50 protein-coding genes (2 of these 50 only partly in view) are annotated in these 57671 nt (G+C 40.2%); 18 read left to right on the top strand and 32 right to left on the bottom strand.

All coding sequences use genetic code 11. From position 1 onward, the window contains the following. From IEE83_RS05790 to IEE83_RS05750, 9 genes are all read right to left on the bottom strand, one after another. A protein-coding gene (locus tag IEE83_RS05790) for an alginate export family protein (protein WP_228101689.1) crosses the window boundary here: on the bottom strand, positions 1–870 show its 5' portion. Its footprint begins 390 nt before the window's first position; the window shows 870 of its 1260 coding nt (coding positions 1–870); its start codon is at positions 868–870; its stop codon lies beyond the left edge, outside the window. Between the two features lie 310 nt (positions 871–1180). Next, entirely contained in the window at positions 1181–2746 is a 1566-nt protein-coding gene (locus tag IEE83_RS05785; RefSeq protein WP_194119658.1) for a RagB/SusD family nutrient uptake outer membrane protein, read from the bottom strand. Between the two features lie 25 nt (positions 2747–2771). Then, positions 2772–5831 (bottom strand): SusC/RagA family TonB-linked outer membrane protein, encoded by a 3060-nt coding sequence (locus IEE83_RS05780; RefSeq protein WP_194119657.1) that lies wholly within the window; start codon positions 5829–5831, stop codon positions 2772–2774. Positions 5832–6599: 768 nt separating this feature from the next. Beyond that, positions 6600–9164 carry a TonB-dependent receptor gene (locus tag IEE83_RS05775; RefSeq protein WP_194119656.1) on the bottom strand — a complete coding sequence of 855 codons (2565 nt, stop codon included), beginning with the start codon at positions 9162–9164 and terminating at the stop codon, positions 6600–6602. Positions 9165–9617: 453 nt separating this feature from the next. Next, entirely contained in the window at positions 9618–10238 is a 621-nt protein-coding gene (locus IEE83_RS05770; protein ID WP_194119655.1) for a DUF6134 family protein, read from the bottom strand. Positions 10239–10267: 29 nt separating this feature from the next. Next, positions 10268–11194, bottom strand: coding sequence for a sterol desaturase family protein (locus IEE83_RS05765; RefSeq protein ID WP_194119654.1), 927 nt, complete (start codon positions 11192–11194; stop codon positions 10268–10270). A gap of 262 nt (positions 11195–11456) precedes the next feature. After that, positions 11457–12353, bottom strand: a complete 897-nt coding sequence (locus IEE83_RS05760; RefSeq protein WP_194119653.1) for an SDR family NAD(P)-dependent oxidoreductase — start codon at positions 12351–12353, stop codon at positions 11457–11459. A 48-nt stretch (positions 12354–12401) separates the two neighbouring features. Next, complete coding sequence (locus IEE83_RS05755; protein ID WP_194119652.1) at positions 12402–14021, bottom strand: sulfatase-like hydrolase/transferase; 1620 nt, start codon at positions 14019–14021, stop codon at positions 12402–12404. A gap of 44 nt (positions 14022–14065) precedes the next feature. After that, positions 14066–14347 carry a hypothetical protein gene (locus tag IEE83_RS05750; RefSeq protein ID WP_194119651.1) on the bottom strand — a complete coding sequence of 94 codons (282 nt, stop codon included), beginning with the start codon at positions 14345–14347 and terminating at the stop codon, positions 14066–14068. A gap of 364 nt (positions 14348–14711) precedes the next feature. On the opposite strand from IEE83_RS05750, the gene IEE83_RS05745 reads away from it, so the two are divergent. Beyond that, on the top strand, positions 14712–15113 hold the full coding sequence (locus IEE83_RS05745; protein WP_194119650.1) for a VOC family protein: 402 nt from the start codon (positions 14712–14714) through the stop codon (positions 15111–15113). A 379-nt stretch (positions 15114–15492) separates the two neighbouring features. Continuing rightward, entirely contained in the window at positions 15493–15948 is a 456-nt protein-coding gene (locus tag IEE83_RS05740) for a ferritin-like domain-containing protein (protein ID WP_194119649.1), read from the top strand. Between the two features lie 174 nt (positions 15949–16122). Here the strand turns inward: IEE83_RS05740 and IEE83_RS05735 are convergent, their stop codons facing one another. Beyond that, complete coding sequence (locus IEE83_RS05735; RefSeq protein ID WP_194119648.1) at positions 16123–16917, bottom strand: SDR family oxidoreductase; 795 nt, start codon at positions 16915–16917, stop codon at positions 16123–16125. A gap of 120 nt (positions 16918–17037) precedes the next feature. Here IEE83_RS05735 and IEE83_RS05730 point away from each other — a divergent pair, with 120 nt between their 5' ends. The 3 genes from IEE83_RS05730 to IEE83_RS05720 all read left to right on the top strand — a co-directional run bounded on the left by IEE83_RS05730 (position 17038) and on the right by IEE83_RS05720 (position 19126). Beyond that, complete coding sequence (locus IEE83_RS05730; protein WP_194119647.1) at positions 17038–17394, top strand: winged helix-turn-helix transcriptional regulator; 357 nt, start codon at positions 17038–17040, stop codon at positions 17392–17394. Positions 17395–17439: 45 nt separating this feature from the next. After that, positions 17440–18318: a helix-turn-helix domain-containing protein gene (locus IEE83_RS05725; protein WP_194119646.1), complete on the top strand. Its 879-nt coding sequence runs from the start codon at positions 17440–17442 to the stop codon at positions 18316–18318. 70 nt (positions 18319–18388) lie between these two features. Then, positions 18389–19126 (top strand): SDR family oxidoreductase, encoded by a 738-nt coding sequence (locus IEE83_RS05720; protein ID WP_194119645.1) that lies wholly within the window; start codon positions 18389–18391, stop codon positions 19124–19126. A gap of 122 nt (positions 19127–19248) precedes the next feature. On the opposite strand, the gene IEE83_RS05715 is transcribed toward IEE83_RS05720, so the two are convergent. After that, positions 19249–19629 carry a winged helix-turn-helix transcriptional regulator gene (locus tag IEE83_RS05715; RefSeq protein ID WP_194119644.1) on the bottom strand — a complete coding sequence of 127 codons (381 nt, stop codon included), beginning with the start codon at positions 19627–19629 and terminating at the stop codon, positions 19249–19251. Between the two features lie 213 nt (positions 19630–19842). Between IEE83_RS05715 and IEE83_RS05710 the strand changes: the two genes are divergently transcribed. Continuing rightward, positions 19843–20445, top strand: a complete 603-nt coding sequence (locus tag IEE83_RS05710; protein WP_194119643.1) for an FMN-dependent NADH-azoreductase — start codon at positions 19843–19845, stop codon at positions 20443–20445. 80 nt (positions 20446–20525) lie between these two features. Here the strand turns inward: IEE83_RS05710 and IEE83_RS05705 are convergent, their stop codons facing one another. Continuing rightward, positions 20526–21716 (bottom strand): winged helix-turn-helix domain-containing protein, encoded by a 1191-nt coding sequence (locus IEE83_RS05705; RefSeq protein WP_194119642.1) that lies wholly within the window; start codon positions 21714–21716, stop codon positions 20526–20528. A gap of 45 nt (positions 21717–21761) precedes the next feature. After that, on the bottom strand, positions 21762–22136 hold the full coding sequence (locus IEE83_RS05700) for a winged helix-turn-helix transcriptional regulator (RefSeq protein WP_194119641.1): 375 nt from the start codon (positions 22134–22136) through the stop codon (positions 21762–21764). Between the two features lie 79 nt (positions 22137–22215). Here IEE83_RS05700 and IEE83_RS05695 point away from each other — a divergent pair, with 79 nt between their 5' ends. Beyond that, positions 22216–23019 carry an SDR family oxidoreductase gene (locus tag IEE83_RS05695; RefSeq protein WP_194119640.1) on the top strand — a complete coding sequence of 268 codons (804 nt, stop codon included), beginning with the start codon at positions 22216–22218 and terminating at the stop codon, positions 23017–23019. Between the two features lie 139 nt (positions 23020–23158). On the opposite strand, the gene IEE83_RS33405 is transcribed toward IEE83_RS05695, so the two are convergent. Together IEE83_RS33405 and IEE83_RS33400 are read right to left on the bottom strand one after the other, a co-directional pair. Then, a complete protein-coding gene (locus IEE83_RS33405; RefSeq protein ID WP_310588479.1) occupies positions 23159–23638 on the bottom strand; it encodes a zinc-binding dehydrogenase in 480 nt (159 codons plus the stop codon). A 21-nt stretch (positions 23639–23659) separates the two neighbouring features. Continuing rightward, positions 23660–24208: an alcohol dehydrogenase catalytic domain-containing protein gene (locus IEE83_RS33400; protein WP_310588478.1), complete on the bottom strand. Its 549-nt coding sequence runs from the start codon at positions 24206–24208 to the stop codon at positions 23660–23662. Between the two features lie 256 nt (positions 24209–24464). On the opposite strand from IEE83_RS33400, the gene IEE83_RS05685 reads away from it, so the two are divergent. Further along, the gene (locus tag IEE83_RS05685) at positions 24465–25370 is read left to right on the top strand and encodes a helix-turn-helix domain-containing protein (RefSeq protein ID WP_194119639.1); all 906 of its coding nucleotides are present in this window, start codon (positions 24465–24467) and stop codon (positions 25368–25370) included. 131 nt (positions 25371–25501) lie between these two features. On the opposite strand, the gene IEE83_RS05680 is transcribed toward IEE83_RS05685, so the two are convergent. Then, a complete protein-coding gene (locus IEE83_RS05680; RefSeq protein WP_194119638.1) occupies positions 25502–28348 on the bottom strand; it encodes a PAS domain-containing protein in 2847 nt (948 codons plus the stop codon). Positions 28349–28805: 457 nt separating this feature from the next. Here IEE83_RS05680 and IEE83_RS05675 point away from each other — a divergent pair, with 457 nt between their 5' ends. Next, positions 28806–30020, top strand: coding sequence for a PQQ-dependent sugar dehydrogenase (locus IEE83_RS05675; RefSeq protein ID WP_194119637.1), 1215 nt, complete (start codon positions 28806–28808; stop codon positions 30018–30020). Between the two features lie 273 nt (positions 30021–30293). Continuing rightward, positions 30294–31142: an NHL repeat-containing protein gene (locus IEE83_RS05670; protein WP_194119636.1), complete on the top strand. Its 849-nt coding sequence runs from the start codon at positions 30294–30296 to the stop codon at positions 31140–31142. 679 nt (positions 31143–31821) lie between these two features. On the opposite strand, the gene IEE83_RS05665 is transcribed toward IEE83_RS05670, so the two are convergent. From IEE83_RS05665 to IEE83_RS05635, 7 genes are all read right to left on the bottom strand, one after another. After that, positions 31822–32325 carry a hypothetical protein gene (locus IEE83_RS05665; RefSeq protein ID WP_194119635.1) on the bottom strand — a complete coding sequence of 168 codons (504 nt, stop codon included), beginning with the start codon at positions 32323–32325 and terminating at the stop codon, positions 31822–31824. A gap of 138 nt (positions 32326–32463) precedes the next feature. Next, positions 32464–33198, bottom strand: a complete 735-nt coding sequence (locus IEE83_RS05660) for a helix-turn-helix domain-containing protein (protein ID WP_228101688.1) — start codon at positions 33196–33198, stop codon at positions 32464–32466. A 295-nt stretch (positions 33199–33493) separates the two neighbouring features. Continuing rightward, positions 33494–33913 carry an OsmC family peroxiredoxin gene (locus IEE83_RS05655; RefSeq protein WP_194119633.1) on the bottom strand — a complete coding sequence of 140 codons (420 nt, stop codon included), beginning with the start codon at positions 33911–33913 and terminating at the stop codon, positions 33494–33496. A gap of 532 nt (positions 33914–34445) precedes the next feature. After that, positions 34446–35339 carry a helix-turn-helix domain-containing protein gene (locus tag IEE83_RS05650; RefSeq protein WP_310588477.1) on the bottom strand — a complete coding sequence of 298 codons (894 nt, stop codon included), beginning with the start codon at positions 35337–35339 and terminating at the stop codon, positions 34446–34448. 8 nt (positions 35340–35347) lie between these two features. Further along, entirely contained in the window at positions 35348–36166 is an 819-nt protein-coding gene (locus IEE83_RS05645) for an SDR family NAD(P)-dependent oxidoreductase (protein ID WP_194119632.1), read from the bottom strand. Between the two features lie 116 nt (positions 36167–36282). Then, the gene (locus IEE83_RS05640) at positions 36283–37275 is read right to left on the bottom strand and encodes an NADP-dependent oxidoreductase (protein WP_194119631.1); all 993 of its coding nucleotides are present in this window, start codon (positions 37273–37275) and stop codon (positions 36283–36285) included. A gap of 50 nt (positions 37276–37325) precedes the next feature. Further along, positions 37326–37766 carry a MarR family winged helix-turn-helix transcriptional regulator gene (locus tag IEE83_RS05635; protein ID WP_194119630.1) on the bottom strand — a complete coding sequence of 147 codons (441 nt, stop codon included), beginning with the start codon at positions 37764–37766 and terminating at the stop codon, positions 37326–37328. Positions 37767–39224: 1458 nt separating this feature from the next. Between IEE83_RS05635 and IEE83_RS05630 the strand changes: the two genes are divergently transcribed. The 5 genes from IEE83_RS05630 to IEE83_RS05610 all read left to right on the top strand — a co-directional run bounded on the left by IEE83_RS05630 (position 39225) and on the right by IEE83_RS05610 (position 43074). Then, positions 39225–39986, top strand: coding sequence for a glucose 1-dehydrogenase (locus IEE83_RS05630; RefSeq protein WP_194119629.1), 762 nt, complete (start codon positions 39225–39227; stop codon positions 39984–39986). Positions 39987–40003: 17 nt separating this feature from the next. Continuing rightward, entirely contained in the window at positions 40004–40444 is a 441-nt protein-coding gene (locus tag IEE83_RS05625; RefSeq protein WP_194119628.1) for a nuclear transport factor 2 family protein, read from the top strand. Between the two features lie 9 nt (positions 40445–40453). Next, positions 40454–41362, top strand: a complete 909-nt coding sequence (locus tag IEE83_RS05620) for an alpha/beta hydrolase (RefSeq protein WP_194119627.1) — start codon at positions 40454–40456, stop codon at positions 41360–41362. Between the two features lie 59 nt (positions 41363–41421). Beyond that, positions 41422–41667 (top strand): hexameric tyrosine-coordinated heme protein, encoded by a 246-nt coding sequence (locus IEE83_RS05615; protein ID WP_194119626.1) that lies wholly within the window; start codon positions 41422–41424, stop codon positions 41665–41667. 405 nt (positions 41668–42072) lie between these two features. Next, on the top strand, positions 42073–43074 hold the full coding sequence (locus IEE83_RS05610; RefSeq protein WP_194119625.1) for a type I glyceraldehyde-3-phosphate dehydrogenase: 1002 nt from the start codon (positions 42073–42075) through the stop codon (positions 43072–43074). A 616-nt stretch (positions 43075–43690) separates the two neighbouring features. On the opposite strand, the gene IEE83_RS05605 is transcribed toward IEE83_RS05610, so the two are convergent. Then, positions 43691–46390, bottom strand: coding sequence for a sigma 54-interacting transcriptional regulator (locus IEE83_RS05605; RefSeq protein ID WP_194119624.1), 2700 nt, complete (start codon positions 46388–46390; stop codon positions 43691–43693). 847 nt (positions 46391–47237) lie between these two features. On the opposite strand from IEE83_RS05605, the gene IEE83_RS05600 reads away from it, so the two are divergent. Then, positions 47238–49286: a sigma 54-interacting transcriptional regulator gene (locus IEE83_RS05600; protein WP_228101687.1), complete on the top strand. Its 2049-nt coding sequence runs from the start codon at positions 47238–47240 to the stop codon at positions 49284–49286. A 100-nt stretch (positions 49287–49386) separates the two neighbouring features. Continuing rightward, entirely contained in the window at positions 49387–52011 is a 2625-nt protein-coding gene (locus IEE83_RS05595; RefSeq protein WP_194119623.1) for a histidine kinase dimerization/phosphoacceptor domain -containing protein, read from the top strand. 90 nt (positions 52012–52101) lie between these two features. Here the strand turns inward: IEE83_RS05595 and IEE83_RS32850 are convergent, their stop codons facing one another. Together IEE83_RS32850 and IEE83_RS32845 are read right to left on the bottom strand one after the other, a co-directional pair. Next, positions 52102–52377, bottom strand: a complete 276-nt coding sequence (locus IEE83_RS32850) for an RrF2 family transcriptional regulator (protein WP_228101686.1) — start codon at positions 52375–52377, stop codon at positions 52102–52104. Further along, positions 52308–52538 carry a helix-turn-helix domain-containing protein gene (locus tag IEE83_RS32845; RefSeq protein ID WP_228102072.1) on the bottom strand — a complete coding sequence of 77 codons (231 nt, stop codon included), beginning with the start codon at positions 52536–52538 and terminating at the stop codon, positions 52308–52310. The genes IEE83_RS32850 and IEE83_RS32845 overlap by 70 nt, the downstream gene beginning before the upstream one ends. Positions 52539–52724: 186 nt before the next feature. Here IEE83_RS32845 and hmpA point away from each other — a divergent pair, with 186 nt between their 5' ends. Next, entirely contained in the window at positions 52725–53933 is a 1209-nt protein-coding gene (hmpA, locus tag IEE83_RS05585) for an NO-inducible flavohemoprotein (RefSeq protein WP_194119622.1), read from the top strand. Between the two features lie 73 nt (positions 53934–54006). Here the strand turns inward: hmpA and IEE83_RS05580 are convergent, their stop codons facing one another. From IEE83_RS05580 to IEE83_RS05555, 6 genes are all read right to left on the bottom strand, one after another. After that, positions 54007–54450 carry a carboxymuconolactone decarboxylase family protein gene (locus IEE83_RS05580; RefSeq protein ID WP_194119621.1) on the bottom strand — a complete coding sequence of 148 codons (444 nt, stop codon included), beginning with the start codon at positions 54448–54450 and terminating at the stop codon, positions 54007–54009. Between the two features lie 94 nt (positions 54451–54544). Beyond that, a complete protein-coding gene (locus IEE83_RS05575) occupies positions 54545–55423 on the bottom strand; it encodes a pirin family protein (RefSeq protein WP_194119620.1) in 879 nt (292 codons plus the stop codon). A 78-nt stretch (positions 55424–55501) separates the two neighbouring features. Further along, a complete protein-coding gene (locus tag IEE83_RS05570) occupies positions 55502–56509 on the bottom strand; it encodes a bestrophin family protein (protein WP_194119619.1) in 1008 nt (335 codons plus the stop codon). A 34-nt stretch (positions 56510–56543) separates the two neighbouring features. After that, positions 56544–56894 (bottom strand): Spx/MgsR family RNA polymerase-binding regulatory protein, encoded by a 351-nt coding sequence (locus IEE83_RS05565; protein ID WP_194119618.1) that lies wholly within the window; start codon positions 56892–56894, stop codon positions 56544–56546. Between the two features lie 64 nt (positions 56895–56958). Further along, positions 56959–57384, bottom strand: coding sequence for a cupin domain-containing protein (locus IEE83_RS05560; RefSeq protein WP_194119617.1), 426 nt, complete (start codon positions 57382–57384; stop codon positions 56959–56961). A gap of 263 nt (positions 57385–57647) precedes the next feature. Then, on the bottom strand, positions 57648–57671 hold the 3' end of the coding sequence (locus IEE83_RS05555) for an SDR family oxidoreductase (protein ID WP_194119616.1). It continues 735 nt past the right edge of the window; only the last 24 of its 759 coding nucleotides appear in the window; the start codon falls outside the window, past its right edge; the stop codon is at positions 57648–57650.

The raw sequence follows: 57671 nt of genomic DNA, 5'->3' as shown, positions 1-57671 counted from the left end.
CCACGTAACGCCATAAAGCGGGACGAATGAATTTGTAACATTTTTTTGAACATTGTCCTTGTTTCCGCTCAGGATTTCTGCGCCCAGACGGAGTGTAATTTTTTCGATTTTGGTGCTTACTTCTGGTTGGATGTAGTAAGCACGAATGTGTTTTGAGCTGGCATTGCGGCCATACTGGTAGTAAGCATTTACGGTTCCATAAATTCCCCACCGGGTATACTCCAATCGACCACCATTGGTGATACGAGGATAATACTGACCGCTGACATTTGTTTTTTCAAATATATCAAGGGCATTGATAGTAGTGAGGTCCATGAAATTATTCACCTTATATTTAAGATGATGTACTGCCAAAAATTTGTATTGATGAGATGCCACCGGAGAATAAGCCGCATCAAAATGTTTTCCGTAAGGTCTGGTAAAAGCCAGTGTTAAATCGGTGTTGATTTTGTTTTTGTAAAATAGTCGAATTCCTTCATGTGCACGACTTTGCTGGCTCCACGGCGCAGCAGAAAACAAGCGGCCATTATCAAGAGACAATGCCTGCCGACCAATTCTCAAAGAAAAACGCTTGTTGATATACGGTTCGATATAAAACTCAAATGCATTGATGCTGGCCAGATGGGAAGTCGTTCCTGATTTCCCCCATACATGTAATTCCTGTGGGGAAGCATGAAATTTAAACCCAGGACCCAAATAAGTAACTGACAAACGATTTCGCTGTGTTACGAAAAATTCCGGCATAATGGAGTCAGAAGGTATAAGCATAAAATTGTTTCGGAATTCGGCTCTTGGCCTTACTTCAAAATCTACAATTAATTCTCGCGTCAGGGTGTCGGATGACTGCGAAAATGAAGGAAATTTCTTCATGCCAATCAACAGGAAACATATTAAAAGGTAGCGCACAAGAGTCAAAAAGTTATTCTGTTAAGTATGAATTTTTTCAAAAATCAGAAATATTGAAATCTTTAATTTGTAAATATGGCAAAAGAATTGGCTACAAAATTTTATCATACTATTACAGGCATGGCAAAATTCTTCACATTCATGGAATCAGATCTTTGTCTAAGCCTTGTAGCCATCACAACAATAGCCATGAGTAAAACCCATGGCTATTGATTATTACTTACTAGACTTATATATGTTTATCTATATAAGATTTTGACCGCTGCTTCCTCATTTATTGCCAAAGCGTATTTTGCTTTAACAGCGGATTATTGTCAAGTTCTGTTTGTGGAATCGGGTATAGATAATGTTTTGGCGCTACATTATTTTTTCCAACTTTCTGCAAACTTTTGATTAAAATTCCGTTTCCGCTGGCATCTTTTTCACGGATCAAATCAAACCATCTCTGGTACTCATAAACGAGTTCCAGTCTGCGTTCAAAGTATACGGAATCACGGAACTGATCTTTTGTTAAACCTTGGGTCAAATTGGCCAAACCGGCTCTTGTTCTTACACGGTTGATTGATTTGTACGCTTTGGTAGTCGGACCGTTTACTTCATTTTCTGCTTCCGCGTGGATCAAAAGCAGTTCAGCATAACGGATAATAGGAACGTTTGCTTCTGAATTTGATGTTACAGCCTGGTTGTTTGGATCCCACCATTTATTCCAGAAAGGTGTCGAATCATTTGGCACTGCTGTATTTGCGATCGGCAATGCATATTTTCTACCATTGGTCGGACTGGTGAAACTTCTTACGAAAGTGACGTTTCTTCTTTTATCCGTTGGTTTGAAAAGTTTGTAGATGCTGAAAAACTTGTCATTCCCTTCCGTATAAAAACGCACCATGTGCGCGTAATTTCCTGTAAGTCCCGGAATTGCGGTATAAATAGCCCTTGGGTTTTCACTGTTCCCCTGGCTGTAAGAATTCGCTTTCATCTGGGCAGAGAAAATATGCTCTGCACCATTTTTGTAAGCTGGTAAAAAAACACGTGAGTAATCCCTGATCAAATCATAACCATATGTTCCGGTTCCACCGTCGGCGGAGGATAATGCCTCCTCTGCTTTTGTGATGGCTTTTGCGTAATTTTCGGTCAGCTTTAATGGAAGTGATGCTTTAATGAGATAAACTTTTGCCAAAAGAGATTTTGCTGCACCAGCCGTTGCTCTTCCCACATCCGGAGAACTGTATGAAGCTGGCAATGCCGCTGCCGCTTCGGTCAGATCTTTTTCAATTTGCGCATAAACATCAGCCGAAGGACTTTTCGCAATCGCATAGTCTGCTGCGGTAACAAAATTTTGGTACTCGGTAATCAAAGGTACATCACCATACAACCGCACCAGGTTGAAATAAAACAAGGCTCTTAAAAATTTTGCTTCCGCCAAAATCCTGTCCTTCGTCGCAGGAACACTGAATGTGATTGAAGGAATTTTGTTCAGTACCACATTCGCTTTACGGATAGCTGCATAATGCTGTTGCCAAAGTTCGTAAACACGCAGGTTACTCGATGAATGTGCTAATACTGCAAGTGAACGTACGTCTGGATTTGTTGCTCCCGGTCCCGGATCTTCATCATCACCAGCCATGTTCATACCGGTGTTGAAAAGTGTATTGTACGGCGTCTGGATTCTTCCGGAATTCAGGAAGAAATATACCGCGTTAATAGCCGTATTGGCATCCGATTCAGTTTTGTAATACTGATCTTCTGAAATAATGGATTCAGGTTTTTCAGTAAGAAAGTCGTCGCAGGAAGCAATAAATAAAGCACTCACTGCCAGCAGAATATATTGATACTTTTTCATTTGAAATGCTCAGTTATAATTTTTATCAGAATGTCAGAGACAAACCAACCTGGTATGATTTATTGTTTGGATACACACTGTCGTCCACACCTTTGTTGATCAGGCTTTGTCCGCTTGAACTTACCTCAGGATCAAAACCAGTATAGTTGGTCCAGGTAATTGCATTTTGTGCCGACACATAAATTCGCAGTGACTGAATCCTTATTTTTGAAAGCACTGCTTTTGGAATTGAATATCCGAAAGAAATGTTTTTCAAACGATAATACGTAGCGTCCTCAATAAAACGGTCTGAAATTGTTATCGCCGGATCCTGGTATGCCTCTTTCACATCCGTGTTGGTATTAGTCGGCGTGTAGCGATTGAGTAACTCGCGGGATGCGTTGGTATAACCGGTTCCCAATTCAAGGTTTGCACGGTTCACATTATACAATTTTCCACCTACGGAAGTCTGGAAGAAAACGGAAAGATCAAACCCTTTATAGCTGAATGTGTTGGTCAAACCTGCCGTAAATTTGATCTGGTTATTGATCACCGCTCTGTCGCCGGCCTGCGTGATCAGCCCGTCGCCATCCAGATCCTTAAACTGTTGTCCACCTGCACTTTTGTTGGCTTGCGGCGTCAATGGCGTCTGTCCTTCCTTGATCACACCATCCGTTTTATAAACAATGAATGATCCGAGCGGATGACCCACTTTTGCAATCGAAGGAGCCGAACTGGATGGAATGTATTGATTAACACCTTCTCCCAGATCAAGAATCTTGTTTGTGTTTCGGGCGAAGATGAATAGCGTGTTCCACTTAAAAGCACCAGTCAGGTTTTGTGAATTTACAGCCAGTTCAATACCCTGATTAGAAACGGCACCCACATTTTGATAAATAATAGAACCTTGTCCTCCATAAAAATCAGATAATCCGGAAGTTCCTGGTACTGTTCTTGTTAGAAGAAGATCGGTTGTTTTTTTGTAATAATAATCAGCTGTAATGTTCAAACGATCTTTGTATAATCCAATATCAAGACCTGCATCCACCTGGAAAGTTTTCTCCCAGCCAAGATTTTTGTTTGCTACTGTGCTTGGCGCATAACCTGAAACGGTAGATCCCGAAAAGTTGTAAGGATAATAAGTAAGCTGCGCAAGCGATTGATATGGAGGAATGCTTTGGTTACCAGTCGATCCTGCGCTTAACCTCAATTTAAGCAAACTCACATTTCTTACATTTTTGAAGAATTTTTCATTGGCAATGTTCCAGCCCAAGGCAGCAGACGGGAAATATCCCCATTTATTTCCTGCTCCAAATTTGGAAGAACCATCCGCACGAAGTGTAAATGTAACCAGATAACGGTCATCAAAAACATAATTGATACGTCCCAAATACGAAGCAAGCGAGAATTCTGAGGCAGAAGAAGCAGGTGTCCTATTGGTAATTCCTGTTCCCAGATTGTTATAAGAAAAAGCATCTGAAGAGAACCCAGCTGCTTCGGCAATGGCACCTTTTGTTTGTGACTGCTGCGCCGTAAAACCGATCACAGCATTGATTCTGTTTTTCTCGTTAATTTCTTTATCATAACTCAACGTATTCTCATTCAGCCAGTTACTTGTAAAAACAGAACCAACCAAGGCGTCACCATTTAAAGCTGTTCCTTCATAAGTTGAGATCGGCAAGTATCTGTTTTGTTTATTGTCAACAATATCCGCACCAAATAAAACTTTTGCTTTCAAACCTTCGATGATTGTATACTCGGCAGAAAGATTTCCAAGAAAACGATTGGTAATGGTCTGGTTTAGTTGATTGTAAAGTGAATTGATCGGGTTAGCATAAACCGTTTCAAAAGGACTATTTTTCACATAAGTGCCATTATCCTGATAAACGGGTAATGCAGGAGGCGTTAAAATCAGTGCCGAAACAATTCCGCCCGGTGCTACATTTGCTTTGGTATGACTGCCTGTGATACTTGAAGTAATCCTTAATTTGGAGCTATAATCGTGATCAATGTTAAATCTTGCCGACATTCTTTCAAAATCAGTGTTTTTCAAGACACCATCCTGTTTCAGATAGTTGGCTGAAATTCCTAGTCTGGTTTTATCACCACCAGACAAAATCGACAAACTATGACTTTGCTGTGTCGCTTTTCTAAACGCAGCTGCCTGCCAGTCTGTACCAGCACCAGTCGTATCCAGTTTATAACCTGTTACGCTTGGAAGTGTTGGCGTTTTTCCTGAATTAATTGCAGCATCTTTACGCAGCTGCCACCATTCTCCTGCATTAAGAAGTGGCAAAGTTCTGATCACTTCCTGCTTTCCAAAATAAGATTCATAGGTAATCGTGGATTTCTTTTTCGAACCTCCTTTTGTAGTAATAATAACAACACCATTCGCACCTCTTGAACCGTAAATTGCAGTGGCCGAAGCATCTTTCAAAACATCAATTGATTCAATATCAGCAGTATTAAGAGATGAAAGCGGGTTAATTTTTGATCCCACGGTTACGCCTGCATCATTTAAACCATAATCGTTATTAATTGGGAAACCGTCAATAACGTATAAAGGATCGCTACCGGCTGTAATGGAATTACTACCCCGGATCTGCACACTCACACCACCACCAGGCTGACCGGAAGTTTGTGTAACCGTTGCACCGGCAATAGAACCCTGCAAAAGCCTCTCCACTGAAACGACAGGCTGAGATTTAATTTCTGCGGGAACAGAAGAAATCGAACCGGTGATATCTTTTCTTTTCTGCTCGCCATATCCGATTACAACGACTTCGTTTAATAAATTAGCCGTTTTCAAAATTACTTCAACAGGCTCAGTGGTAAGTTCATACAGTTCAATTTCCTGGGTTTGAAAACCTGTAACGCTGATTTGCAGAGTAAACGGAAATTGTTTCGCAGCAGCAATACTAAAATTCCCGTCAATATCAGAAACAGCATTTCTTGATGTTCCTTTTTCAACAATTGTTGCGCCCGGAAGGCCTTGTCCGGTATCATCTTTTACGATACCTTTTATCAGATCCTGGGCACTAACGGCTGACGTACTGAAGATGAGGGCACCTAATAGCCATATCAGGTAGAAGTTTTTCTTAATCATTAGCTGTGGTTAAAAAATTATAAAATATACAAGAAGAGAATTCTGATTTAAAGGCATGATCAAGCCATGGATAGCTCTGAATTAAAGCTAACCCTAATACACATACGTATTCCGGTTACTTTATCGGTAACCTTCAAATTCAATTAAAAATTGTGATGCTTCTGCTCGCTATGGACACTATATAGTACCGGAAAAGACAAATCCTATGCAGATACAGAAATGGAAATTATCAACAGCGCTGACAACAGCAATAAGATGCTGACTGGAAAAAATTTGATACCACCGAATTGGCAGATTGAATCTGCGAAGAAAGTAAAAGGTTCGTTTTCATAGTAAGTATTTCTTACTTTATACGGAGCGGTGGTAATCCGGAAAAGCAATAGTCTATTAATTATATAGACAAAGTAAATTAATATAATTTTAATATGCAAATATGAATCAACATAAAATTACTGATTTTACTGATTCTTGTTTTAACCTAAAATAATCCTATAATTTTTTAAAAAATTAATGCGAGAATCGGTTGTGCATATGATTATTTGAAGCTTATGCAAAAACCAATAAATAAAACCCGAGCTGGAAAATGTGTTATAAAACATCTGCTAGTCCATAAGAAAATAGCGGATTTCACTTAAAATTAAAACCGGATTAAGAATAGTATTACAAAGAAACATCTGGATGAATCAAAAAAAGACAGCAGCAAATATGATTCGCTGCTGTCTTTTGTAAAACTTATTACTTTACTGCCCTGTAAACTATGATGCAGGATTAGTATGTATATCTGATGGTTACTCCATACGTACGCTGATCTCCTACGATACCAGCATATTGTCCGTAACTTCCAGGAGCTGCAAGCAGCTGTTCGTAATAATTTTTGTTGAAAACATTTCTGCCCCATACGTAGATAGAGAAACCATTGGAAGCTCTAAATCCAAGACGTGCGTTGGTAAGTCCGTAGCCGCCGATGTTCAGATATTTCGACGGAGAAGGGTTTGAAGAGAATTCAGAACGTAAAAATTCATCAATACCAAGGAAGAAATTTCCTTTTAAAGTAAGTAATGCTCCTTTAACTACAACTTCGCCACCCGCCGAGCCGGACCATTTTGAGATACCTGGTAGTCTTCCACCAGAGATATCTTTGAAAGCCTGTGCACCTCCAACTTCTTCCAAAGGCACAGGGGCATTTGTAAAACGAACATATTTTCCGTCTGTGTAAGCAACAGCAGCATTAAATGTAAAATGTTTTAAACGAATGTTACCATCCAATTCAGCACCCTGTACACGTACTTTTTCTGCATTAGCCAGATAACCGCGGTTTACACCAGGCTCAGGAGTCTGCACCTGTGTCTGGTAATCCTTAATATCCGAACGGTAAAGGGTAAGGTTCAACACGGAATTGGCTGACGGTTTGGTTTTTACACCAAATTCTTTGTGGTCAACGTATTCAGGTTTCACTTTGGCAAGATCAAGCAATATCTGTCCATTTGCAGTCGGCAAACCACCCACGTTTACGCCAATTGGCTTATATCCAATAGAATAAGTGGCATAAGCGTTCACGTTTTTGCTGGCCTTGTATTGCAGAGATAACTGCCCGGAAAAATTGTCCTGCGAATAATCTGTATCAAAAGCCTGGTTGGTGTAAACCGCATTTTTTAAAGCAATCAAAGCAGGATCTGTGGTTTGCAATCCGCCGTATGTTACTCGTTCATAGTTTACTACCTTTTTGTCATAATTGTAACGAGCACCAGGCAGTACGTGAATTTTGTCCGTTATAGCCCAGTCAGCTTGTGCAAAAACAGCCATACTAGTGCTCTTGATACGGTTTGTTGTGCGTATTCCAAAATTATCAAACAAACCAGGTGTTTTCCATAAAGCACTTGTCGAGCTTTGAGCAAAACGCCATTGTGCTGAACCAGCTTCTTCTGTTTGTACAGGATCTGATTTCAAATCCTGCCAAAGGCCAAAAACCCCTACTACACCGCTCAATTTAGGTGAAATTTTTCCTGAATAACGTATTTCCTGAGACCACTGGTCATGTTTTGAATTACCCGAAGAAATAGTAAATACCGGCAATCCAATGTAATCTCTGTCATTCAAAGGCGTCCATTTCCAGTAACGCCATGCAGAAGTAGATGTAAGTGTTCCTTTTCCAATTTTTATATCTGCGTTAACAGATACACCACCCAGCCCGTTATCAGCTTTTGAAGGTGTGTCAAGATCTATCTTACGCTCAAAAGCACTTTTGTAAGGAATAACATATCCCAAATCTGCAATAATAGCGTTAAATTGTCTGTAAGCAGCTCGTTGCGTTGTTACAACACCAGCTACCGGCCATCCATATCCGGTCGGTTTCTGTGTTGAAACGTCCCCGATCACTGTAATGTTGACGTTATCACTCGGCGTATACAAAATTTGTCCTCTCACGCCAATGTTGTTCATGTCGTTGATCGGTAATTGTGTATGGATATTGAAAAATGTTCCGTTACGCTGTGTACCGGTAAACGAAACGCGTGCAGCCAATTTACTGCTGATCGGGCCTGTTACCGAGGCCTTAGCCTGAACGTAACCAAGGTTACCATAACTCACTTCAAGATTGGCGCCAGGTGTAAAACTTGGAGCACGGGTTGTGATGTTAAAAGCTCCTGCCGTCGTGTTTTTTCCAAAAAGTGTTCCCTGAGGACCACGCAAAACTTCAACCCGCTCAATATCAATAAAGTCAAGTGCTGTGGCAGCAGGACGGGCATAATAAACTCCATCCACATAAAAACCTACACCCGGATCAACACCATCGTTTGTTAACCCGAAAGTGGAACCCAGGCCACGAATATTTAAAGTAGTATTTCTTGCATTGGAAGCATACAACTGCACGGTTGGTACCAGTTCTTTTAAACGGTTAACGTTAAAAGCTCCGGCATCCTCGGCTCTTGTTCCGCTGATTACAGAAATAGGAATTGGAACTTCCTGAGCTGATTCCTGGCGGCGACGAGAAGAAATAACCACATCGTCTAGCTGTGTATTGTTTAAATCAAGTCTGATTTCAGTGCCGCTTCCTTGGATCAGCACCTCTTTTTTTACATATCCTACGTATGAAACGATCAGTGTGAAAGGTAATTTCTGAGCTGTAATCAAACTAAATTCTCCATTTGCGTCTGTTACCGATCCGTTGGTTGTGCCCTTAATTGTTACTGTGGCGCCAATCAGTGCTTCACTGGTTTTGGAATCCAATACTTTTCCGGAAATTGTTGCATTGTTGGTTTGACTATCTTGTGCTGATAGAAATAGGGGAAAGAAAATCGCACCTATCAAGAAGGCTATTTTTAAAATTTTTTTCATGCTTACTGAATTTATCGATATTTAAGTTTACTACTTTTGAACGGAGCGAGAAGAAACTTCATGCTCCTGTGAGGCCATAATCCATCCAGATGACCTGATTATTAGTCAACATAATACCTACAACAATAAGATTTTACACGAATAACTGAATTCATTTGGTGAGTTTGTTTAGTTCAGGCGCAAATATATAAACTATATAGATTTCATGGACTATTAAAACTTATTTCTTTACAAAAAAAAGAAAATGAATTTGTCCGTCGCCTGCTTAAATTTTAGTTTCAAAAGTGCATAATATCCACAAAATAGATGTTTTTGAAGAATTTTGGATTGAAAAAATATATCTGGTGAATGCTCAAAAATTGGCTCTTGCCTACGAATTCGTCCTCAAAAAAGATTAAAATTCCGGATATTCGGTGAAGTCATTGCTATATTTTACGACTATAATTACTGATTTTATTTCCCTGCCAACTGATTCCACCTTCTCACTATTCTGAGTTTCATACCCGCCAGTTCTGATTGTACTTCCGTACAAAGGCCTTGACGATAAGCATAAATACTCTGTTTTCCATTTGGTAATATAACACCATACCGGCTTTCATCCAGCTTTTTAACCGGACACATCTGGCCATATCTTTCGGAATAAACCACACCGACATTGGAAGGTTCCTGATAATACAGACCCGTCATGGTATGGTTGATCGCTTGATTTAATTCTTTTAATTTCCCGTAGTCCCTGGCTTTACCCGAAAAATCTACATGATAAAGCTGGGGGTGCCGGTTTGATGTATGCGTGCTTTCCTTTTGTTTCCCGTTCACAAAATGCTCAGTGACCGAAGATTGCAAATTGCCTTCCAAAAAATCATTTTCACTGGAAAAGCTCCCTGAGTAAAATGGAATACTAAACTCCGCTTCGATACGACGTTTTACAGTTTTTGTAGTGTTCTCATATAACAAAACCTTGACCGATCCGATCACCCGTCCCGCAACCATTACATCATACATAACCGTCTGCGAAACCGAACTGAACGGCAGCATAAGTCCGGCGGTTATAACCAGCAGCGTTAGATATTTCATTTTTCTTTTGTTTGGGAAACCTGAAAGAATTATTCAGACAACTCACTGCGTGAATCTTTTGATTTGAAAATGGGGTAACCCAGTTGTACGTACCAGGGTTCTTCGTGATAATCTTCCAGTCCGATATGTTCCGAAAATTCCCTCGTTATTTTGGCAGTCCCAAAAATCATATCCCAGATAAAAAACATGTTTCCATAATTTCCATTGATCACACCGATTCCGTCCGCATCGGTTGCGGCATGATGTGCGTGATGCGTTGCAGGCGTAGAAATAGTCCGCTCCACAATCCACATGATCGGATGCAGCCACTTGACGGCATACAAAGGCTTGTCCCAGCGAACGCTTGAATGCGCAGAAATTCCGATCAATGCTTTGAAGAAATATCCGATCAGAAAGGCCTGTCCAAATCCCAGAAATACGAGAACTGTTGACACTATACGTGAAGGAAAAAGCAGCAGATAAATCCAGGAATTCCGGCCTGTAAGAAAAACGCTCATCTCAGGTGCCGTGTGATGCACGCGGTGTGCTTTCCATAACCATGTGTAAGTATGGGCAGCACGATGCCACCAGTACTGGGTAAAATCTTCCAGAAGACAAGTAATTATAACACCAAGCCACAGCGAGACATTGGAAAAATAATTGAAATAGTCGGCAAAAAAGAAGTTTAGTATATATGAAGTCAGTAAAAAACTGATTGGTCTTGTAATGGTGCTGGATAAAAAAAGACCGGCAAAATTGATATACCATTCATTTTTAGACCATTTTTCGCTTTTATATAACCCTGTAAAAAACTCAGCAACGCTGATAACTACAAACAGGGTAAGTATTTCATAATAGATAAGGCTATCTGTGAACTGCATAATCGTAAAATTTTTGATTGGAAATGCTTTTAGGGAAAGTGCATAACTTTTCTGTTCCGCCCAGGCGGAATGATACAGACACAGTGTCCTTGGCAAAGGCTGCCAAAACAATTTTAGTTATGCGGAAATATTAATGAGAGTTAACCTATGCAGGTTCAACAGCAACAACAGGATTGTTGTGCAAGATAAGATGACAAGTTTTTGTCAAACAAAAGGTAAGCCGCAGGAAGTAAATTAATCGCATTCATGATAATGATATTTGGATTAATACTGAGCTTCGGGTGGTCGCAAGCAATAGTCTACTATATTGATAGACAAAATAAAATAATAAAAAACAGTTATGCAAACTTTTTCATTATTATTTATCAGGATCGTTTTGCAATAACGAGACTGCAACTTTTTCGCAATAATCCCGGACAAGATTTTCGTTTTCGACTGCGTTATATCTGGCGCTTACCTTGACAGGTCTGGAGTTATCAAAATACTTGCCGCTCACTCCTCTTACTTCATTTGATGTCGCCAGGTAAATAATCGTTGCTGCACCCTGGGCGGATGTTTTAGAGAAAGGAACACTAATTTTTGAAATGAATTTAACCCATGAGCTAAGACCGCTTCCACCTAGAAAATTGGAAGCAACAAGGCCCGGATGAAGTGTATTCACTGTGACATTTGTTATGCCAGCCGTTCTCAAATCTCTGCTTAGTTTTTGTGAAATCAGTATTAAAAAAAGCTTTGCATCTCCGTAGGCTTTGGAAACGGAATAATTCTTTTTGTTTTCAATATCATAAAAATCCGGTTTGGCCAGATGTTTGTGTGCCACTGATGAAACATTGATAATTCTACCATCATTGCTCTTTTTCAGCTTTTCAAGTAATAATTCCGTCAAAAGAAATGGAGCGAAAAGATTGAGTGCTACCGTTTTTTCATGTCCTTCGGGAGTTTCTTCACGCTCAGTTCCCATTAAGCCACCAGCGTTATTGATTAATACATCCAGATTTTTATAACGTTCATTAATATGATCCGCCATTTTTCTGACTTCTGTCAAAAGGAAAAGATCAGCAACGATTGTATCCACCTGAAGATGTCCGCAGGCCACAATTATTTCCCGCCTTAACTGATCGGTTTTCACTTCATCGCGACCATGAATGATCACATGTGCACCTTTCTTTGCCAGCGCAAATGCAGCGGCCCGGCCGATACCTGAGGTAGCGCCGGTAATTAAAATAACACGACGCGCAGGATTAGTTTCACTCATAACGGATTAAAAAAAGCAGCTTGAAAATGAAAATAAAGCAATAGATATTTATAGAGAAAAACGGTCCAGTTTGCCGTCAAAATAGTTTTTGTAATATCCGGTTCCAGGCCAAAGTGGTTTTATCAGATTCTTTTCCCAAACGGCAAGATCGGTTTTTAACTCTGTCACTTTCGCCGGATTTCCCTGAGCCAGATTTTTCAGCTCGGATTTGTCATCTTTCAAATTGAAAAGTAAGGTAAGATTATCTTTTGCATTTAAGACAAGTTTCCAGTCACCTTTTCTGATCGCCCTGTTTACGCCCGAACGCCAGTACAAGCTTTGGTGCGGTGAAGTTTTATTTGTTTCGTTGAGGTAAGGAATCAGATTCACACCATCGTAACTTCTTGAAGCTGGCAACGTTGAACCCGTTACCGCAGCGGCGGTTGCAAAAATATCCAGCGAACTTACCGGCGAATTCACGATTTGACCCGGATTTATTTTCCCTTTCCATTTTACAACAAAGGGAACATTGATACCTCCTTCATAAAGTGACATTTTGCCACCCCGAAGCGGAGCATTATCCGTTGCCTTGGTATAAGTGGCGCCACCATTATCACTGAGAAAAAATATTAACGTATTCTCTTCCAGTCCAAGCACTTTGACCTGGTCATGAATCTGCCCGACCGCACTGTCCAGACCTGTGATCAGCGAATAATAAATTGCCTTGTTTAAATCAGTCACGCCCTTGGCTTTGTATTTGTTGACATCCCTGGTCAAAGCCTGGAAAGGTGTGTGCGGCGCGTTAAAAGGAACGTAAAGGAAAAATGGTTTTTTCTTATTTTTTTCAATAAACTGTTTGGCCTCCCGTGCCAGTGCATTCGTATAAAATTCATCAACCTGAATAACGTCATTATTTCTTCTCTTTTGCGCCGGCCCGGAATTTCCCTGCTCCCAGATATGAGAATCCATCACTCCAGTGTTACGGGAATTAATGGTTTTGCTCGTATCGGCAAACCATGAGAATGCTTCATAAAAACCATAATGATAGTCAAATCCACGTTTCAAAGGAAGAAATTCCTCGCTGTAACCCTGATGCCATTTACCAATGATACCAGTTTGGTATCCATTCTTTTTTAAAAGATCTGCAATGGTGATTTCCTGAACCGGAAGTCCTTGTTTTGCAATTGCAGCCTGATCGGGCACCTTTTTCATATCCTCAAATTCGAGCTCCTGAAGATCAAAAGTATTATTAACGATCAGCTTCAAAAACCTGTTGTTCAGATACCGGTTAACAGGTTGAAGTTCATATCCAAAACGCTGCTGATAACGGCCCGTCAAAAGTCCCGCTCTGGATGGCGAGCATATGGGTGCGGAAACATAAGCTTCATTAAAAACGGCTCCTTCTCTGCCCAAAGCGTTAATATTTGGTGTTTCAACTACTTTATTTCCATAGAGCGGCAAATCGGTTTTACCCAGATCATCTGCAACCAAAACAATGATATTGGGTTTTTCATGATCAGTAGTCGCAGGTTTTTCTTCCAGGAATTTCTGCTTTTCAGCAATTGCTTTTTTGTCGGGAATAATATCAAATTCGTCACTGGTCAGAGGCCAGAAAAGATAAGCCGCAGCACTGGAAATTATGATCAATGATGAAAAAAGAACAACGCGTTTTCGAACTGTTAAGGCCATTTATAGAGAAGGTAATTTTGTATTTGACAGATTGTTATTTTTACTTAACGGGCATTAATCATTACTTTACTCAATTGTGTCAGACGGATTCCTTTTAAACTTTTTATCCGCTCTTGAATTTTGACATTATAGGTGACAATAAAGCCAGGACCGGCCAAAGCATTGAATTCGTTCATTGCCTTGTAAAGTTGTTTTCTGGAAATGCCACAGTATTCCATTTGCAGAAGCTGTACTTTTTCCGCATCCAGTCCTTTGAGTTTCCAGAATTTGGGATGATCAGGACCGATTGGAGCGTGAAAATGATTTTCCTCTGAATCTTTTATCAAAAATTCAAATTTTACGAAGATCTCGTTATGTCGCTTTGAGGGCGTTCCCCAAAGACAGATTTTCACTTCCCTGTCCAGCGTTAGCCTGTATATTTTTTTCGTAAAACATCTGTTATCGTTTTATGTGTATGTCTTGATATCACCTTCTGTCATCAGGATATTCTACTGACTTTTAGCAAAGCTGGCAATTTTATTGACATTAGTATACTAATTATATAGACAAAGTAAAGTAAAATTTAAATTGCTTCAAAATGATTGAGATTACAAATAACAGCTGCTGTACCAAAACAATGGTCTCCATTCAGGAGATCATCGTTTTGGTATATTTTTTTCATTCGATTTGGTATACCAAATGATTGATATTATGTCAAAAATGGAAGTTTGGGCAAATCTGCCCGTAGAAGACGTGGAAAAAACCCGTCAATTTTTTAGACAACTGGGTTTCAAGGATAACGGACCTAACGACAGTGAAGATTTGGCAAGTTTCATTTTCAGTGAAGCGCATTTTGCCATCCATTTTTTCAGAAAAGATCGGTTTAAGGTAAGCGCTGGAAATGCTGTTTCCAATACCTCGGTTGGTTCTGAAATTCTTTTTACCATTGCCGCAGACAGTAAAGCGGATGTTGACCAGTGGCGCGAAAAAATCGTCAGGCTTGGTGGAGAGATTTATGATGAACCTAAGGATATAATTCCTTACGGTTATGGATTGGGTTTTATCGATCTTGATGGACACAGATGGAATGTATTCTTTTTTAACCCATCCTGATTTTATGGCTAAACCGATAATTCTCACCTCCTTGTAGAAATTTTTTCTCATTTTATTGAAATAATCCTTGGTATAAGTACCTGATTTCTTTAAGGTAAAATGATCAGATGAGGCAGTTGACGACGAGGATTTTCACCGAAACCAAGATTAAAAATCTGATCTTTTTTCCGAAAAAAAAGGGTTTAAGAATGCTGGTTATATTATGAGTATACAATGATTTTATAGCTCAAATTGTCTTCAACACGGTTAAATAGCTAAAATTTAATTTAAGTGGCGAAGTTGTAGATCAACATAAATTCTGCCCAGATATGTGAGGAATTACAAGTTTGGCACGGTATTATTTAACTTTTCATTCCATCAACAAAATAGAAAAACTATCATGGCAACAACAGAAAATGCAACAGGAGTAATCAACGATTTAATCGAGATTAATAATGACCGCGTAGCTGGTTTTGAAAAAGCAATTGCAGATATTAAAGATGAAAATATTGATCTTAAGCAATTGTTCCAGGGTTATGCAGAACAAAGCCGTAAATACGGACAAGAATTGGCTGCAATAATTGGTTCAGCGGAAGAAGTGGAAACTGGTAACAGTGTAAGCGGTACTTTGCACCGTGCATGGATTGATGTAAAATCTTTGTTTGGAGGCAGCGACCGTGCGAGCATTCTATCAGAAGCGGAACGTGGTGAAGATGCAATTAAAAAAGCATATCAGGACGCTCTTGCTGATGAAGATCTTCCGGTTGGAGCTGTTGAAGTTGTCCGCAGTCAGGCACAGGGAATTAATTCTGCCCACGATCAGATTAAAGCTTTAAGAGATGCTGCTAAGGCATAATTAAAAAATAAGAAAGATAAAGTTTGATGTCATTTGGAATTATGTTCCATATAGATATCAATTCACAACTTTTCAAAAAATCTTTTTTCTTAGGAAATGTAAATGAGCTATTAAAGTCTTTCGCGACTTTAATAGCTCATTTTTTATCTCCTTATTAAACCGGCAAAGTGAAATTTACACCACCGGAAAGTTACCGCCGTCAATAATATAATTTGCCCCCGTTATATAAGAAGCTCTTGGCGAAACAAGAAAATTAACCAATTCGGCCGTTTCCTTAGGGTCTGCCATTCTTCCCAGCGGTATTCCGCCAAGTCTTTCCATAAGATTCTGGGACATTTGTTCAACAGAAATACCGGCGCTTTTAGCCAAATCTTCCAGAAAAGTTGCCATCGCCTGCGTTTTGTTTAATCCCGGAGAAACCGTGATTACTCTTACTCCCTGAGCAGCAACTTCACCAGACAGTGTTTTACTGTAAGCATTTAAGGCAGCCTTGGCCGCGCTATATGGCATGGTGGATTCCCAAATGGGCAGCATGCCACTGGTTGAGGAAATATGAATAATGACACCACTTTTTTGTTCCAGCATCTTCGGCAATAAGGCTCTGTCCAGACGTACCGATGACAAAAGATTTACCTGCAATGCCTGATCCCAGTGTTCATCTGTCAGCACGCTAAATCCTCCGCCTGGCAAAGTGTTGGAGCCCATATTATTGACCAAAATATCTACTCCGCCAAATTGTTCATGGATCTCGTTTGCTACTTTGGTCACGTCTGACGGTACTGATAAGTCGGCCGCAATAAAATAATGCTGCAAATCTATTTCGCCGGGTTGGTTTCTTGCTGTTACAATCACTTTGGCTCCGGCCTGTGTTAATCTATCGGCAATAGCCTTGCCTATTCCTTTGGTTCCACCTGTTACAAGGGCAATCCTTCCTTCCAGTTCCTGGGTCTGATTCTGTATATTTTCCATTTTTAATTACTTTTGTTTCGTAAAGAAACCAAAGTAATTTTTAATCAGTTTGTGATATGACAAAATTGGTAGTTACAAAAGCGTAACCAAAGCTAATAAGTGGTAACATAAAAGTAACCAATGAAAAAAATTCATAACAATCCGTTCAATTGCGCCGTCGTACGTACTGTAAGCTATATTGGAGGCAAATGGAAACCCATTATTCTGATCAGGCTGATTAATGGCAGGGTGCGTTTTGGGAAATTGACGATGTTAATACCTGATATCTCACGGAAGATATTAACGCAACAACTCAATGAACTTCTTGAAGATGGATTAATTCTGCGGCACCAGTTTCAGGAAAAACCTCCGCGTGTGGAATATGAATTAAGTGAACGGGGAAAAACGCTGATACCGGTATTAAAAGCGATGTTTGATTGGGGAGTCCAGATGGAAGATCCGGCAACCAGAGAAACCTGGGACCCGGTTATTCCATAGTAGCCAGTCTTCCAACTCTTAACTTTGTAAAATACAAAACAAGCAATGCAGGAAACTAAGGGATTATTAGCCAGTTTTACACACCACGATAAGTTGTCGCTTACGGTAAATGAGAATTGTGCCATAGCGCTGCCAGATGATATTTTACAAAAACTTCTTCAACCGCACAAGCTTGCTCATTATTGTTTTGTGTTTTTAGATCAGGGATGTGAAACTTATAAAGTTGATTTACAAGATATTACCATTTCTGACAGTCAACTGGTTTTTGGCTTGCCCAATCAAATCTTCACCAATCCTCCAAAAAATAATGACACAAAAGGGTATAAAATCGGATTTAATGAAAACACCTTGTCGTTGCTTCCGCAGTCTTTTCCATTTTTGTTCAATCCGTTGAATACAAATACAATCACGTTTGACCCTGTTTCCAAACAACGTGTAAAGGCTGTTTTCTCTATTTTATTTCAACTGCTTCATTCTTCCGGAAAGCAAAAACCTGCTGAAATTATTCTGGCACATTTAAATGCCTTATTAACCGAGTTCAACAGCGCTTACTTCGAGCACAGCAATCAGGAAATCATTACGGACCCCAAAATGTCCAAATTTGTCGAGTTTAGACTGGCCGTAGAAACGCACCTTACCGAACAGCAAGATGTGCATACCATAGCCGAAAATCTGGCTATGACAACGAGCAGTCTTTATGGTATTGTAAAAGAATTTTCCGGGCTGTCGCCAAAGGAATGGTTGACAAACCGTCTTATGCTGGAAGCGCAGCGGAAACTGCATTATTCCTCCGTTTCTGTAAAGGAACTGGCTTACGAACTGGGCTTTAATGACCCGGATTATTTTTCAAGGCTTTTCAAAAAAAGCACAGGTAAGAGCGTAAGTACATTTTTAGCAGACCTACGCGATTTGTCCAGTAAGTAAAATGATTTGTCCATTCCGGCTGTTTTCTCGCTGACTAATTTTGCTTCGTTAGTTTTAAACAGTTTGTAAAATGAAATCAGCATTAGTAACAGGAGGTAATAAAGGAATCGGCAATGAAGTAGCAAAAATACTCGCCGGCAACGGATTCTTTGTTTATTTAGCCAGCCGTAGTTTGGAAAATGGTTTAAAAGCCGCAGAAAAATTCAAAGCAGAAGGATTTGACAACATTGAAGCCATTCAGCTTGATGTAACAAATCAGGAATCAATCAATGCTGCCCGTGCAACCATTGGCGAAAAAACACAGGTTTTAGATGTGCTGGTCAATAATGCAGGCATTTCCGGAGTGCGTCAGCAATCGGCGCTTGAAACAACAATTGATGCGTTTAAAACAGTTTATGAAACCAATGTTTTCGGTGTGATTGCCGTGACACAGGCTTTTATAGATTTATTGAAAAAATCTCCCGCACCAAGGATCGTGAATGTAAGCACAAGCATGGCCTCACTTACGCTTGCTGCCAATTTATCAGGTAATAATTATCCCACGAGATATGTGGCCTATCAATCGTCCAAGTCGGCGCTGAATATGTACACGGTCAATCTTGCTTACGAACTTCTTGATACGCCGTTCAAAGTCAACGCAGTTTGTCCGGGTTGGACCAGGACGGATTTTACGGGTTACCAGGGTACCAGCACAGCCGAAGAGGCGGGACAACGTATTGCCAAGTATGCGTTGATTGGCGAGGATGGACCAACCGGAAAATTTTTCAGTGAAGAATATTTTCCGGAACCGGCTAATTGTCCATGGTAAGCTGAAACCCAAAAGAGTATTCAACAACATACCACGATTTCATAATTATTTTAAAACCCCTGGATTAGTCAAAATGGCTATTTTTGGGGTTTTATTATTTACTGAGTGGAATTAATTTTCTCTCACACCAATTGTTTTTGCATACCCAGCTTCACCTTTTCACGGTGTTGCCCACCCCAGGCACTCAATTCTCTCATCACACTTTGTAAAGTTCGGCTGTAATCCGTTGCCTCGTAAATGATGGTTACCGGTGTGGTCGGATATACATTCCGAGTGATAAAATCATTCAGCTCCAAATGCTTTAATTCCTTAGCCAGTATTTTGGATGATATCCCACCAACTTCATTCTGAATCTCATTAAAACGCTTAGAAGATTTCACCAGGCTAAGAATGAGCGGCAGCTTCCATTTCCCATTCAGCACATACAGCGCATCAATTACATTTTTAAGTGATCCGGCACATTCTACTGTGTCCGGAATTGCGTCATTTTCCAGGATTTCCATAGTTACAAAGATAAAGCACTTACCCAAAAGTAACCGCTTTCCTTTGGGTAAGTAGTAACTTTTGATCACCCGGTAACCATACTTTTGTCCGTGATAATTCGGGCACAATAACAGGACAAAACAAATATGGCAGCTGATAAAAAAGGCCTTAAAATGTACTATTCGTCCTATTGTCCCGAGACTTAAAAATGATAACAATTAAAATATTTTCTTATGAAACGCATCCTTCATTTAATGTCAAGTGTACAAGGCAATGAGTCTTACAGCATCAAACTTGGTCACGTCATTGTTGAAAAAATTCAGGACAAATATCCCGGTAGTACTGTGGAAGAAGTAAATCTGGTAGATATCAAAATCCCGCATCTTAACGCTGACGTACTTCGTACATTTTTTATCCCGGGGGATAAGCTGACAACCGAAGAAAAAGAATCTATTCGTTTTTCAGACGAAGTGGTAAAACAGTTGTTAGCCTCCGATATCATCGTTATTGGTGCCCCACTCTACAACTTCACAATCCATTCTTCACTAAAAGCCTGGATCGATCATATTACAAGAGCCGGAATTACTTTTGGTTATGGAGAAAATGGTCCAATCGGAAAGGTTATCGGAAAAAAGGTTTATGTAGCCATGTCGTCAGGCGGTATTTTCTCGGAAGGCCCTGGCAAGGCTAATGATTTTGTCGCTCCTTATCTCAAATCATTTCTTGGATTCTTGGGAATGACAGACCTCACCGTTTTCAGAGCGGAAGGTTTGAAAGTTCCGGGTGTAAAGGAACATGCCATGGAAAAAGCCATTAACAGTGTAATAATTGATTAATATTCTGGCTCAAAAGGACAGAAAAATATATCACAAATTTTGGTCAATCCGGCGTATTAAACCGGATTGACCAAAATTTATCAGGAAAAACTTTGGCAGATCGTTTCCAGATATGTTTCGTTATTACATTTTTTGAAGATAATGTCCTGGCATTGGTTGAATCTGACAAATGACTTTAAGGCCTGAATAAATTTTTCAATGATGACCGGATCAAGATCGACCGGTTCAAAGTGGATGTTATGAACAATCAGCACTTTTTGTTTTCGGTCGGCTTTGGCATCCATCCTGGCAATAAAGGTTTCACCTGCGAGTACGGGCAACGAAAAATATCCATACTGACGTTTGGCAGCAGGTACAAAACATTCGATCTGGTAATCAAAATTGAAAAAATCTTTCAAGCGGTGGCGGAAGACATTAAGAATATCAAATGGCGAAAGAATGAATACTTCATTGGCAATTTCAATATTAATCTCCTGATTGGGAAGCACATAAAGCGGACCTTTTAATCCATCTATACTTACTATTTTCACTTCCCCTGCCTGAATCATTTTTTCCAGTTCCTTTTTAATCAGGTTGCCTTTCACATGACGTGCCCGCCAGCTCATTTCTTTTACCGAGCTGATACCGAGTGCTCCCAGCGTCCGGCGGATGACGAAACGGGCGTATTCTTCGGCTGTCGGCAAGGTCTGGTCTATTTCCTGCGGCACTAAATTGAGCGGCAGGTCATAAACTTTCTGGAAAGATTTTGTACGGCGAATCATCAGGTTTCCGTCGAGATATAGCCGTTCGAGTGCAACTTTGGCCGGTCGCCAATCCCACCATCCGGAACTGGCTTCCTGTCGGTCGTTCTCAAAATCTCCAACCATTACCGCTTCCTCCCTTTCTACCCGATCCAGAATTTGCTTCATCAAATTGATTTCCGGTTTTGTGAGTGGCTTGCGTTGCTTTTTAAACGCTTCCTTCACCGGTAACGAAAAGCGAAAATCATGCATGGGCAGATAACCCGCATCCGAAGTCAGGTATTCAAAGATTTGGCCTTCTTCGCAAAGATCGCTCAGCCATTCCGTTCGATAGTCCGGCACACGTGAAGCCATGACATGGTGATGGGCACGTTCCACAACGTAATTTGTATCCAGCTGCACAAAACCCAAATGGTCGATCAACCGATAAACGGCCTCAATTCCTGTCCCAAACTGTGCTTTCTTTGCAAGTCCGGCAGCTTCAAGAATGATTTTCCGTGCCTGGGATTTAGTGAGAACAATAGATTCCATTAGCCTAGAATAAAATATTGTTTTAAGTATTAAGCCAAATCAATTTCAACACCGGAGCCTGTCATTTTCCTTGATCTTTTTCCTGTGTTTTAATCCGAATTCTATTAAAGCCTCAATGACAGGTTGAGTTTCAATGGCATGGTCCGTAAGGGTGTAAGAAACTGTTACAGGTTTTGTATTATTTACTGTTCGTGTAATCAGCAAATTTTCTTCCAGTTCCTGTAATTCCTTTGACAAAACCTTGGGTGTTATACCCACGGACGTTTCCTGTAAATCCTTGAAACGCATGGTTTTATAATGGTATAAATTAAGCAGAATACAAAACTTCCATTTTCCGCTCAACAGCTCAATTGCGTCCCTCAATGCCAAGGTTCTTTGCCTGGAATTTTCAGTATCACATGTTTTTGTTTCAAAAAGCATAGTCACTTTCTTTTAGGTAATCAATAGCAAATGTATAGTAAACATGCTATAAGTTTGACCCGAAATAAAAAAATTAAATATGACAAAGACGATTTTTATTACCGGAGCCTCGGCAGGTATAGGCAAGGCAACCGCTAAATTATTTGCTGCAAAGGGCTGGAAGGTTATTGCCACCATGCGCAAGCCGGAAAAGGAGACAGAGCTGAATCAACTGGATAATATTACACTGCTGCCTTTGGACATAACCAATGTTGAACAAATTAACGAAACCACAGAAAAAGCTCTGGCTTTGGGCGATATCGATGTTGTGTTTAACAATGCCGGTTATGCGGTACTTGGGCCATTGGAAGCCGTTACTGACGAACAAATGGTACTGCAAATGGAAACCAATTTCTTTGGCACGGTGCGCGTAACAAAAGCTTTTATTCCAAATTTCAGAGCTAAAAAATCAGGGCTGTTTATTAATACAACTTCCTCAGCCGGACTGATGGGTTTTCCGGTTAGTTCCATGTATGACGCCAGTAAATGGGCGTTGGAAGGTTGGGCTGAGAGCTTGTCATTTGAACTGGACCAGTTTGGAATTGGTATCAAAAACATAGAACCCGGTATGGTTTCTACTGATATGTCCGAAAGATCGGTTTTGCCTTCTCACCCTGCTTATGAGGCCCTGACACAAAAGTTTTTTGCCGCAATCAGCGGTCCCGACGTCAAAATGTCCACTCCCGAAGAAATTGCCAAGGTGGTTTATGAAGCCGCCACAGATGAAAAAGACACGTTGCGCTATGTTTGTGGTGAAGATGCAAAAGCGCTGTATGCGCAACGCCTGGCAGCGGGTGATGAAGCATTCAGGAAAGGTATCAAGCAAATGATTTTGGGCGAATAAGCAGGAAGACCAATAAATTTTGTCATTATTAAATCCGATTCATTTTTTGTTTAAAATGTCAAAACTGAGGTAAGAAGAGTTTTCTTTTCACCTCAGTTTACTAATATTAGAACAGAGAGATGCTGAAATTAAATAGTAACTATAACGTGGCCATATCAATTACAAAACGATATTTTACATCTCCTTTTGTCATGCGTTCAAATGCATTATGAATATCCTTCATATCGATCAGTTCGATATCCGCAACGATATTATTCTCTGCACAAAAATCCAGCATTTCCTGTGTTTCAGGAAGACCACCGGCTGCTGAACCTACTACACTCCTACGACCCAACTGGAACATACCTACATTTTTTACTTCAAAACCTTTTGGTGGAATACCTACTAAAATATGTACTCCATTTAATCTTAACAGTGAAATGTAGAAATCGAAGTCATGCTCGGCACTTACGGTATCGATGATAAAATCAAACGAGTTTTTTGCCTTTTCAACTTCCCGGGCATCAGAAGTAACTATGAAATGATGAGCACCCAGTTTTTTCGCATCGGCTTCTTTCTTTGGTGAGGTACTCAGGATCGTCACTTCCGCGCCTAACGCCACACCGAATTTAACGGCCATGTGGCCTAATCCGCCTAGCCCTCAAACAGCAAGTTTATGTCCCTTGCCTACTTTCCAATGTTTCAGCGGAGAATAGGTCGTAATGCCCGCGCATAACAAAGGTGCAATGGCGGCCAGATTTAATTTTTCAGGAATATGTAAGGTAAAGGATTCGTCCGAAACGATGGTGTTTGAATACCCGCCGTAAGTTGGCAAACCGTCCCTGTATTTATCCAAGCCGTTATAGGTTGGAATAACACCGTTTTCACAATATACTTCCAGCCCATCGTCACAATGCGCACATTTTTTACAGGAGTTGGCGAGCGTGCCTACCCCGGCCAGATCACCTGGCTTGAAATTCTTAACATGTTCACCAACAGCAACCACACGGCCTACAATTTCATGACCAGGTACCATTGGAAACAAACCCGGAAACCATTCATTATTAATCTGCGCCACATCGGAATGGCATACTCCACAATATAAAATCTCAATTTGCACGTCATGTGGTCCGACGTCCCTTCTGTCAAAAGTCCAGAGGCTTAATTCTGCATTGGCACTTTGTGCCGCATATCCTTTTGCTGCTATCATTTTAGTAATTTGTTATGTTTTAAAGAGGGTACAAAATTACCAGCAGGCACTGCCAGGACGGCTGTATATATCAAACAGAAAGCTGAAAAAATCAAAGACTTGATTGAAATGCCATTCTTTTTAAAAAATTGAATTATTTGATTTTTACAGCTTTTGCTTTGAATTTATAAATTGCTGCAATTGCGAATTATTTATATTTGCTTGTGCAAGAAGTTACTTTAATAACGGATTAACATTAATATAAGAGGCAATTAAAATGAGCAATGTTGATTTACATGAGGATTTGAAAAATGATGAGCGCGTTTGGATGCCTGGTGAGATTGGTAAGGATGTTCAGCGTTTTAACGTTTTTCATGTGAAGCATAACAGGGATGACAAGTTTAACTGCAAACCGTTCAACCGAAAAGCATTATTTAAAATCAGCCTTCTGAAAGGTAAAACAAGACTTTATTACGCAGATAAAACGGTTGATTTTGATTGTGCTTTATTATTTACCAATCCTAATATTCCATACTCATGGGAACATCTGGAATCTGAACAGGTTGCCTATTTCTGCGTTTTCACGGAAGATTTTTTTGATCAGTTTATGCCCATCAAAGATTATCCGGTTTTTAAGCCAGGCAATGTTCCATTATTCCATCTTGACGAAGAAAAATTTGCTGTTTTTGAAAATATTTTCAAACAAATGCTCAGTGAGATCACGCTCGAATTCAGTTATAAATATGATTCGCTCCGGTCGATGGTGCTGCAATTGATATTTTCAGCACTTAAACTTGAACCTGCCACTTTTCAGCCCTACAAAGATTCGAACGGATCGCAGCGGATTGTTTCGATTTTTACAGAATTGCTGGAAAGACAGTTTCCTATTGAATCTACAATTCAACGTATGGAGTTGCGTCATCCTACCGAATTTGCCAGTCAGTTGTCGGTTCACGTCAATCACCTTAATCATGCTTTGAAGGTTGTCACCGGAAAAACCACATCACAACTTGTCGCAGCAAGAATTATGCAGGAAGCCAAAAGTCTACTGCAACATACAGACTGGAATATTTCGGAAATAGCATGGAGTCTGGGATTTGATGATCTTCCGCATTTTATTAATTTTTTCAAAAAAAACCAGCAACTAACGCCAAAGCTTTACAGGAAAAATCAACCTGTTTGAGCTTTCATAAACACTTATCGAGAAGTATTGATAAATAAATTTTATCAGTTCAAAATGAAACATAAACTCCTATTTGAATAAAATTCTATTTCTTTCTTTCCCGTAAATTAACGGTTCACCGGCAATTCAGCCTAATCATCCTGCGCCAGTCGCGTTTTATCAGAAATTGTTTTAATCACCTGATCCAGTTCGTTTGATGCGTGCAGCAGATAGTCGAGCAACGTTTCTCTTTCCTCGGCAAAGGTCTCCCAGTTTTGCAGCATCGGTACAATGCTCATAATACGTGCCAGCGGCGCTCTCACAATGTGAGATTGAATCCAGGCAATTTCACGGAATTTTATATTTTGCTGCTCAATTTTTGTGATATAATTATAGCTTTCAGTCATGTCATTGGCTATAATGATTTTACTGTATATCCCCTTATAACGTATCAGGTTACTTTGGATATTAACCTGAATCAGTTCACCATTCTTTTTTTTATGAGTAAAAATTCCTTGATGACTCAGACTGTGCTGTGAAGTATTTTTCATCGATAGTACATGCTTCAACTTCCTGATATCCTCTTCCTTCCTTATATCCATAATCGTCATATTTAGAAACTCTTCATGGCTATAACCATAAGTCTTGATTGCAGCATCATTGACGTCAAGAAATGCCAGTGTTTCTATACTAAAAACCCACATCGGCAAAGGGCTCAGATGAAAAAGTGTGCTGTAATTTTTTTCAGATTCAGCAAGGGCCGTGCTGCTTTTCTTACGTTCTGTTACATCTTTAAAATAAACTGACAACCCATTTGAAGATGGATAAGCACTGATATCATACCATTTTTTAAGTGGCGGATAATAATCCTCAAAATGTATGGCCCTATTGGTTTTGACAGCCTGATGATACTTTTCATAAGTTTTTGAACCAACAGCATCGGCAAAAACTTCCCATAAGTTAAACCCACTGGTTTCCTCCCTTGTTTTGTGTAAAACTTTTTCGGCTTTATTATTCCAATAATTGACTATCCAGTTCTTATCAACAGCAAAAAAAGCATCCCCTATACTTTCCAGAATCAGGTTTTTTTCTAAAAGTGCTTCCCTGGCAACAATTTCGGCTTTTTTCCGAACGTCAATATCCTGAAAACTTCCGCTGATCCTTACACATTTATTATTTTCAATTTCAGGCTCACCAGTTATACGCACCCATCTAACTCGCTGTGTGGCCGTTAAAATTTGTAATTCCAAATCAAAAGAAGCACCCATATCAACAGCCAGGGCAAGATGCTCGGTTATGGAAGTTTTATCAGATTCTTCATTATAGAAATGCAGTGCTTTTTGGATGTCTGGTTCAAAGTCGGGCGCCACTTCATGAATTTCTTTGGTTACCGCAGACCAGTATAAAGTCCCTTTAACCAAATCAAATGCCCATCCACCTATGCCTGCCATTCTTGTCACTTTGTCGAGAAGATCTTCTAATTGTTTCTTATCAGTAATGTTTTTAGCAACTGTGAAAATAAGACCTTCTTTTGATGCTGGTGTGGCCGTCCAGCCAAGCCATTTAACCTGCCCGGATTTGGTAACACACCTGTTTTCAAAATAAAAGCTTTCTGCTCCTCTGTTTTTTATTTGCAGCTCTGCCATTATCCTGAGCTGATCTTCGGGATGAATAAATTTGCTGATCGGTCTTGATAATAATTCCTCCTTACTATATTCCAATATATCAGACATGGCTGGATTAACCTTTTTGAAATACCCATCAAGACCTACCGTACAGATAATATCGGGAGCCAGGTTGAATATCTGATTAAATTCCTGTTCAAGTATTTTTCGTTCCGAAATATCTCTTCCAACAGAAATCCAATGTGTGTACCAGCCCGCTTCATCAGCTACGGGAGTCACTGTTAAATTTATGCAGAATTCTTCTCCGTTTTTTTTGTAATTGATTACAGTGATCTCACAGGGCAGCCAGTTCCGAAGTGCTAACTCCAATCGGTTTAGTTCATTTCTATCCGTTTTCGGTCCTTGTAAAAACCTGGGCGATTTGCCCAACACTTCTTCTGAAGAATATCCTGTCATTTTAGTAAAGGCATCATTCAAATAAATAATCCTCGGACCGGGTTCATTTTGAGGTTCCGCTTCTGTGATCAGAATGGCGTCATTGGTATGTGTGACGACTGATTCCAGCAGCCGTAAACGGATATTTTCAAGTCTGGATTTTTCTTCTGCCTGCTTTCGGTTGGTAATATCCGATCCGATTGCAACATATTTGTAAGGTAGCCCAAAATCATCCAGAAAAGGAATAATACTGGTATCAACCCAGTAAAAACTGCCATCCTTTGCTCTATTCTTTATTTCGCCTTTCCAGATAAGTCCGCTTGAAATTGTAGCCCAAAGATTTTCTATAAATTCTTTTGCATGAAATGATGAATTTATGATTCGGTGATCTTTCCCAATAAGCTCATTTCGTTCGTATTGAGATATACGACAAAAGTTATCATTAACATGCCTTATGATCCCTTTCTCATCCGTTACTGCCACGATTGCGGATTCATCCAGAGCATATTTATAGGCATATAATTCGTTGCTTGCCTGAAGCAGCATTTTTGCAGCGTCTTTCTTCTCAGTAATATCCTTGTAACGGCAAACAATGGCTTTAACATCCGGATCATCCAGCATATTGGTCAAAAAGCATTCCATCCAGATGTATTTTTCATCTTTTTGTTTGAACCGGAAAACGCAGGATTTTGATGATCCGGGAAGTAACAATATATCTTCAAATGACTTATTTACAAAGTCTAAATCTTCATAATGAATAAGGTCGCTTATGGATAAATTCAGAAGTTCCGCACTCTCCCATCCCAGGATACGCTCCGCTGACGGACTTCTATAAATTACTTCAAATGCTTCATTAAGCAGTGACAAGCCTTCATAGCTAGACTCCATTAGCTTCCTAAAACGAATATCTTCGTTCAAAGAAATTATTTTAGAACCCATTATCAAGCAGTCAGGATTAAAACCATATAGGTTAAATAATAATTTCTCATACCGTCAGTTGATATAAATCTCAATTATGTCAAACTACACATAATTAAAGTACCATCAAACTGTCTCAAATAAAATATTGAAAACTATCAGACTATGTGAAAAGTTAAAATAATACGTATAGTGCATTTTGGTTTTGTACATGTAAGAATTCAACATTAATACGGCGACCAAGATATTCGGCAACGTCTTCATGAGATTGTAATAATCCCAATTCTTATTTTCTTTATTTTATTTCATTATCATTAAAAAAATACGGAATTAATGAGATTTAGCCTAAACCTTTACAAATATTAGTGTGTTTTCTGCTTGCCGATTAAAAACTTGGCCCGATCTTTACAGTAATAAGTGTGGTTATGCTTTCAAATTGGCAAACCTGGTTTTGATTTTAAAACTTAACATAACAAAAATGACTAAAAGTATTCTCCTAATCCTAACCGGATCCGTTTTCTCTTTTGTATTTAGTCAGAAAGCCCTTTCACAAACAACCAGTACCGGGGCTCCTGTTGAAACCCAGAAAGCGAACTCAGATTACAAACCGGCATTCGAAGGTCAGACAAGAATTGGCAGTGTAAAATCTGCAACTGCCTATGAAGGTAAAGTACTGACAGAAGAGCTGAAAAATCCTTGGGGCATTACCAGCCTGCCAGATGGCCGGTTAATTGTTACCGAAAAAGCAGGTACTATGCGCATTGCAACCACCGACGGAAAATTGAGCGCGCCTATCACCGGAATTCCTGCCGTGAATGCTGATGGACAAGGAGGCTTGCTGGGTATCCGTGTTGATCCTGATTTTGCAAAAAACAGAATGGTTTACTGGGTATTTTCACAAGCGCTGGCAACTGGCAACCTGACTGCCGTAGCAAAAGGAAAGCTTTCAGCAGACGAAAAGAAAATTGAAGGTGCCACAGTCATTTACCAGGCTACACCGGCTTTTAAAAGCACATTGCACTACGGAGGACGTATTCTTTTTGACAAAAATAACAATCTGGTGATCAGCACAGGTGAGCGTTCTGACCTTATTACAAGACCTCAGGCGCAGCAGTTAAATTCCAGTCTTGGAAAAGTGATCCGCATTACAAAAGATGGGAAACCTGCCGCAGGGAATCCATTTGTGGGTAAAGCAGATGCGAAACCAGAGCTTTATTCTTATGGTCACCGGAATGTACAGGGACTGGCATTTCACCCTGTTACCGGAGATTTGTGGGAAGTTGAATTTGGTCCGAGAGGTGGAGATGAGCTTAACCGCATTGAGCCAGGAAAAAATTATGGCTGGCCGACGATTACTTACGGTATAGAATATAGCGGTAAAAAAGTTGGTGATGCGATTCAGCAAAAAGAAGGAATGGAGCAGCCGGTTTATTACTGGGATCCGGTAGTTTCTCCAAGCGGAATCACTTTTTACAGCAGTAATAATATTCCTGAGTGGAAGAACAATTTATTTATTGGCGGATTAAGCAGCATGCATATTGCCCGTCTGATCATTGAAAATAATAAAGTTGTGGGAGAAGAAAGATTGCTTGAAGATCAGCATCAACGTTTCCGTGATATCACCGAAGGTAAAGATGGTGCGCTTTACGCAGTGACTGATCAAGGCAGACTTTACCGCGTTTATAAAAAATAAGTTGAGTAATAAATGGATTAGTAAATATATCTGTATTGTAAGATTATTTCCTTTCCCGACAAATAACTTGAAACCTGACCAAACCGGTCAGGTTTTTTTATGCAGCTGCGTTGAACAGCGATGCTATAAAGAATACCAATTAAAAAGAAATAGAAGTAGCAAAACCAGTATCACGGCTTTTAGGGTAAAATGATCCGTTAATTTCTTTAATTTGACCGGATTAGCAAGACCGGTATCATTTCTTGCTATGTGTTTTATAGGAACATCCAAACTATGTTTAAATCATTTCCTCTCGTACTAACCTGCCTGGTTCTCAGCCTGACTTCCGGCGCCCATGCCCAAACATTCGATTTAAAACCAATCTGGGAAACTGATACAACACTCAGGACGCCCGAAAGTGTTTTGTTTGAACCATCTCAGAAGATCTTGTATGTTGCCTGTATTAATGGAGGTCCAAGTTTAGAAAACAAGGGCAGCTACATTTCTAAACTGGGTTTGGATGGTAAGGTGATTCAGTTAAAATTTACTGAAAACCTCAATTCAACGAAAGGTATGGGGATCCTGGGCAAAAAGTTATACGTGACTGAAATGAATCAGGTAGCAGAAATTGATCTTTCTTCGGGAAAGATACTAAAAAGATACCCGGTGGAAGGAGCCAAGTTTCTCAATGATATTGCCGTGGACAGCAAGAAAGGTATCGTCTATGTTACTGACTCCAATGATAGCAAGGTCTGGGCTATAAGCAAAGGGACAGTTAGTTCCGTGTTGTCCGGCGATCAGATCAAAGGCAACAACGGGCTGTTGTTTGAAAATGGTCAGCTTCTGATCGGTAATGGAGACGGTTCATTATTGAGTCTAAATCCTGAAACAAAGCAATTGAGCACGATTGCCAAAGTTGGAGGCGGGATTGACGGGATTGTGGCCTTGGGAAACAAATCCTACATCGTAACCGAGTGGGGAGGAAAGATTTGGCACGTTCATGCTGACGGGACAACCGAGCTGAAACTGGACACTTCTGGTGAAAAAATAAATTCAGCGGACATCGGGTATAATCCGTCCACCAAGGTACTATATGTTCCTACCTTTTTCCATAATACAGTGAAAGCTTACTCTATCAAATAAAAAGCAGTATGTAGTTACCAGCAGGGCTGTCATGAGTACCATTTGGTCTTTTTGACAGCCTTTTTGATTTTTAGATAAATTTCAATTTGATATGTATTTTGTCCCGCTTTCCGGTACGTGCATTCCATCTTTTAAATGTTCTTTCGCCCGCCACAGTCCTTAACTGTCAGTTCCAATACTAGTTGAAAGGAAAGGATTCTGCCATTCGGATTTCTATGGAAGTAACAAAATAGTTAGTCATTTCTTCAATAAAGGCAGTTTCAATCAACTGATATCTTGATTTAATGAGTAACTATATCGGAATGTTGGGTCTGCGTTATAAAAATAGGTTTCGCAGCAGATACCCCACCTCTAAGATACCTTATACGTGGTGACAGTCGCTTCCGAGACATCCAGCGCAGCGTGCAGGGCATCACTACAAAATCTTGGTCGTGGAGCTCAAGACCCCAGAGCAGAACAAGCTGGTGGTGCGGCGGGTGTATGACACGTCGCGCGCCACCGTGGAGTACACGACTCCTTCGTATTGTAATACCTTGCAAACAATGAATTTGGAAATGATTGTCTGAGGTAAAAAAGACAATGGCCGGATTCTTGAGGAGTTGGGGTTAACAGCACCTTCACCAGTACCGCAAGTTTGACTTTTGAAAGTACGAATTCTGATATTTCTGTTGATACCTTATTATACCGGCTGCGCAGATTTCAATCTATTTATTCTTCTCTGCTTTCTGAATTGTAAAACAGATCCTGCAATAAACAGAAGAAAAAGTGAGACCAGCGTCTTAGCAATCAGCGGATCTTGCGGACCGTTCGCCAAAGGATGCCCTACAGGAACACGGGTAAATGTCTCATTCACGGTAGGAAGTAGCGATAAAAAGAAACTGAATGAAAGAAAAAAGTTTTCAACAAAGCGAGACCGGTTGTTCCCTGGTCTTTTTAAATAGAGGAAGTAAGCCACCACGATCAGCAATACAATTAGTAGCGCTAGAATGTGGCCAGGATTGACACCCTTAATACTAGACAACCCCAAAGCAGTAAGCGAAGCGACCAGGGTGCAGTAGAAATAGATTTTCCCCACTAATTTTCCCAGATCAATTTTAGCATTCTTAATGAATGACACAAAGGCTGCAATAATAGCAACAACTCCAATAACGGTATGAAAGATACCTAAATTCGATAATCCCATAATTTGCTTGTTTGATTACTATGCAAAGTTGCGAAGCAAGCAGCAGGATTTCTTTGCAGAATAGGCCAATGATTTGGCTTTTTCGTCCATCATCAAATATGATTTCCGGGTATTTGCTTATTAAATTATGATTGCCCCTCAGCTTTCGTTTCTTTTCAAACGGTAATTTGAGGGTGCGACTCCATATCTGTCGTGAAAACTTTTAGTAAAATTGGCAAGATCATTGAATCCGCAATCGAAAGCAATGTCCGTAATGCGTTCATCAGAAACCGAAAGCAGCTGTGCTGCCCTTTCCAGGCGTTTAGATTTGATATAACTGGCGGGAGAATCGTTGTAGAGTTTCTTAAACTCTCTTTTGAATGAGGAAGCACTCAGATTGTTCATTTGTGCCAGATCCTCTACACTGACCTGTGAAAAAAGATTCTCTTCTATAATCTGCCTGAAGGTAAATGTTGTTGGTGAAAACAGTTGCGAGAGTATGGTTTGTATCGTATGTGCCTCCTGTGTTTGCGAAAGTAAAAGAACTATTTCTTTCAACTTTAATATTAAAATCTCATCACTGACCAGCGATGGATTTTCAAAATAGAACAGCAGGCCTTCAATATACTTTTGGATCAAAAAGTCATTTTTGATAACTCCTCGTTGCTGATTTGTCGTTTGGTTACTTTTTGTAAATATCAGCGGAAGTCCCTTATCATAAATCTTTTTTAAAATATCCGGATGAAATGTAACAATCACAATTTCATTATTGTCGCCGGAATTGATGTCTCTAATCTGGTTACCGGCCTTCAGGCAGTTTAGCAGCAGGGATTGGTGAGCAGGAATATTCAAATAATCAGCTCCTGATTGATATTCCGTTCCCCCTTTCAGCATGTATAAGAAACACGCTTGCTCAGCGACCGGAAAAGTAAATTCAAAAGAAGGCTTCAGATTCAACCTTTGAATAAAGGTTTCGCCAAACAAATCAAATTTTTTATATTCAGTGACCATGTAAACAGTATTGCGCGAAACAGTAGTGAGGATAAGTTATAAACGCTTGCCGATAGCCTGGCCAACATTTTTAAGACAGATATCGAACTAACAGGCAGTGCTTGTTCACTGCCAGATAATCCAGCATTGAACAAGCACATTGCCACCTTTTTTATGAAAAGACTCTCTTCGGCTGTAATTACTCTGATACAAGAATTGCTTGCGACGAAACAGATATACTTAAGACTTTTGAAACTAAACAGTTCTTTTCTGCTTCTTTCGTGATTGCTTCAAATTCTTCAGAGCTAAGTCCGGGCACATTTCCTGTAATGGAGAGGTGTACGCCAGTGATGTTTGCGCTATCCATGTACACAGTTGCCTGTGTATCCAGCTCAATTGCTGCCAATCCCTTTTCCGTGAGCACATAACTGACTGCCATGGTAAAGCATCCTGCATGTGCTGCTGCCAGGAGCTCTTCGGGATTGGTTCCTTTTTCGTCTCCTACAAACCGGGTTTTAAAGCTATAATTTGTTTTATTCAAAGCCTCACTCTGGGTAGTCAGCTCTCCTTTACCCTCTTTTATGCTTCCCGACCAATACGCTTTTGCTGTACGTTGCATCTTTATGCCTGTTTGGATATTGCTGTCGATATTGACAATACAAAGTTGCCGCACTTGCGTTGGAGAAGCCTTGGATATCCGGTCAACTATTTGGCAATTTGGCTCATTGTAATGCATGCACGTTATAAGCAAAATTAGTCGGCTTTGCTAATGCCTAACATTGCTTGTAGCAGGAAGATAACAGGCATAATCCAGTAAATGCTCGGGCGCAGGCATCGGCACCCAAAAGCAAATACAAGGCGGTTCTGCCATCTTGGCTTCTTCAATAATCACCTTGACTTCTTTTGCCTGATCACCAACAGATTGTAACGGCCGCCTCTAATGTATAATAGCTGGAAAAGACATTCATCACAGGAATATTTGAGCCCTCGGCCGTTGAAGAAAAGCTTCAAAACGAGCAAGCATGATAGACTGATTCATAGAAGTGAACTGAAGCTTTTTATCTAGGTTTTGGTATTTCGGTCAGCCCCTTGTCATAAAACTTTGCAAGAAAAGCCGTAATTCAAAAACAGGGAGAAGGCAGATAGCTCAATCAGTTTAAGAATTGCTTTCTATACACGTTAGGACTCACGCCTACTTCCCGTTTAAAAAGTTTAGAAAAATAGGACAGGTTTTCAAAGCCAAGTGCAAAAGCTATTTCCGATACATTCCGGTCTTCGCTTCGCAGTCTGTTCTTCGCCTCGGCAATCATTGTGATATGGATCAGTTCGATGGCGGTTTTGCCTGTCTCCTGTTTTAAGAGATCACTTAGGTAACGTGGTGATAAATTAAGTTCGTCAGCAAGCTGATTAACAGTGGGTAGTCCTTTGGAAAATAAAGATCCGCCGGAAATGTAGGCACTCAATATCCTGTTGAACCTGGAGATCGTCTTTCCAGAAGCTTCCGCCCGATTAATAAATTGTCGTTTATAGTAACGCTGTGAATATTTTAAGATTGAATCAAGGTGCGTCAGCATGATATCCCTGCTGTACTCGTCCTGGTTGGTATTATATTCTGTTTCTATTTTACGGTAAAGCTCCCAGATAACTGCCTCTTCTCGAGGCGACAGGTGCAGGGCTTCGTCGATCTCATATTCAAAAAAGTGATAATTTCGCAGCTGGTTTTGCAATGGATGGGCATTGAAAAAATCCTCATGAACGCAGATCATAAATCCATCTTCAACAAGTTCCAGGTCGTTAAACTGCAAAACCTGCCGTGGTTTTATAAAAGACAGACAACCGTTATGATGATCATACGGGGTACGCCCATAAAGCATTACGCCGCCTATTAATCTTTTCAAGGATATCATGTAGCAATCCATTGTAAACTTCTGCCCTTGAAGTGGACAAGTCCGTAGACCTGTCAACAAGGAGAGCTGCGGGTGCTCCGGCGGAGCAAACCCGGCTCCCTTACGAAGATCGCTGATCGTTTTAAAGTGTAGCATCATCTGCAAAATTAAACACCATGTGCCTCAATAGCAACATGCTGCCAGGCCTCCCAATCTTCTAAACGCTTGGTATATGCTTCTTTTATCAGCGGATAGCCCACACTTCCCAGAATCAGACGAAGCGGGGGATTTTCGCTGGCAACAATTTTGAGCAGCGCACCGGCTGTCGCCTCAGGCTTACCCAAAGAAAGATCTCCAATACTTGCTCTAAAGGAAGCTTTCATCTTGTCATAAGCCGGAAGTGGCTCTGTCATCACAGCGGAAACACCCCCGAAATCTGTCGCATAGGCAGCAGGTTCAACCATCGTTACTTTAATGCCAAAATCTTTTACCTCGGCAGCCAGTGTTTCACTTAATCCTTCGATTGCAAATTTGGTTGCATTGTATAAACCTAACGTTGGCCAGGTTACCAGACCGAGTACACTCGTGATCTGTATGATATGACCGCTGCCTTGCTGACGCATCAGTGGCAGCACTGCCTGAGTCAGCCAAAGCAGGCCAAAAAAATTGGTTTCCATAATGCTTCGGGCCTGTTCTTCCGAGACTTCCTCGATACTGCCCATCAGGCCAAACCCGGCGTTGTTAATCAATACATCGATACTACCGAAGTGCGTTTTCGCTTGCTGGATTGCTGCGACACAGGCCTGACGGTCATTCACATCCAAAATCAGGGGCAATATCTTTTGACCGTACTGAACGGCCAATACATCTAATGCGGACAGATCCCTTGCAGTTGCTACCACATTATAGCCTTCTTTCAAAAAAGCTTCTGTCCATATTTTCCCAAACCCCCTTGAGGCTCCTGAAATAAAAATTGTTCTTGCCATCGTTTAGTTATTTGTGATGACGCAAAACTAACTTGAGGGAAGCGGCCACACTTAACACAGAAGTAGGAAAGATTAACACAGATTTACGGGGTAATTTTACACTTATGCAGATATCATTAGACTTTTACAATCATTTTACCCTCATTGAGCCCGTTAAATAAACCGATAAAAGCCTTAGGCAATTTGTCAAAACCTTCAAGGATCGTCTCTGTATACTTTAATTTTCCTTGTTGTAGCCAGGTGCTTAGCTGGATCAGCGCCTGATCAAACTGCGCCGCAAAATCAGCAATTAAAAATCCGTGGATACTCAGGAATTTGTAAACGACAATCGGCAGAATACTTGGGCTTAATGCTATTTCTGTATCGTTATAATTGGAAATAGAGCCGCAGACAACTACCCGGCCATATGTATTGATATTAGCAAATACTGCATCCGATATCCCTCCTCCTACATTATCAAAATAGATATCCACGCCACTTGGACAATGTGCTGCAATGGCAGCACCCAAATCCTTTTCAGTCTGATAATTGATCGCAGCGTCAAAACCAAACTTTTCTTTTAGCAGTGTAACTTTTTGATCTGAACCTACAATTCCGACTACTTTGCAGCCCAAAATTTTACCGATCTGCCCGGCAATGCTACCCACCGCCCCTGCTGCTGCTGAAATCACAATGGTTTCACCAGGCTGAGGCTTTCCAAATGTTGTCAATGGCAGATAGGCGGAAAGTCCTGTAATTCCCAATACACCAAGATTTGCACTTAGGGGCGCGCCGTCTTGGTCAATTTTCTTCAAGCCTGTTCCATCTGATACCTGGTACTCCTTCCAGTCCAGATAGTGGCTCACAATATCTCCGGTTTTAAAATTTTTATGACGAGACTGAATAATGCGTGCAATTAGTTTGGATGAAACCGGCGCATTTAATTTAAATATTGGCTCTTTTGTCCCGGACATTCTTCCGCGCAGATATGGATCGACTGAGATGTAAATAGATTGAAGAAGGATCTGACCTTCCAGCAACTCAGGTACGTTTTCCTGAACTTCTTCAAAATCTTTTGTGTCTGGCAAACCAACAGGTCTGTTTTTTAAGTTTATAACCCTAGTTTTCATAAATTATAACCATGGATTTATATTCCATGGATTTTATTTTGTTAAAAAAATTATTTTCTCATCTCATTTAATAAGCCGTTCAGCTCCTCAGCCTGATGGTCACTTAATACATATGCTACGGATTGGAATAGTTCACCACCCTTCTCAGCCGTTTCCAGTCCAAGTGGAGTCAGTTTGATATGAACAACGCGCTGATCCGAAAGCGTACGATCCTTTTGGATAAGTTCCTTTTCCATAAGTTTGTTCAGCAACCTTGATACATTGGGCATCCGGTCGATCAAGCGGTCGCGAATTAAATTGACTGGCGCCATATGATTAGGCTGGCCTTTCAAAATTGTAAGTACGTTAAGCTGCTGCAGTGACAGATCTAAGGGTTTTAATGCTGATGTATACAAATTAGACAACCAATTGGCCGTAAAAATCAAATTCATCCCGGCCTTCTGCTGCACACTATTAAACTGTGCTTGTCTTATTTCTTCCTCGATCGTCATAAAATTTAATTAATCAGTGTTAACCACTTCGTTTACTACGACAATTGTTCCAGACCTATTGTATAATCAACTACTTCACAAATATACACCATGTATTTATATTCCATGGTATCTATTTGTCGAACTTTTTAAAACTTTATAATTGATTGTAAGTATATCTTAAGTGCACATTCTTAAATAAATAGGGATCTATTTACTTTTGTCAAACAAACAAATTAGACTAGAAAGAATATCCCGTAAAATTATAATTTAAATCATTGATAGAAAGATTGTTAACTTTGTACTTTCAGTGTATGAAGATCTTGTGTAACCTAAAGATATTTCGTAGCACTTATATGTTCCCTTTGCAAAATTCTTACAGAATCTCTTTTGAATCTCCGTCTACCGTAATTTTCAAATACACATAGCGGGTACTGTCTTGATTTTCGGTTTTTGGCTTTTTCAAAAAGAAAAATAATCCAAAGCTGTTTTAGCATAACTCAAATTTAAGATGAACAAAATTCTAATTGTCTGGCTTAAAAATCAAGATGTAAATCTATTTAACAGGTTGTCCCAAAACAAGTTATGAGCTTTCCAGCGCGTCTTTTTTCGAAATAAAAAGGCGCCATGAATGATGCGCTTTATTTTGAGAATATTTGAATGTTTTGGATGTATAAGCAAACAAAAAACCCTGTTTAAATCATTTAAACAGGGTTTTGATTGCTTTTAATACGTACTTAGTGGAGACGGAGGGATTCGAACACCTCCCCTATATATCTAATAATCAATTAGTTAAAACAACTAAAAAGTGACTGCTCACCGAATTGCTCACCTAAATTTTAGAGCTACAATCTGATAGTAAAATTAATATTTTTCAGTTAAGGATCCAAGGGTTCAAATCTTATATAACTTTCATTTGTTGTCAGAATGATTAAAGCTTGTTGACATTATGGGTTAAAAGTAAAATAGCTAGATAGGAGATAGAGTAATGTTGTTTATCTAATTGTTATTTAACATAGTCTTAGTTATAAAACAAAAAATTCTGTGACTAAAATTACCATTTAATGCTTTTGCAAAGGTTAAAACAAAAAAATAGCTGCTTATACAAATTAATTCATGTTGAATGGAAATTAATTTAAAATAAAGGACTCGTTTCTCCTATTCAAATATATTAAACTCACTATTGTAGAAATCTTGAATATTTTGATACATATCCTGTGATGTATCAAAACATAATTTGGCGTAATTAATAACCTATAATCTTAGCCATTTCTCACTGTCAAAATACACTGCTGGTTTATATATAGCCAATATTTCTGCTTCACTATATATCGTGTAATATACAGTGCTTCCACTAAATATAGTGGATAAAACTACCTCATTTTTAATCAATAATCTGATTTTCAAATACTTATGACATGGCATAATGATTGTTAAGGAATATATAACATGACGATTATCTTTTAAATATAAAATGAAATGGGAAATCTTAAAGGAAAAACAGCATTAGTAACAGGAGCAAGTCGTGGAATTGGTAGATACACTGCACAAAGACTTGCTAAAGACGGGGCCAGAGTGGCCGTTCACTATGGAAAGAGCAAAGAGGCAGCATTAGAAGTAGTAGCTGCGATTGCAGCGAATGGCGGATCTGCATTTGCCATACATGCAGACCTTTCATTACCTCACTCTGCCGAAACGCTTTGGAAGGCATTCGACGAGCAATCAGACCAGTTAGACATTATAGTAAACAATGCCGGTGAAGTTGTTTATGGAAATATTCTTGAAATTGTAGAAGAGGATTTTGAGCACTTATATGCAGTAAATGTTAAAGCCCCACTATTTATTATTCAACACGGCCTGAAAAGGATAAACGATGGTGGCAGAATTATTAATCTATCTTCTGCGGCAGCTTACATGGCAAGTCCTATGGCTACCATGTATTCTGCAACTAAGGGAGCAATCAGTACCATAACTCGAACATTAGCTTGGGATTTAGGAAACCGCCAAATTACTGTAAATGCTGTTGCGCCAGGTTTCACTGATACAGAAATGAGCAGCTGGTTTGCACAGCCAGGAGCAAGGGACTGGGCTGCCGGACAAAGTTCGCTGGGCAGAGTTGGACAGCCAGGTGATATTGGAGATATCATCGCGTTTCTTGCATCAGATGACGCGCGCTGGGTAAACGGACAAATCATTGATGCGACAGGTGGCGGTCTTTTGGGTGTAACTAAAATGGGTTAAGAATAAATCTTTAAAACATGAAAACAAACGTGCAGCAAATACAAAATTTATCAAGTGAACGTGACATTGAAAATTTAATGGTTTCGTATGCTTATGTCAATGATGACGCTGATATCAAAGGGCTTGGTGACCTGTTTAAGAATGCTACTTTCCGGCTTGATGATCATTCTGCAACCGGGCGGCAGGAACTTGAAGCGATTGCCGGAAGTATGATTATTCTTAGGGATGACAGCCGTTCTGCCACAACGCATGAAATTACGAATATCATGATCGAAATTGATGCTGATGGAAAAACGGCCACGGGAAAGGCCTATTGGACTTTATATAAAACAATTTCAGGATCTGCAAGAGAAGCCGTATTAAGCGGACGTTACTTGGATAAGCTAGTTTATCGTGAGAATCATTGGTCCTTTTTGGAGCGTAATGCAACTACACTCTGGAAACTAATCCAAGATTAATGTTTTTTGATGAAAGATAACAAATATCTGAGTATTGGCAGTTTTCTTAAGACATTTATGATTACTCCGGATGAAACACCTACTCTACAACAAGTACGGGATCGTCAGGCAGCTTATGGCCTGTCGGCTCCTCTTCCTTTCGGATGGGAAACAAAAAAGATGCTGCTCGGGAATGTTCCCGTTCTTGAGCTTTCCGGACCTGAAGCAACTAAGAGTGGAGCAATCCTTTTCTTTCACGCCGGAGGTTATTCAGCAGGTAGCGCTGCCGACCATGCAGGTCTTGCAGCAAAGTTGGGATGTACTGCCCAAGTTAAATGCTATTGCGTAGACTACCGGCTGGCGCCCGAGCAAATCTTTCCAGCGGCAGTGGAGGATTCGTATAATGCATACATAGCTCTCATTAACTTACTGGATAAAGATACACCTGTTGTACTGGCAGGTGATTCGGCCGGCGGAGGACTTGCTGTTGCAATTACACAGCTGGTAAAAGCAAGAGGTGAAAAAATCCCTTCGGCTGTTTATGCTATCAGTCCTTGGGCTGATATGAATCAGGTTGGTGAATCCTTCATTGTCAGAGGACCTTACGACCCAATGCTTAGTAAGGAATCTTTAAATGATCTAAGAGATATTTATTTAAACGGTCATGACCCCAGTGATCCTAGGGCTTCACCGGTAAACGGAGATTTTGAAAATTTCCCTTCACTTCTAATTCATGTTGGCGCAAATGAAGTTCTGCTTAGCGATGCTTTAAGGCTTACATCGCTATCTGCAAATGCCGGGAACGATGTGACATTAAAGGTTTGGCAGGATATGATTCATATTTTTCCATGGTTCTATCCCCATTTAGAAAAGGCAAATCAGGCAATCGAAGCTGCGGGTGCATGGTTATGTGAAATTTTTGACCAAAATAAAATTTGATACGCATTTTATAGTTCATCACTGATAAGTTGTAATCCATAATCTAAACATAAAATAAAATGTCAGAATCAGTTACCTTAGTTCCAGGAAATACTTTGATTACAGCCACTGCTGAAGAAGGACGGCAACTTGCCATAAAAATGTCCAGGCTTATCATTAAAGTAACTCAGCCAGATGCAGCGGTAAGAGAGAAGTTAAGGCCTATTTATGCCAGTGATGCAGCTATGCTGATCGCTGTCGGCCAGACAGTTGCCATTGAGTTTGCTACCATAGCCGCGGCAAATAACTATTGGAAGGCGATTTAAGGTAATAGCATGCCTGATGTTGAATCTTCTTTTTCTTAATAAATTTAAATCAAAGGGAGTAGCTACTAACTGGTAATTCTCCCCTTTGATTTAAATTTACGTTTCTTTATTAATACCTGATAGTTAAAAATTGTAAACATAATTCGGTTTACTTTTAATCAACAATCAGCCTGATAATGGCAAGGGTAAAACATAAATTCTTCTTTTTACAATTCACAATTGCTGCCAAATACAGTCAAAATAAATTAACGATAAAACATCAAAATTACTACCCCGATTTATTTAAAGCCTGAGTATTAAATAAATATTCATTGACATGATTGATGGAGTAAAAAAGTAACAGATATTGGTTTTTCTATCAACTTTTACCTGATTAATTTATAATCTAAAAAAAACTTTAAGTTTATGGCAAACATTGCTCTTTATGGTTTCGGCCGCATCGGCCGCCAGTTCCTTCGCATCGCGCTTGAAAATAAACTTTTTATTCCTGTATCCGTTTCTGACATCTATGATGTCAAAATCCTCGCCCCGCTGTTCAGCGTAGATACCAATTATGGCCGCTTCGGCGAGAAGGTTTCGTACCTGGGAGATGACCTGCTGATAGGAGACAAAAGAATTAAATATGTAAACTCAAAAGCAGAAGTTCCCGACTGGAAGGCGCTTGGTGTAGACATCGTGGTTGATTGTACAGGACGCGCGACTACAAGGGCAGGTGCGAAGGCACATATTGACCGGGGTGCAAAATACGTGCTGATAAGCGCGGCAAGTAAATCGCTCACTGATTGTGATGCGGTACTTCTTAAAGGCATTAATCTGGAAACTTTTGATCCGTCACAACACAAAATCATCAGTATGGGAAGCTGTACAACCAACGCACTTGCCGCCGCGGTCAAAGTTATTCTTGATAATTTCGGAATCAAATATGGCCTGTTTTCAACTGTTCATTCCTATACCAATACACAGTCACTGACAGATCAGCCAATGAAAGACCGCCGTGATTCCTGGGCGGCGGCAGAAAATATTATCCCATCCGCATCCGGTGCTGCCCGTGCCCTACAGTTTATCTGGAAAGATCTGCAAATTACAGGTAAAGCCTACCGGGTACCGACCCGCACCGGCAGTATTGCAGAACTTAATCTGGTTACCGAGAAAGAATGTACCGTTGATCAGGTAAATGAAGCATTTCGCAAGGCTGCTGCCGAGGGGCCACTAAAAGGCGTTCTCGACGTATTAGAAGAAGAATGGACTTCCGCACGCATCGTAGGTGATCCACATTCATCGATTATGGATCTGCCCCTGACAGTAAAACAGGGTGAATTACTTTCCATAGCAACCTGGTATGATAACGAGTGGGGATTCACAAGCAGGCTGGCTGAAGTAGCGCAGTTTATTTCACAAAAGATTTAGGCTGGATATCAGAATTGACAGATCAAAATCACATCAGGCTAAAATTCTTCACGAACTATAATTGAATTTTAGCCTGATGCATTTTTTTGCGAAATGTATTTAATCTCACATAAATATCCACAGATCAATCGAAAAAGCACCGCTGCCTTTGATCAGGATAACTAGAAGCGGGGAAAGAAGTAATACGAAGTACTTAATACCTTCACCTTTTCTTTCCAGACCAATTCATCATCCAGCCGTCCGGTGCATGCATAATGAGAGCACCAGTGAAAATAATAAAATTCCCCAAAGTAGCTAGCCTTCCTAAGCAACCCAGGATCAAAGCCATACTCCCGAAAGACTGCCCAATAATGATCAGTCAGGCTAAAAATACAGGGACATTTTTTTGTTTAATCCGCATTCATGATTCATGAATTCCAACGCCACCTCCAAAATCATCAAACCATCACAATAGTTTTTGCATACCGTATGGAAAGATAATTAAACCTGCCACCAGCCTGAGAAAAACAGCGTAAAATCATATGTCGCTTGTATTAATTCGCCTACCTATTCTGAATTTAATGATCTACTTTTTTACCCCCTTCGAGAAGCCTCTGAATAATTGTGCGTGATCAACCTACCCTGAAAAGTACTCCGATTTTTGTATATCTAGTTTTTTAATTTTAGAATGAAGTGTGGTTGCCGGAATGTCCAGATATTCGGCCGCTCCGCCCCTGCCTGACAATTTCCCGCTGCACCGTTTTATGATGTCGATTATATAGGAACGTTCTACTTCTTCAAGCGTTCTGCTGGCCAGGTCTACCACTTCATTTTTTGTCGCCGTCCGGTCTTTTGGCAGATGGACTTCGCGAAGTACTGTTTCATTGGTCAACAGCACACTTCTTTCAATCAAATGCTCCAGTTCCCTGACATTGCCTGGCCACAAATAACTTTTCAGCTCCTGGATTACACCTGGTGAAATCGCATTCACTTTTCTTCCAGAATTCTTGCTGTAACGGCCTACAAAAAAGTTTGCCAAAGGAGCAATGTCTTCCAGCCTGTCACGGAGCGGAGGCAGGTTGATTGGAAAAACATTCAGACGGTAGAAAAGATCTGACCGGAACCTGCCTGCTTTTACCTCCTCTTCCAGATCCCGGTTTGTGGCAGCAATAATCCGTACATCAACACTGATCGTATTTTTACCTCCTACCCTTTCAAGCTCCTTTTCCTGAATCACGCGAAGCAGTTTCACTTGTGCCTCCAAAGGCATTTCCCCAATTTCATCAAGAAACAAAGTACCGTTATTGGCCAGTTCAAATTTTCCTATCCGCCGGTCTGTTGCGCCTGTGAACGCCCCTTTCTCATGGCCAAACAATTCACTTTCAATCAGATTGGCCGGCAAAGCTGCACAGTTGATTTTGATCATCAGCTTGTTTTTCCTTGGCGATGCATTATGTACAGCTCTGGCGATCAACTCCTTACCAGTGCCTGTTTCTCCCAACAACAAAACAGAAGATTTTGATTCTGCCACCAGCGAGATTAAATGATATACTTTTTGCATTTCTGCCCCGCTTCCGACGATCTCAGAAAAATTATAGATCGTGTGGATCTGCTCTTTCAAATGATCATTTTCCACTTCAAGCATCTTTTTATAAGTAAGTACCTTCTCATTGGCCCTGATGTTAGAAATTGCAATGGATATCTGTGCACAGATTCCTTTCAAAAGCGTCAGGTTTACTTCATCGGTCAAAAGCCATAGCGTTCCAAGGTTTTGATTCCCGACACGTAGCGCCGCTCCATACGCATTTTTGAGTCCAGCTTTTTTCCAAAAATAAAGATATCTGGCACTGTTTCCTTTCTTTTCCTCTTCTGCAATATTGAAAATAACCGGTTGTTTGCTGTTGAGCACTTTAGCTGTTAGGTATTCGTCAATACTGATGTTTTTGGAGGCAAGTTCTTTAAAAACCGGCTCCTCTCCGTAAAACATATTTTTATCATACATGTATGGGCTTAGAGTTACGCCATCATCTTCAATAATGCGGATCATCGATAATCGGATGTTCAGAACACGCTGCAAAACACTTGAAATGGCTTCTTCCAGATCATCCTTCGTCCTTACACCAGCAATATCCTGGCTGAAATCCAGTAGGAAAGATTTTTCTTGTTCTTTGCTCAGGATTTCTTCATTAGCCGAAATGTTGCTTGCAGCCGTAGAAAGCTGGCTGGAAATACGCTCAATGATATGGATTGCTTTTTCGTCAAATGTACTGTTCCCATTGGCAAATAAAATTAAACTATGCCTGGCAGTTCCCTGCTCAGGAAGAATTTTAATCACCATTTCCCGCGCACCGGCAACATAATTAAGTCGGAACCAGAGCGGTGCTTTGCTGATGTCAAAGGATTTCATATTAAAAACCGCGGGTTTACCGGATTGTGCAGCTACATCATAAATACCGTCCTGAACCGGAAAGGGATTGGAAATTGCTTCTGTATACTTTGAAAACTCCCTTGGCCTCGATTCTTCATCGGTTAGAAAAGCATTATAAGTCTGTCCGCTTTCATCCAGGACCGTCATGACGCTGTGGGTGAAAGGAATCAGTTTTTTAAGCCCGAAGTTGATCACTTTCAAAAGATCCTTCCGGTCCCGAACTGTGACCATGTCATTACTTACAGAAAGCAGAACATCATTTACTCTTTCCTTGTAGGCAATCTCCTCATTTTTTATAATGTTTGAAACGGCACCGGAAATCAGCGGCGCTATTCCTTTAATAGTGCTTATGAAATCTTTGCAAAAACTGTCTTTCCTATCTGAATACATATGCAGAAAACCAATAGTCTTCATTTTGCTTCTCAGTGGTGTCATCAGTATTTCCCGAATCCCGGCTTCATAATTCATTCTGAGAAACTTAGGACTTCCGGGTTGGTCCATAATCTGATCTAACAAAAAAAACTCCGGTCCGTCAGAACGTAATATCTGATTAATAAATGGTTCGTTTAAAGGGAAATGAGCGTGAATCAGATCAGCATATTGACTATGATCTTTGATCGGCGAAGCAGTATGATCCAAGAGAAAAGGGGTATAGGTTTGCTTCTGATCATCGATGAGGGTCACAATCGCGTGCGTAAAATAAAATAATCCTTTGATCCGGGACGAAAACAGGGATATCAGATCATTTTTTTCTCTCACCTTAGTGATATCATTGCTCAAATCTAAAAGAATTTTTCTTTCTCTTTCAAAAGATTCAATTTGACTGTTTAAGCTGCCCAAAGAATGATCATCCAATAAAATAGTGAATTTTTGATCGTCTTTAACATCTGATTGTTTTGCGCTTTTCATTTCATAACCTGTTTATATGATTTGAGGTATTGTCATTAGTCGTGGTGTCAGGATGAATGAGAATAGAAGTATATTTGGAATACTTGCCGGGAGCAAAGTACGTGCCATTGTGATACTTTGAGAAAAAAGGCCAGGATTGCATCTCAATGATATGATCAGGACTTAATCTAGTTTAAAAATTTTTGTGTATCTCCAAATTTGGAGATACATCCAAAAAACCGGAGATTGAACAGTGCCAGCATTTTTGCTCTTAATTATACCGATCCTACAAATAGTTCTCCTGTAATCCCGATTTTACATTTGATATTTCCAGCATTTTTAAAAACACACTGAATCATCTCTGTATCAATACCCAGTCGTAATGTCCTTATATGCATTATGACAGGCTGGACTCATATTTCCTTAGAAAGCTCCAAAAATTTATAACTGGATATCTCCAAAAAACTGGATTTATTATTAACTTCCGTAGTTGCAAATTTATAGATTAAACTGGTGAGGGTTTTAAAGCCAGAATAGTCAGGCTAAGTAAACCTAGTACAGTATACGATAAAAAAATAATAGAAATTAAAAGACATATACAATCCAACTTGGTTTTTTGCAGAAGTAACCAGACTAAATATCTTGCATTTAGCCAGATTGCGGCATTTACAGTATTTTGTCAGCTACTTTTCGCGTTAGCTGATCAATCAATACAACTATCAGTAAATTAGCCAAATATTCACTAATCAAATTCACCAAAGCCTTTTTACCGGACCTTGCTGTTAAATTATATAAACTCAGTTAAAAAGGTATAATTGTTGCCGGGTTGATGATATTCAGTATCTCAGTACTACAAAAGTGTTAAACTATGCAGCCATCATCCAACTCTTCAATTAGCCAGACATCAGACTACAGGATTTTAATTGTTGAAGATGAATATGTCATTGCCAACAGCATTGAAATCATTCTTCTTGATGCCGGTTATGGTGTGATTGGAATTGCTAATTCGGTTGCCAAAGCCTTAGCGTTGATCGAACGGCAGCGTCCTGATATGGTGCTGCTTGATATTTATCTGAAAGGAATTGAAACGGGCATTGAGCTGGCTAAACAGCTTGAAAAAATGAATATTCCTTTTATCTATATTTCTGCCAACGACAATCAGAGTGTACTGGAAGCAGTAAAAGTCACCCAGCCCAGTGGTTATATTGTCAAACCATTCCGGGAAAAGGATGTGCTTACTGCACTTGAAATTGGAAGATACCGGCATTCGCATGGTGTTGAGCTGAAATTGAAGGAAGAAAAAGCACTCCAGATAGCGCTGACTGATGCCTTGTCGGAAAAAGGCAGCTGGGAGAACAGATTATTGAACACGGCAAAATTATTCCAGAAACATATCCCCTTTGATTTTTTAACTATCCGCCACCAGCGTCAGGATACGAAGCAAACGTTCAACTATTACAGGGTCGGTTTTGAAGAGTATCAGGTTTTAAGCCTTCAGGCTATTCAGCAAATGGCAAATTCCAAAGTCGATTTTGAATTATTGCCGTTGGATGAGCAAATGCCCAAAGGCTGGGCCCGTCATACACAAGAGGAATTGGCTATCTGGAGCCGGCAGGATCCGTACATTCAACTTTTGTTAAAAACATTCCGGTTAAATTCAAGTCTGGTATTGCCCTTGAAATTAGGAAATGGTGAACGGTTCATCATCTGTTTCTTGAGCAGAGATGACGAATCGTATAATGCCAGGAATCAGGCTTTGCTTGAGTGCCTGGAACAACCATTATTATTAATACTCGAAAGGGTCGCCGCCTATGAAGAGGTGGAACGACTAAGTGAAAAGCTGAAACAGGAAAACGTCTATTTACAGCAAGAGGTAAAAATGCTGGTAAATTTTGAAGAGATTATAGGCACAAGTGAAAGCCTTTTGAATTTATTTAAACTGGTCACACAGGTAGCTCCAACCGATACCACCGTGCTGGTGATGGGCGAAAGCGGTACCGGGAAAGAGCTGATTGCCCGGGCTATTCACAATCAATCCTCCCGAAAAGAGAGAATTCTGGTCAAAATTAATTGTGCAACGCTGCCCGGTAATTTAATCGAATCAGAATTGTTTGGTCACGAGAAAGGGGCATTTACAGGAGCCTTCGAAAGACGGATTGGCAAGTTTGAGCTCGCGCATGGCGGGACTATATTTCTGGATGAAATTGGAGAACTGCCATTGGAATTGCAGGCGAAATTACTCCGGGTTTTGCAGGAGAAAGAAATTGAACGAATCGGAGGAAAAGCACCCGTCAAAACAGATGTCCGCATCATCGCAGCAACCAATCGTAACCTGGAAACAGAAGTTTTAGAAGGACGTTTTCGTATGGATCTTTTCTTCCGGCTGGCAACATTTCCACTGACCTTACCTGCTCTGCGCGAACGCAAAGAAGACATACCGCTGCTTGCTGATTTTTTTGCACGCAAACTGGCAAAGAAACAAAAAAAATCCTTTTTGGGATTTAGTGATTTGGTGCTTTCTGAGTTAAGTAATTATGAGTGGCCCGGCAATATTCGCGAACTGGAAAATGTCATGGAACAAGCTGTTATTCTTAATGACGGAAAATCTCTACTCTCACTAGGCAGACCATTGCAAAAACGTTCGTTTGCGCTTAATGCTCCACCCAGTCAACCTGAAAATCGTAAGGTTGATCAGCAGGCAGTATTTAGCCTGCCAAAGGATCTGACTGAGATGAAACAAATGCAGAAGACAACCGAACGGGAATATATTCTGGCCATTCTTAACCAGACAAACGGGCGTATCCGGGGACCTGGCGGTGCGGCCGAACTATTGAATTTAAGACCGACCACACTGGAATATCGTATTGAAAAAATGGGCATCCGAAAAATACTTACCGTAAGGCCACCAGATTCCTAACAAAGGAATATAAAGCAAATTACCCGGCAAATCGTAAAAATTACCAGGTCAAAATAAAAGCAGGTCGTGCTCTTTTCTTGTGACTACCAAACTATGTACCATGCGTCATCCTGAACTGATTTGTTTCTTAATGTGGTTTTGCTGGCTAAGCTTATCAGCTGGTCCGGCACAGTCTCAAAAGATTTCAACTATGGAGGTTGTCAGGCTGACAAAATCAATACAAAACGGTAAAGCAGATATAAATAGGGTACAAGAGCTTCTTAAACTAAGTGATTATTATGTCAGCAGGACACTAGATCCCAAAACCGATCTGGATAGCGCAGTAGTACTCGCCAGACAAGCACAGCAGTTAAGTGAGCAGCTTGCGTACAAGAAGGGAAAGGATCAGGCCATGTTCCTCCTGGGTAAAGCGTATACTAAACAGCGGAAGATCGGCCTAGCACTGCCCCTGTTAAAATCGCTGAGTGATACCAGCCGGATTAAACTATTACTGGAACTCGGCAAAAATAAGCTTCGGCCAACCTATACTGAAAAGGCCAACCGGGACAGTGCCATTATACTTTTTCGCCAGGCTGAAACAATCAGTGAAGAAACAGCCAGTAGAAAATGGTTTGAAGAAAGCCAGTGTCTGATGGGTGTAGCCTATCTTCTAAGCAAAGACTGGCGGCAGGGGAAAATTTATTTTATGAAAGTCATTGAAGCCCGTAAACAAAGAGGTGACAAAACGGGAGAAATCAGAGCGCTGCTAAGAATGGCAACAACCACATTTTGTGATGATTGCAGGGAAAATATGATGGCGCTGGAAAGAGCTCTGGCCGTCTCCCGCCAGATCGGCGATAAGTCACTGGAAATGATTATTCTGATGGAAATGGGTTATGAACATTTTCAGCTAAGCGGAGGAGATACCAAAGAAGCCGAACAAAAAGCGCTCCAGGTATTAGCTATTCAAAAGAAGGTTGGTGCTAAACCATTGACAAGGGCTTACCATGAGCTGGCTGAGGAAAGTGTCTATAAAATGCCGGGTGAATATGGCTATTTATCCAACGCGCTTTATTTTATGTCCGATTTAAGTCAGGCCAAAGGCGATTTGAATCAAAAGCTGTTTTACATCCTTAAAGTCGTAAAAAGTGTTGAAAACAGCGGACAGCCGGATGAGCTGGATTATGCTTATTACAGACTTGGAAACGCCTACTATGAATTAGGCCAGTTTAATAAAAGTATCGCCTATCATCAAAAATCTTTGCTTTTAAGCCAGCAAAGAGGCAAGTTATTTAATCAGGTGGGCTTAGCAAGCCGTATGGTAACTACCTGGCTTAGACAAGGGAAAGCGCTGGAAGCGCTATGGTTTATAGAAGACATTACGCGCAAAAACATACCCTGTACCTACGAAGATAACCTGCTGATGGCTCAATGTTACGGAGCATGTTACAGCGCTTTAAAACAGAACAATCTGGCTGAAAAATATTATCTGGAAAGCGTTACCTGGAGTAAACAAATCACTTTGCGTTTTCAATATACTGCCTGGCGGAAAATAAGTCAGTTTTATGTGGCAAGCGGTCAATATGATAAAGCCGACCCTTATTTAAAACGACTGTTGGCAGCTCCTCAGAAAAGGATAATTCCCAGCCATCAGATAGAAGTTCACCTGATGCGCTTTAAGGTGGACTCTGCACAGGCCCATTACGTTTCAGCTATCAAACATTATCAGAAATACAAAGCTCTTAACGATTCAATCTTCAATGAGAAAAGAAGCAAACAGATAACCCAGCTAAGTATCCAGTACGAAACGGAGAAAAAAGACCAGGACCTGAAACTCAAACAACAGGACATTCAGCTTCTTACAAAGCAAAGTCAGCTGCAGCAAACTATGCTGCAGCAGGCGGCTACCATGCGGAATGGTATCATTGCCGCTGCTATTTTGTTAGCACTTTTACTGGGGCTGGGATTCAACCGTTACCAGCTGAAACAGCGCAGCAACCAGCTGCTCCAGGCCAAACAAATTGAAATAAACCGTAAGAATTACTCACTGGAACTTGTTGTAGAGGAAAAAGACCATTTGCTGATTGACAAAGAACAACTGCTGATAGAAAAGGATCATCTGTTGGAAGACCGGGAATGGATGTTAAAAGAAATGCATCACCGGGTTAAGAACAATTTGCAAATCATTACAAGTCTGCTCCAACTGCAGGGTTCTTTTCTTAAAGATAAGGAGGCTTTGGCTGCCATTAAAGAAAGCCAGAACCGTGTGCACGCCATGGCTCTGATTCACCAGAAACTTTACCAGACCGACCGGTTATCCAGCATTCCGATGGTCAGCTATATCCATGAAATTGTTGACTATTTGATCAATTCTTTCAACCGTATTGACACCATTAACAAAAACATTACCATCTCTCCTATCGATATGGACGTTACGTTCGCTGTCCCACTAGGGCTCATTCTGAACGAAGCAGTAACTAATTCACTAAAATATGCATTTCCTGATAGCCAGATTGGCACATTAAATATTGAATTGGCTGAAGAAGAAAATAAAACTTACCGGTTTGTAGTAGGCGACAATGGGGTTGGATTTCCGGTTGATTTAAAACCAGGCCAAAACCGAACACTGGGTATGAGTTTGATCAGGGGTTTGAGTGAGCAGATTGATGCCACGCTAAGCATTAGCCAGTATCAGGGCGTGCAGATCAGTTTGACTTTTGTTGATGAAAAAGCACCACGTGTTTAAGCATGAAGTAATGTAATGATCGCAGCACCAAAGTTAATATGCCAGGCCGGAACAAAAGATGCAATTTCCGGAATTTGAAAGATCATACACTTACCTTTCTTTGATAAAACTTAATCCCAGGTTGAGACTCTCGTTAAATGCTCCGATTGTAGCGGAGCTAAGTGTCATTTGTATTTTGGATCTGATGAGCTTAAATTCATTATGCAGCGGACATGGTTTTATTTCCGAGCAGTTTTTAAGTCCCAACCCACAGCCGGTAAATATATTATCACCATCAACAGCTCTTACAATATCGATTAAGGTTTTTTTCTGACCTGCTTCATCGATATAAAAACCGCCGTTTGGCCCTTTGCTAGATTGTACCAATCCTCTCTTGCTAAGATCCTGAAGAATTTTTGCGATAAAATATACCGGGAATCAATTCCTTCGGCAATTTCTTTGATTCCTATCTTTGCTCCTTTTTCGGATTTTTGCGCAATAAAAATTACTGCCCGGATCGCATATTCACATGTTTTTGAAAAAACCATATTCATTTGTTTGTAGTAAATATATGGATTTTTAATAAATAAAAGATATAAAAGTCTTCTATTTAATCTATTAACAAGAACAAAAAAATCAGATAAATAATACAAGATAAAAAGATCTTTTATTATTTATTTACCGTTATATTTGTCCTATCAAATAATTTACATGCATAGTTAATAAATTAGATAATGACCACAGATCAAAAAAACCTGATAAAAGCAACGGTACCTGTTTTGAAAGAAAACGGAGTTTTACTGACCGACTATTTTTACAAACGTATGTTTAAAGGTAATCCTGAGCTTAAAAATGTCTTTAATATGGCCAACCAGCAAAACAGCAAACAGCAAACTGCCCTTGCGATGGCGATTTTGGCTTACGCCGAAAATATTGAAAATCCTGCAATACTGATGCCCGCCATTGACGGAATAAGTCAGAAGCATATAAGTCTGGATATCAGGCCTGAACATTACATAATTGTTGGAAAACATTTGCTGGCTTCAATTTCCGAAGTACTGGGAGAAGCCGCTACACCCGAGATTTTGGATGCATGGGAAGTAGCTTATAATCAGCTGGCCAGCATTATGTCGGGTCACGAGAGTACTTTGTACAGTAAACAAGTGCAGAAAAAAGGTGGCTGGAGCGGCTGGAAACCTTTTATTATTAACGAAAAAATTGTTGAGTCTGCTGAGATAACTTCTTTTCATCTGTATCCGGCTGACCAGGGTTCGGTGGCTGATTTTATTCCCGGCCAATATATTAGCATCCGTCTTTTTATTCCGGAACTTAACCTTTTGCAGCCAAGACAATACAGTATTTCCAGTGCGCCAAATGGTGAATACTACCGAATCTCAGTGAAGAAAGAAGGTTTAACGCGGCTTAATCCAGATGGAATGATCAGCAACAGGCTGCACGATTTCCTGAATGCTGGAGATATCGTTGAAGTTTCGGCACCAGCAGGCAATTTTACGCTAAACCCCAAGGGAGATCACCCAGTTGTTTTTATCAGCGGCGGTGTTGGCCAGACTCCACTGATCAGCATGCTGGAGAACCTGATTCAAAGCGGCAGTAACAGACCAAAAACCTGGATTCATGGCTGTCGGGATGAAAAGGTACATGCGTTCAAAGATGTGATCGATAACTGGGCAGATGGACAACAAGACTTTCACAGGCACACGTTTTACGACCGAATTGATAACAAGCACGACTTCGGTAATACCTATGAAGGATGGGTTGATCTCAACAAATTTGACAATAAGATTCTTCCGGAAAATGCGGATTATTACATTTGCGGCCCAAGTCCCTTTATTGCCAAACACTACAAGGACCTTGTTGAAAGAGGCATTAAAAAGCAAGCCATTCACTTTGAAGAATTCGGCCCGCAAACGCTCCAATTATAGATTAAGATGTGAAAATACTCTCCAACTTGTAAGTATAAAGTTGGAGAGTATATCCGTAAAAGGAATTAACAAATTAAAATTTTGGCTGCATTTTTAGACCCACACCAATACGGTTCCAGGCGTTAATTACGGTTGCGGCCATCACAAGTTCTGCGGTCAAAACTTCTCCGAATAGCCGTATGCTGTCGTTATAGACCTCATCACTAAGACCATCGTCATGAATAAAAGTGATTTCCTCAGTCAATTTAAGAATCGTTTGCTCCTCTTCCGAAAAATGGTCAGTTGCTTCTCTCCACACCGGTATCAAGTTTATTTTCCGGGGATTGATATCTAGTGCCAGTGCGTCTTTAGTATGTTTATCTAGACAAAAAGCACATCCATTGATATGCGAAGCTCTGATCTTGATCAATTCCTGATACCACTTATCAATACCTGATTCCCTGATTACTTTATCCATCGCGTTCAACGCATTAAACCCATCAGGAAATGCTTTGAAAATCAAAAGTCTTGTGCTCATTTATAATTGGGGTTAAATTTGATGTAATTACTTATTTCTTTATTTGTCTTTTTTTACCTATCTGACGCCCGATTGCGAACAGATAACTAATCCGTTAAACCGGCAAAACCACTTCCCTTTTTCCTCCTTCCATATTTATAAATCCCATTTTTCCTTCTTCAAAATCCGAGATTGCTTTACCAAGTTCTCCCGGAGAACTCATGGCCATCGCGCCGGATGAGAATATTTCTTCGTTTAAAGGCACACCGCTAAGTAAAATAAACTCACTATTTTCTTCTGCCCTGAAAGTCAGATTTTCATTATTGTCTGATAATCCGACAGAAATGACTGTTCCGGTACTCAGTTTGGTTTGGCCAACTGTATTTCTAAAATTCACATTTCCACTGATTGTATAAATGGTTCCCGTCCATCCCTTCGGCAGATTGTGCGTAAAACTTTTTCCGGCGGAAATAAAAATATGCAGGAATGCGAGCTTATCAGGCGTTTGAATAGGATTAGCAGTATTCCCTGTACTACCGCTAATGACCCGTACTTTTAAACCTTCTTCCAAAATTTCAGGAATAGCAGAGCGATCTAAAAACAAACTTTGCGGCGGATGCTGTTTGTTATGCGCTGGAATATTGACAAATAATTGAAGACCATGCACCCTTCCGCCATTGGGTACAGGAAATTCGGTATGCACAACGCCGCTGCCTGCCCAAGTCCACATCATACTTCCCGGCGTGATCACGCGGTCCGTTCCGATAGAATCCAGATTATGATAGGGAACTGAGTCATCAAACAAATAACTGATGGCTGACATTCCTGCATGCGGATGTGCGCCAAAAACATCATTGGTAAGTTGGAAATGATCAAATCCAATCAAAGGATCCATTAATCCATTAAAAAAAGCACCACGAACTTTCCTTGCAGAAAATTCATTATTGCCGGTATTATTGGTCTGAAGTACAGAGGATATTTGTAAAGTTTTCATGATATAAATAGTTGATTAATTAAAAGTTTTATTTCAAGCATTAACCTGATAGCCAAAAGCCGATTGCCGAAAGCTCTCTTAAAGAATAATATTATTTTGTGGTTTCAACGGCTCCGGCAAATCTGTTTCTCCCAGAAATTCTCTTAGTTCAATTTCCATATTACGGCACATTTGGGAGATGGGAACATCATTTGCACCGCCTTCAAATGGATTTTCAGTACTTTCTCCAACTTGTTCCAGGGAAGTGTACATCCAGGAAATCATGATACTGAAAGGAACGACAAGCCAAACCATATGGCCTTTCATAATCCCGTCAACGAGCTCATCCAGTTTTTCAAATTCTTTCAGCATACCGAAGGGAAGCAAAAAGCAAAACAGGCGTACAAAAAGGGTGTTGATAATCGCATACTGCCTTGGATAGGGAGAATCTTTTATCTGTTCGGTTTTGCCTTGCTGAACATAAAATTCTTTAATGCCTCTTTCCATTTCCATAAATTGTAACAGCACAATCTGCTCCTTTTTGAAAAGTTTTTTTAAACTCTGGCTTTGAAGACTCATTATATGCGTTGCCTTATTTCCAGTTGTAAGAATATATTCCAGATCCTCAACCGAAAGGAATTTTGCAAGTTCCTTTTTTAATGGTGTTTCCTTCTCTGGAATATTGTAAAACTGACGGTATTCTGCATTATGTTTTTTGACTGTACTTTCCCATATCCGATGTTCCCTCATTTGGTAACGAAGCGCAGTGAGCCAGGCAAGGTGGCGATAAATCAAACCTTTGGTATCTTCAGGATTATCAAAATAATCTCTACTCACAAGTCCCCAGGCACGGCTAAGATTTAAAATTGTTGTCCAGATCTGTTGCGCTTCACCAGTACGGTTATAGGTTTGAGTATTTTTAAATCCAACAATAAATGCTGTGGCGGTTCCAAGCAGCGCAACAACCGGCCACGGAATATTTAGCCATTTCAGACCAATATTATGGTAAAGAAAAACAGGGACAAGCCCTAAAATAATCAATGTATAAATGCTTCTTCTGGTCCAGAATAAAAATTCCGGAAGTTTATAAGACTTGCCTGCGTGCATGTTCTTTGATTTTTGCTTTGGTTCTGAAAATGTATCAGTTGTTCAGAAAGTGATTTTTATAAATCTTTTCATCAAATCCGAAAAAGAGAAAATCATCGTCTTCGACTACTGCTCTTTTTATGATACCGGAATTTTGCTCTAATAATGCAAGCGTGCCCGCACTACTTTTAGCAGCCTCTTTAATCTGTGGATCAAGCTGCCTCCAGGCTGTTGATTTTTTGTTAAGAAAAACCTGATAACCAACCTTATTATCCCATTCCTGCAACTTTTCAGCACTCACACCCACTTTTCTAAAATCGTGAAAATCATAATCTATATTATGGTCTTTTAACCAAGCCCGCACTTTTCGCGTGGTTTTGCAGGTTGATTGTCCGTAAATTTTCATGGCGATTAAGCTTTAGTAACATTTGCAGCTATCAGACCTTGATAGCCACAAATGCTGTTTGAAATTATTTCTTTTCCGGTATTAAAAACGGCTTTTCCTTATCCCCGATAAAGTAAACCAGAAGTTTTGCCGGTTTGTCAGGACTCAAATTTTTCGCTTCTGTATGCAGTCCGTTTGGATCTTCCCAGAATGTATCGCCTTGTTTAAGTCGGGTCACTTTGCCGTCAAATGTCGTTTCTATGCTACCTTCCAAAACATAAACAATTGTAGGAATCGGATGCCTGTGCGCGCCAGAAATTTCACCCGGGGCAAAGGTTACGATGACCAGCTTCACCTCCTGATTTTTAATTTCAGGAGTGTTAAGCATTTTCGTAAAAATAACTTCCGGGGCAATTTGTGTGACGTCATTTGTTTTCATCGTATGCTGCGCTTTTGCTGTAATGGTTAGAAAGACGGAACATACCAGGATATTAAGTACTGTGTTTTTCATGATATTGATTTTTGAGTAGTTGATAATTAATTGTTAGAAATTCCTTTGTGCGTTTTTTTAAAATGCTCAATCGCCCATCTTCCTGCCGCGTTGCTGATCGGAATTTCGCAGCAAAATACTGCGCCGACGTTGGTTGTAATCATGCACGAACGGGTGGAAAGTGCACACCTCATACAGCAGCCTCGACAAGCTGACACCCGTCATCTTCGTTTAGAGGGGCTCAAAAAGCAAAGTTTTGTTGATGAAATCAGTAACGGTAACCGTTATACTGTCGCTTTTTTCTGACT

The sequence above is a fragment of the Dyadobacter subterraneus genome (assembly GCF_015221875.1).
Taxonomy (GTDB): domain Bacteria; phylum Bacteroidota; class Bacteroidia; order Cytophagales; family Spirosomataceae; genus Dyadobacter; species Dyadobacter subterraneus.
This window is presented reverse-complemented; position numbering and strand designations above follow the sequence as displayed.

Excerpts from the sequence above, each read along its gene's own strand:
- IEE83_RS05785 (WP_194119658.1), bottom strand. The coding sequence starts at position 2,746 with ATGAAAAAGTATCAATATATTCTGCTGGCAGTGAGTGCTTTATTTATT.
- IEE83_RS05780 (WP_194119657.1), bottom strand. The coding sequence starts at position 5,831 with ATGATTAAGAAAAACTTCTACCTGATATGGCTATTAGGTGCCCTCATC.
- IEE83_RS05775 (WP_194119656.1), bottom strand. The coding sequence starts at position 9,164 with ATGAAAAAAATTTTAAAAATAGCCTTCTTGATAGGTGCGATTTTCTTT.
- IEE83_RS05770 (WP_194119655.1), bottom strand. The coding sequence starts at position 10,238 with ATGAAATATCTAACGCTGCTGGTTATAACCGCCGGACTTATGCTGCCG.
- IEE83_RS05760 (WP_194119653.1), bottom strand. The coding sequence starts at position 12,353 with ATGAGTGAAACTAATCCTGCGCGTCGTGTTATTTTAATTACCGGCGCT.
- IEE83_RS05755 (WP_194119652.1), bottom strand. The coding sequence starts at position 14,021 with ATGGCCTTAACAGTTCGAAAACGCGTTGTTCTTTTTTCATCATTGATC.
- IEE83_RS05745 (WP_194119650.1), top strand. The coding sequence starts at position 14,712 with ATGTCAAAAATGGAAGTTTGGGCAAATCTGCCCGTAGAAGACGTGGAA.
- IEE83_RS05740 (WP_194119649.1), top strand. The coding sequence starts at position 15,493 with ATGGCAACAACAGAAAATGCAACAGGAGTAATCAACGATTTAATCGAG.
- IEE83_RS05735 (WP_194119648.1), bottom strand. The coding sequence starts at position 16,917 with ATGGAAAATATACAGAATCAGACCCAGGAACTGGAAGGAAGGATTGCC.
- IEE83_RS05730 (WP_194119647.1), top strand. The coding sequence starts at position 17,038 with ATGAAAAAAATTCATAACAATCCGTTCAATTGCGCCGTCGTACGTACT.
- IEE83_RS05725 (WP_194119646.1), top strand. The coding sequence starts at position 17,440 with ATGCAGGAAACTAAGGGATTATTAGCCAGTTTTACACACCACGATAAG.
- IEE83_RS05720 (WP_194119645.1), top strand. The coding sequence starts at position 18,389 with ATGAAATCAGCATTAGTAACAGGAGGTAATAAAGGAATCGGCAATGAA.
- IEE83_RS05715 (WP_194119644.1), bottom strand. The coding sequence starts at position 19,629 with ATGGAAATCCTGGAAAATGACGCAATTCCGGACACAGTAGAATGTGCC.
- IEE83_RS05710 (WP_194119643.1), top strand. The coding sequence starts at position 19,843 with ATGAAACGCATCCTTCATTTAATGTCAAGTGTACAAGGCAATGAGTCT.
- IEE83_RS05705 (WP_194119642.1), bottom strand. The coding sequence starts at position 21,716 with ATGGAATCTATTGTTCTCACTAAATCCCAGGCACGGAAAATCATTCTT.
- IEE83_RS05700 (WP_194119641.1), bottom strand. The coding sequence starts at position 22,136 with ATGCTTTTTGAAACAAAAACATGTGATACTGAAAATTCCAGGCAAAGA.
- IEE83_RS05695 (WP_194119640.1), top strand. The coding sequence starts at position 22,216 with ATGACAAAGACGATTTTTATTACCGGAGCCTCGGCAGGTATAGGCAAG.
- IEE83_RS33405 (WP_310588479.1), bottom strand. The coding sequence starts at position 23,638 with ATGGCCGTTAAATTCGGTGTGGCGTTAGGCGCGGAAGTGACGATCCTG.
- IEE83_RS33400 (WP_310588478.1), bottom strand. The coding sequence starts at position 24,208 with ATGATAGCAGCAAAAGGATATGCGGCACAAAGTGCCAATGCAGAATTA.
- IEE83_RS05685 (WP_194119639.1), top strand. The coding sequence starts at position 24,465 with ATGAGCAATGTTGATTTACATGAGGATTTGAAAAATGATGAGCGCGTT.
- IEE83_RS05680 (WP_194119638.1), bottom strand. The coding sequence starts at position 28,348 with ATGGGTTCTAAAATAATTTCTTTGAACGAAGATATTCGTTTTAGGAAG.
- IEE83_RS05675 (WP_194119637.1), top strand. The coding sequence starts at position 28,806 with ATGACTAAAAGTATTCTCCTAATCCTAACCGGATCCGTTTTCTCTTTT.
- IEE83_RS05670 (WP_194119636.1), top strand. The coding sequence starts at position 30,294 with ATGTTTAAATCATTTCCTCTCGTACTAACCTGCCTGGTTCTCAGCCTG.
- IEE83_RS05665 (WP_194119635.1), bottom strand. The coding sequence starts at position 32,325 with ATGGGATTATCGAATTTAGGTATCTTTCATACCGTTATTGGAGTTGTT.
- IEE83_RS05660 (WP_228101688.1), bottom strand. The coding sequence starts at position 33,198 with ATGCTGAAAGGGGGAACGGAATATCAATCAGGAGCTGATTATTTGAAT.
- IEE83_RS05655 (WP_194119633.1), bottom strand. The coding sequence starts at position 33,913 with ATGCAACGTACAGCAAAAGCGTATTGGTCGGGAAGCATAAAAGAGGGT.
- IEE83_RS05650 (WP_310588477.1), bottom strand. The coding sequence starts at position 35,339 with ATGATGCTACACTTTAAAACGATCAGCGATCTTCGTAAGGGAGCCGGG.
- IEE83_RS05645 (WP_194119632.1), bottom strand. The coding sequence starts at position 36,166 with ATGGCAAGAACAATTTTTATTTCAGGAGCCTCAAGGGGGTTTGGGAAA.
- IEE83_RS05640 (WP_194119631.1), bottom strand. The coding sequence starts at position 37,275 with ATGAAAACTAGGGTTATAAACTTAAAAAACAGACCTGTTGGTTTGCCA.
- IEE83_RS05635 (WP_194119630.1), bottom strand. The coding sequence starts at position 37,766 with ATGACGATCGAGGAAGAAATAAGACAAGCACAGTTTAATAGTGTGCAG.
- IEE83_RS05630 (WP_194119629.1), top strand. The coding sequence starts at position 39,225 with ATGGGAAATCTTAAAGGAAAAACAGCATTAGTAACAGGAGCAAGTCGT.
- IEE83_RS05625 (WP_194119628.1), top strand. The coding sequence starts at position 40,004 with ATGAAAACAAACGTGCAGCAAATACAAAATTTATCAAGTGAACGTGAC.
- IEE83_RS05620 (WP_194119627.1), top strand. The coding sequence starts at position 40,454 with ATGAAAGATAACAAATATCTGAGTATTGGCAGTTTTCTTAAGACATTT.
- IEE83_RS05615 (WP_194119626.1), top strand. The coding sequence starts at position 41,422 with ATGTCAGAATCAGTTACCTTAGTTCCAGGAAATACTTTGATTACAGCC.
- IEE83_RS05610 (WP_194119625.1), top strand. The coding sequence starts at position 42,073 with ATGGCAAACATTGCTCTTTATGGTTTCGGCCGCATCGGCCGCCAGTTC.
- IEE83_RS05605 (WP_194119624.1), bottom strand. The coding sequence starts at position 46,390 with ATGAAAAGCGCAAAACAATCAGATGTTAAAGACGATCAAAAATTCACT.
- IEE83_RS05600 (WP_228101687.1), top strand. The coding sequence starts at position 47,238 with ATGCAGCCATCATCCAACTCTTCAATTAGCCAGACATCAGACTACAGG.
- IEE83_RS05595 (WP_194119623.1), top strand. The coding sequence starts at position 49,387 with ATGCGTCATCCTGAACTGATTTGTTTCTTAATGTGGTTTTGCTGGCTA.
- IEE83_RS32845 (WP_228102072.1), bottom strand. The coding sequence starts at position 52,538 with ATGGTTTTTTCAAAAACATGTGAATATGCGATCCGGGCAGTAATTTTT.
- hmpA (WP_194119622.1), top strand. The coding sequence starts at position 52,725 with ATGACCACAGATCAAAAAAACCTGATAAAAGCAACGGTACCTGTTTTG.
- IEE83_RS05580 (WP_194119621.1), bottom strand. The coding sequence starts at position 54,450 with ATGAGCACAAGACTTTTGATTTTCAAAGCATTTCCTGATGGGTTTAAT.
- IEE83_RS05575 (WP_194119620.1), bottom strand. The coding sequence starts at position 55,423 with ATGAAAACTTTACAAATATCCTCTGTACTTCAGACCAATAATACCGGC.
- IEE83_RS05570 (WP_194119619.1), bottom strand. The coding sequence starts at position 56,509 with ATGCACGCAGGCAAGTCTTATAAACTTCCGGAATTTTTATTCTGGACC.
- IEE83_RS05565 (WP_194119618.1), bottom strand. The coding sequence starts at position 56,894 with ATGAAAATTTACGGACAATCAACCTGCAAAACCACGCGAAAAGTGCGG.
- IEE83_RS05560 (WP_194119617.1), bottom strand. The coding sequence starts at position 57,384 with ATGAAAAACACAGTACTTAATATCCTGGTATGTTCCGTCTTTCTAACC.